We start from the raw sequence: 57,671 nt of genomic DNA on the forward strand, positions 1-57,671 counted from the left end.
CCGGCCGAACGACCACCGAGACCGGGGCCCCCGGTTCGCGCGCCACGACGGGCGGCGCGACCAGGACCGTGCCGAGGGCGACCACGAGGGCGCCGAGCGCGACCGGACCCACGACCATCCGGCCGGAGCGCCCGCCGCGCGCGGCGGATCGCGGCGCGCGGACCGCCGCGGCCCACCGGCCGACGGCGCCGCGCCGGACCGGGAGCTCGACCCACCGGTAGGAGGCCTCCGCCAGGACGAGCGTCACCCCGAGCCGCAGGACGGCCGCGGCGACGCCGTCGAAGGCGAGCTCGAAGCCCGGCCGCGACAGCATGAGCACCGGCCAGTGCCACAGGTAGATGCCGTAGGAGCGCTGGCCGAGGTAGCGCCAGGGCTGCGTGCCGAGCAGTCGGCCGAGACGCGCCCCCGGGTGGGCCAGCGCCGCCACGAGCAGCGCCGCGAGCACGCTCACGATCCCGAACCCGCCCCGGTACAGCGCGACGGACAGGGAGCTGGTCCACCAGTAGGCCCCGACGAGCCCGACCAGACCGACGACCCCGAGCCCCTCGAGCCACCAGGGCGCCGACCGGACCTGTCCACGAGCGGCCGCCGCCGCCGGCGCCGCCCCGGCCCGGGCCAGCGACGTCGTCGTCGTCCACGGCGCCCAGACCGCCCCGAGCGCCGAGCCCAGGAGCAGGCCCATCGCGTGCGACGCCGAGCCGAGGTAGGCGGGGCTGGGATCGTTCGGGATCGGGAACCCGCCGGCCACGGCCATCGCCGCCATCAGCGCCGTCGACGCCGCGGCACCCCCCAGCGCGACCCGCGCGATCCGTCGTGGCCCGCCGGGGCCGGCCCTGCGGAGCAGGAAGGCCACGGCCACGGGCCAGAGCAGGTAGAACTGGCCCTCGATCGCGAGCGACCACAGGTGCTGGAGCAGCGGCGGGCGACCGCTGGCCTCGAAGTACGACTGGTCCCCGGCCAGGCTCGACCAGTTGGAGAGGTACACGAGCGCTGCCGGGACGTCGACGCGCAGCTCCGCGAGCTCGGCGCGCACGGCGAGGGCCGCCGTCGTGCACACGACCAGGAGCATCAGCCACAGCGCGGGCAGCAGCCGGCGTGCGCGTCGCAGGAGGAAACGCCCCAGGTCCAGGCGCCCCGAGCGCCGGTGCTCGACGACGAGGGACGACGTGATGAGGAAGCCCGAGAGCACGAAGAACACGTCGACCCCGAGGAAACCGCCCGGCACGGCCGGGGCACCCAGGTGGTAGAGCACGACGGCGAGCACGGCGAGCGCGCGGATCCCGTCGAGGCCGGGCAGGTACGGGATGCGGGTGGTCTCGGGGGTCACGTCGCGGAGCGTGACCTCCCGGAGGCTCGCGCCTCTCAGGATGTCGCCTGGACCTTGGCCGCCGCCCCGATGTCGCCGCGCACCACGGCCTCGACCAGCTGGCGCGCCCACGCGAGGATCTCCGCGCCGTGCAACGGTCGCCCGCCGATCCGCGCCGTGGTCGGGAACGGCACCAGGATCGTGCGCAGCGCCGGCTTGAGGACCGTGCCCGGGTACAGCCGCTTGAGCCGCAGCTGCGCGGACTCGGGCAGGTCGACCGGCGCGAACCGGACGACCCGGCCCTGCGCGGTGACGTCGGCGAGACCGGCCGCGCGGGCCACGTTGCGGAAGTCCGCGACCGCGAACAGGTTCTCGACCGCGTCGGGGATCGGCCCGTAGCGGTCGATCAGCTCGGCGCGCACCTCCGCGAGCGCCGCCTCGTTCTCAGCGACGGCCAGCTTGCGGTAGGCCTCCAGCCGCAGCCGCTCGTGCGCGATGTAGCCGTGCGGGATGTGGGCGTCGACCGGCAGCTCGATCGTGACCTCGGGCACCACCTCGTCGACCTCGCCGCGGAAGTTGGCCACGGCTTCGCCGACCATGCGGATGTACAGGTCGAAGCCGACCCCCTCGATGTGCCCGGACTGCTCGCCACCGAGCAGGTTCCCGGCGCCGCGGATCTCCAGGTCCTTCATGGCGATCTGGATGCCCGCGCCCAGGTCGGTGTGCGCCGCCATGGTCGCGAGCCGGTCGTGGGCCGTCTCGGTCAGGGGACGCTCGGGCGGGTACAGCAGGTAGGCGTAGGCACGCTCGCGTCCGCGCCCGACGCGCCCGCGCAGCTGGTGCAGCTGCGACAGGCCGAGCACGTCCGCGCGTTCGAGGATCAGCGTGTTGGCGTTCGAGATGTCGAGCCCGGTCTCGATGATCGTGGTGCAGACCAGGACGTCGAACTTCTTCTCCCAGAAGTCTCCGATGACCCGCTCGAGCGTGTGCTCGGGCATCTTGCCGTGCCCGACGGCGATCCTCGCCTCGGGCACCAGCTCGGCCAGCCGCGCTGCGGCCCGGTCGATCGACGCCACCTTGTTGTGCACGTAAAAGACCTGCCCCTCGCGCAGCAGCTCGCGGCGGATCGCGGCGGTGATCTGCTTCTCGTCGTACGCCCCGACGAACGTCAGCACGGGATGGCGCTCCTCGGGCGGCGTCGCCAGCGTGGACATCTCCCGGATCCCCGTGATGGCCATCTCGAGCGTGCGCGGGATGGGCGTGGCGCTCATGGAGAGCACGTCGACGTTGGTGCGCAGCTGCTTGAGGGTCTCCTTGTGCTCGACGCCGAACCGCTGCTCCTCGTCGACGATCACCAGGCCGAGGTCCTTGAAGTGCACCTCGCCGGTGATCAGGCGGTGCGTGCCGATGACGACGTCGACCGTGCCGTCGGTGAGCCCGGCGAGGACCTCGCGCGACTCGGCCGGCGACTGGAACCGGGACAGCGCCTTGACCCGGACAGGGTACGGCGCGTACCGCTCGGAGAACGTGTCGAGGTGCTGCTGGACGAGCAGGGTCGTCGGCACGAGCACCGCGACCTGCTTGCCGTCCTGGACGGCCTTGAACGCCGCGCGGATCGCGATCTCGGTCTTGCCGTACCCGACGTCGCCGGAGATCAGGCGGTCCATCGGGACCGTCTTCTCCATGTCCGCCTTGACCTCCTCGATCGTGGCGAGCTGGTCGGGGGTCTCGACGTAGGCGAACGCGTCCTCGAGCTCGCGCTGCCACGGGGTGTCGGGTCCGAAGGCGTGCCCGGCCGTGGCCATCCGCGCCGAGTACAGCTGGATGAGCTCCGCGGCGATCTCCTTGATCGCCTTGCGGGCGCGGCCCTTGGTCTTGGCCCAGTCGCCGCCGCCCATCTTGCTCAGCGTCGGGGACTCGCTGCCGGTGTACTTGGTCACCTGGTCGAGCTGGTCGGTGGGCACGTAGAGGCGGTCGCCGGGGTGGCCGCGCTTGGACGGCGCGTACTCGATCACGAGGTACTCGCGGGTCGCGGCGCCGGAACCGGACCCGATGGTCCGCTGGACGAGCTCGACGAACCGGCCGACCCCGTGCTGCTCGTGCACGACGTTGTCCCCGGGACGCAGCTGGAGCGGGTCGACGACGTTGCGGCGGCGCGAGGGCATCCTGCGCATGTCCCGCGTCGAGGACCCGGCCCGCCCGGTGAGGTCCGACTCGGAGAACACCGCGAGGTGCAGGTCGGTCGCCACGAACCCCGGCCCGACGGGGGCGGGGGTGACGAGCACGACGCCGCCGTCCGGGTCGGACCCGATCTCGCCGACGAGGCGCGCCGGCACGTCGGCCGCACCGAGCTGTTCGACCATCCGGCGGGCCGGGCCGTGCCCCTCGGTCGTGAGCACCAGCCGCCAGCCGTCCCGCTGCAGCGCGCGCACGTCGGCGATCGCGCGCTCGACGTCACCGCGGTAGGAGGTCACGTCCCGCGCCGTGATGCTCAGGCTCACCGCACCCTCGTCGTCGGGCCCCGCGCGGAGACCGTCCCGCGCGCCGTCCGACCCGTCGGTGGCGGCGCCGGGGGTGGCGGCGTCGGGGGTTGCGGCGTCGGGGTCCAGGCCGAACGCGCTCAGCGTCCACCAGCCCAGGCCACGCCGGGTCGCGATGTCCCGGGCCTCGGCGAAGGTCGCGAACGACGCCGCGCGCAGGTCGATCGGCGTGCTGCCACCCGCCGCGGCCGACGTCCAGGCGGCGGCGAGGAACTCCTCGGTGGTGGCCACCAGGTCGTGGGCCCGACGACGCACGCGTTCGGGGTCGGCGACGACGAGCAGCGCGTCCGCGGGCACCAGGTCGAGCACGGGGACCATCTGGCCCGCGAGCACCGGCGCGAGCGACTCCATGCCCTCGACGACGATGCCCTCGGCGAGCCGGCCGAGCATCTCCACCGCCCCCGGGAACTCGTCCGCGAGCGCCGCGGCGCGCGCCCGGACCTCGGCCGTGAGCAGGATCTCGCGGCACGGCGGTGCCCAGACCCCGCGCTCGGCGACCTCGAGGCTGCGCTGGTCGGCGACGGCGAACCAGCGCACCTCCTCGACCTGGTCACCCCAGAACTCGACCCGTAGCGGGTGGTCCTCGGTCGGTGGGAAGACGTCGAGGATCCCGCCGCGCACCGCGAACTCGCCGCGGCGCTCCACCATGTCGACGCGGGCGTAGGCGGCCGCGACGAGCCGATCGGCGACCCCGGCGAGGTCGGCACGCTCCCCGACGTGCAGCTCGACCGGGACCAGCTCACCGAGTCCGGCCACGACCGGCTGGAGCATGGCCCGCACGGGCAGGACGAGCACGCGGATGGGACCGGTCTGGCCGGCGTCGGGCGACGGGTGGGCGAGGCGCCGGAACACGGCGAGCCGGCGGGCCACGGTGTCGCTGCGGGGCGAGAGCCGTTCGTGCGGCAGCGTCTCCCAGGCCGGCAGGACCGCGACGTCGTCGGCGGGGAGGTACCCCCGCAACGCGGCGGCGAGGTCGTCGGCATCGCGGCCGGTCGCCGTCACCACGACGAGCGCCCGCGCGCGGGCGTCGGGCGCGGGGAGCGCGACGGGGGTGCCCGACGACGTCGGCCCGGTCGCCCGCGCCCCGGTCATCGCCGCGAGCAGCGGCGGTCGGATCCCCGGCGGCCCGACGACGTCGACGGCGCCGCGGGTGCGAACCAGCTCGACCGCCTCAGCGGCAGCGGGGTCGGCGAGCACGGCAGACAGCAGTCCGGTGAGGTTCATGCGCTCCAAGCTCCGGGCAGGCGCACGCCGAGCGAACAGGACGTGCCGGGGACCGGCTAAGCGTACGCGTGCCCGTCCCCGCTCCCGCGAGCGCTCCAGGCCGGCCGAGTCCCCCATTCGGGTCACGACGGGGTCGCGTGCCGTGCTGCAGGATTGGGGCCCCACCGGACAATCTGTGGCGAACCACGCCATACAGGGGAAACTGTGCGTAAGCCCACCAGGGGGACGGCCGACGGCCACCCATGGTGACCTGCAGGGCACAAGAGAGGTCGGACATGAACATCGCTGTCGTGGGACTCGGATACGTCGGAACGGTGACGGGCGCATGCCTGGCCGAGAGCGGCCACACCGTCGTCGGGGTCGATGTGAACCCGGTCAAGATCGGCCAGCTCAACGAGGGCATCAGCCCCGTGACAGAGATCCGCCTGGACGAGATGGTCCGGAGCAACGTCGACGCCGGTCGCCTGCGTGCGACGAACGACATCGCGGCCGCGGTCGCGGACGCTGACGTCGTCCTGGTCTGCGTCGGCACACCCTCAGGTCGAAATGGTGATGTCCACCTCCAGGACGTGCAGAAGGTGGTCGCCGAGATCGGGCGCGCACTGGCGCGGCTCGACGACTGGCGCCTGGTCTTGATCACGTCGACCGTGCCGCCGGGTACGGTCGCCGACGACATCATCCCGTTGCTCGAGCTCAACTCGGGCAAGCGCTGGCCCGAGGGGTTCGGCGTCGCCTTCTCCCCCGAGTTCCTGCGAGAGGGAACTGCGGTCGCCGACTTCCTGTCACCCCCGAAGAGCGTCGTCGGGGCCGACGACGACCGGTCGTTCGAGACCGCCCGGTCGGTCTACGCGACCTTCGCCGACGACGTGACCCGCACGTCCATCGCCGTGGCCGAGATGGTCAAGTTCTCGGACAACGCCTGGCACGCGCTCAAGGTCGCGTTCGCGAACGAGATCGGGCGGGTCGCCGACGCGCACGGAGTCGACAGCCACGCCGTCATGGCGATCTTCAAGTCCGACACCCGGCTGAACATCTCGACCACCTATCTCACCCCAGGCTTCGCGTTCGGCGGCTCGTGCCTTCCGAAGGACCTGCGAACTCTCACGTACCGCGCCCGGAGCAACGGCGCGAGCGTGCCGGTGCTCGAGTCGATCCTGCCGAGCAATGTCGCGCACCTCGACCTCGCCATCGACAAGATCACGTCGATCGGCGCCAAGAAGGTTGCGCTGCTCGGCCTGGCGTTCAAGAACGGAACCGACGACCTGCGCGAGAGCCCTGCGCTCGAGCTCGCCGAACGCCTCCTGGGCAAGGGCTACACCGTCACGATCCACGACGAGCACGTCAACTTGTCGCGACTGATCGGCGCGAACCGTGAGTACGTCCTGAACGTGCTGCCGCACGTCGCAGAACACCTGTCAGGCGACTACCGGGCAGTCATCGCCGATGCCGACGTCATCGTCGTCACGCAGAACAACCCCACGTATGCCTCCGCTGTCGCCGACGCCCGGCCGGACCAGACGGTGCTCGACCTCTCCGGCGTGGCCCGGCAGGGCCAGGGCGCGGACAACTACATCGGCCTCACCTGGTGAGCTAGGTCCCGCATCCTTCGGCGCGGCCCGAGCAGCTGTCACCGGGCACGGTCCTCCACCGGCAGACCCCGTCGCCGGGGCGACGTCCTACGTGCTGACGACGACGACCTCCGGGCCGGGGGCGACGACAGCCGGCGCTGCGCGGGTCGCTCGACGAGGTGGTGCAGCCCGATGGCCAGGACCATCGCGACGCCGAGCGCGAGCACGGCGACGGCGGCACCGCGCAGGTCGGCCCAGACGACGACCCGGATGACCAGCTCATGCACGAGATAGAAGGCGAAGGAGATCTTGCCCGCGTAGACGAACGCGCGATGTCCCAGAGCTCGGGTCCGGCGACGGACGTCGCCCATGACGGCGGCCACGACGGCGATCCCGAACGGCACCGCCATCACCCCGTCGGTCACCCCCTGGTTCAGGTTGAGCAGGGCCAGCACCGCCGCGACGACCACCGTGACCACGATCACCACCCACAGGCGCCACCGAGGTCGCCACCCGTCCCTGATCGCCAGGGCCGCCACGACTCCGAGGACGAACTCGCCCATGCGAGCGAGCGGGAAATGGAAGGTGAAGCCGCCCAGCCACACGCTCTGGCTGGCGAGCACGGCCACCACGGTGAGCCACGTGGCCGGGATCGCCCACCGGAGGGCCGGCCGCAGCGGCGTCAGCCCGCGGACCAGGAGCGGGAAGCACAGGTAGAAGACCGCCTCGCAGCTCAGTGACCACGCGGGCCCGTTCATCCCGAACACCACCGCCGGGTCGGCAAACCACCCCTGGACCAGAAGGAGGTTGGCGAGGAAGACCGTCGGCGTCAGGCTCGGCGCAGCGATGGCGAGCTGGACCGCGAGCACGATCACCAGCACGACGAGGTGGCTCGGGTAGACCCGGGCGAACCGCCGACGGTAGAACTGGCGCGTCGAGGTCCCGGGCTGCAGGCTCCAGGTGAGCACGAACCCCGAGAGCACGAAGAAGAAGGACACCCCCGTGTATCCCATCGTGGCTCCGGGGATGGACACGACCCCGAACAGCCCGAGGTGGAACACGAACACCGCGAGGGCGGCGCCCGCCCGGAGCGACGTCAGGCTGGGAAGGTCCCGCGGCAGGGACTCGGACGTGGTCACCACGGCGGCCGTCATCGTCGCCGTCCCCGGCAGGGGGTCATCTGCGTGCGCTTCGTCATCGGTGCCCCCGGTCGCGGTGCAGGAATCGGTGAACCGTCTGCCTCCGCTCGGAGGGCAACGGGCGACATTCAGCCGCCCGACGTCGATCATCATCCGCGAAGGACCGGACGCGCGCGGGCAAATGGGTCATAGTGATCGCGAAAGCCTCCGAGGAAAGGTGCTCGCCGTGGCACGCGTGGTCGTCATCGGGGCCGGAATCGTGGGACTCGCGGTGGCCGCCCGGCTCGCTGCCCGGGGCGACGAGGCGGTCGTCATCGAGAAGGAGGGCGACCTCGCGCGGCACCAGACCGGTCGCAACTCGGGGGTCATCCATTCGGGCCTGTACTACGCCCCCGGCAGCCTCAAGGCCGAGTTCGCCGCCGCGGGAGCGCGGACGATGGTCGCGTTCGCCCGCGAGCACGAGGTCGAGGTCGTGGTGTGCGGCAAGCTGGTCGTCGCGACCAGCCCGGCACAGCTGCCGGCCCTGCGCGCCCTGGCCGCCCGGGCCGACGCCAACGGCGTTCCGGCCCGCTTGATCAGCGCGGCCGAGGCCCGCGAGTACGAGCCGCACGTCCGCTGCGTCGGCGCCCTGCGCGTGGAGAGCACCGGGAGCGTGGACTACGCCGGGGTGTGCCGGGCCCTGTCCCAGATCGTCACCGACCGCGGCGGCGAGGTCCGCTACGACGAGCAGTACGTGGGCGCGCGGACCCGCGGCGACGGTGTAGAGGTCCGCACCGCGCGGGACGTCCTGCGAGCTGACGCGCTCGTGGCGTGCGCCGGGCTGCACGCCGACCGGGCCGCCGTCGCCGCCGGCGTCGACCCGGGTGCGCGCATCGTGCCGTTCCGGGGTGAGTACTTCGAGCTCACTCCCGAGGCATCCACGCTGGTCAACGGTCTGATCTACCCCGTCCCGGACCCCCGGTTCCCGTTCCTCGGCGTCCACCTGACCCGCATGATCCACGGCGGCGTGCACGCCGGTCCCAACGCGGTGCTCGCGCTCGCCCGCGAGGGCTACCGCTGGCGCGAGGTGAACGCGCGGGACGTCGGCAGCGCGCTGTCCTGGCCGGGCCTGTGGCGGATGGGGGCGCACAACGTGCTCCCCGGTGCGCGCGAGGTGCTCCGATCGCTCTCGCGCCGCAGGTTCGCGGCAAGCCTTGCGGAGCTGGTCCCCGGGATCACCGCAGCCGACCTCGTCCCCGCCCCGGCGGGGGTCCGTGCCCAGGCGTTGTCACGCGACGGCAGCCTCGTCGACGACTTCCTGCTCCGCACCGCCCCCCGGCAGGTCCACGTGATCAACGCCCCCTCCCCCGCCGCGACGGCCGCGCTGCAGATCGCCGAACGGGTGGTGCGCGAGCTGGATGCGGTCACCAGGTAGTGGCACGCCACGGGGGAGGCTCGATGTCGGCGATCCGGAGCTGGTGGGGGCGGTACGCGCGGCACGAGCCGCGGACGCTGCTGAGGACCGGCCTGACGATCCTCGTGCTGCTCTGCGTCGCCTACCTGGGGTGGGTCCGCACCCGGACGGGCCAGATGGTCGACATCGACCTGTTCAGCCGGGCGCAGTCCGTCGACGCGGCGCTCGCGCCACCGGCGGCGCTGCTGCGCCGCGGGCTCCCGCCGGTCGGGGCGGTGGCGGTGGTCCTGCTCGGCCTTGCCGCCGTGCGTCGGGGCGCGTGGCGGGAGACAGCGGCGGCGGGCCTCGTCGTCGTGACGTCCGTGGCACTGTCATCGCTGCTCAAGGCCACGCTCGAGCGCCCCTACCTCGGCGACCTGGGGTACGTGCAGAACACCTTCCCGTCGGGGCATGTCACCGCGACGGCGGCGCTCGCCGTGGCGGTCGTCCTCCTGTGGCCGAGGCCCCGGCCCCGCAGCGTCCCGCTGACCGCGGTCGCCGTCTGCGCGATCGCCTCCCTCGCCTCGGTCATCGGCTACGCCCACCGGCCGAGCGACACCATCGGGTCCCTGCTTCTCGTGCTGCTCGTCACGACCGCCGCTGTCGGGGTCTTCCCCGATCGCCGACCGGTGCCGGTCGAGCGCAGCGAGGTCTAGCGGGCGCCCCCGGCCACCCACTGCAGGTACCGGGCGCGCGCCCCGGCGTCGGGCACATCCAGTCGCAGCGGCCGTCCCGGGCTGCGCCGTCGACGCTCGCGCGCCTCGATCCGCCGGGCCTCGACCTGCGAGCGGAGCAGCACCGCGGCGCTGGTCGGCAGCGATCGGCGGGCGCTGCGGTAGACCGCGCCGCTCAGGTGCGGATCGCCCGGGAGCCCGGGGAACCGGACCCGGGCGTCGGTGCGGCGCGCCAGCTCGCCCCAGGCTCCCGGTCCAGGGCCCACCGCGCGGAACGAGGTCCCCACGCTCCCGCCAAGGGTTCGCTGGACCCGATCCAGGATCATCCCGAGCGGCACCTCGAGGCGCATCGCCCGCGCCCGCCGCGCGATCGTGTCCCAGTCCACCGTCGGGCCGACGGCGGCGTAGTGCAGGTCCGCGAGCCACATGAGCCTGGTCGCACCCTCCTGGGCCGCGTGGAAGGCCAGGTGCACGAGGGTGTCCTCCGGGTCGAGCACGCCGACGTCGAAGCCCTGCGGCAGCGGCACGCGCCGCGACCGGGCCAGCATTCCCGGGACGTCGGTGCGAAACCCCCGCCGGAGGCGCGGCGCGACGGCGATGTCCCAGTGGAGGTCGACGGGCGTCCCGTTCGGGGCGAGCAACGTCAGCTCCGCGCGCCGGGAGCGCTCGAGCAGCGGCCAGTTCCGATCGAGCAGCCGCAGGCCCGCCTCCGCAAGGACCGACATCGCGCGGGCGAACTCGCCCCGATCGACCAGGAGGTCGAGATCGAAGTACTCGCGCATGTCGACGGACGGCCAGATGAGCTCGGCCGCGACCGGCCCCTTGATCGCGACCCACCCGATGCCCGCGGCGTCGAGCGCGGTCGCGATGATCCGAAGGTCGGCGACGGCTCGCATGTGCCGGGCGATCTGGGCGTGCCTCGCCGGGGCGAGCACCCGCGACCATTCGGCCGGGACCTGCGCGGCCGAGGCGAGCGCACGCGCCACGGCCGGCGCCACGCGATGCAGGCTCGAGGCCTCGAGCACGTCGGCCGCGGCGTACCCGCTGAGCTCCGGCCCGACCTCCGTCAGGGTGCGCCCGAGCGCGCTGTCGACGAGCAGCCGGGAAAGCGGTCGCAGACCGGTCGCATCGGCCATCTGGGTCCCCCTTCGGCGCAGGTCACCAGCACCGTCCGCATGGCTTGGTTGAATGTACCGACTGCGCACGCTGGCGTGCGGTACTTGGGGGGAAAGGTACTGCGATGACCTGGACGCGCACCGGCTCTCGGACCACGCCCGCAGGGGTGGCGCAGCCCCCGGGCCCGACGCAGCCCCAGCCCCAGCCCCAGCCCCAGCGCAAGTCGTTCGGCAACCTCGTCCGGCTCGTGCGGGCCAGCCTCGCGCTCGTCTGGTCGTCCGGGCCCCGGCTGTTCCTCGGGCTGCTCGCGCTCCAGGCCATGGTGGCCGGCGCACTGGCCGGGCAGATCCTCGCGGTCCAGCACCTGCTGACGGCGATCCTCGAGGTCGCCGACGACGCGCAGGCCATCTCGGAGATCGTCGCTCCCGTGCTGCTCCTCGCCGGGCTGACCGCGCTGACGTCGATCGCGGGTGGCCTCCAGGGGCATCTCCAACGGGTCCTGGGTGAGAACGTGGCCCGCGCGATGTGGCGACGCGTGCTCGACGTGGCGACCGCCGTGGACCTGCGTCACTTCGAGTCCTCGGACTTCCACAACCAGCTCGAGCGGGTGCAGTCGAGCGCGCTGACCCGCCCGTACCAGGTGTCCCAGGGACTGATCACGCTGGTGGGCTCCCTGCTGGCGGGCATCGGTGTCGGCGTCGCCCTGGCGGGAATCTCGCCCCTGCTGCTTCCCCTCCTCGTCGTGGGGGGACTGCCCCTGCTGCTCACCAGCCGCCAGGAGAGCAGGCTGGAGTTCGCGTTCGCCGTGTCCCAGACGCCCACCCTGCGGCTGCGCACCTACCTGACCCTCCTGCAGACGGGCCGCGACGAGGCCAAGGAGGTTCGCGCCTTCGGTCTGGCGCCGTGGCTGCGCGGGCGCTTCGACGCGGTCTACGAGGAGTACCTGGCGGAGCTGTCCACCCACGTGCGTCGCCGGTCGCGACTCACGGCGGTGGGCAACATCGGCTCCGCCGTCGTGCTGGCCGCGATCCTGCTCGTGCTCGTCTGGCTGATCGGCGAGGGCGCGGTCGGGGTCGCCGGGGCGGGCGCCGCGATCGTCGCGATCCGCATGCTCGCCAGCCAGGTGCAAGGCGTGTTCGGGGGGGTGCGTCAGATCTTCGAGTCCGGGCTGTTCCTCGCCGACCTGGACGTGTTCCTCGCGCTGGGGGCCGCCCAGACCCCGCCGGAGGCGCGCGGACCGGCGGCGCCGACGTCGTTCGGCTCGATCACCGCGCGCGACCTCGTCTTCACCTACCCGGGGGCGGCCGCCCCCGCCCTGGACGGTGTGTCCATCGATCTGCGGGCCGGCGAGGTCATCGCCCTGGTCGGCGAGAACGGCTCCGGGAAGACCACGCTGGCCAAGGTGCTCGCCGGGCTCTACGACCCCGACGCGGGGGCGGTGGCCTGGGACGGTTCCGACCTGCGGGAGTTCGACCGCGGTTCGCTCCGCGCCCGCATCACAGTCGTGTTCCAGGACTTCGTGCAGTACGCCCTGACCGCCACGCAGAACATCGCGGTGGGCCGAGCCGACGATCCGGTGGATCCCGAACGGGTGCAGGCGGCGGCGCGGGCAGCCGGTGCGGACCGCTTCCTCGCCGGGCTGCCCCACGGCTACGACACGATCCTGTCGCGGCTGTTCGTCGGCGGACAGGAGCTGTCGGGGGGGCAGTGGCAGCGGGTGGCCCTCGCCCGCGCGTTCTACCGGGACGCGCCCCTGATGATCCTGGACGAGCCCTCCGCCTCGCTCGATCCACGGGCCGAGCATGAGCTGTTCGCCAACCTGCGGACCGTCCTCGGTGGTCGCACGGCGCTGTTCATCTCGCATCGGTTCTCGACCGTGCGCGGCGCGGATCGGATCTACGTCCTCAAGGAGGGCCGGGTGGTCGAGCACGGCACGCACCTCGAGCTGCTGCGCCGCGGCGGGCACTACGCCGAGCTCCACGCGCTCCAGGCCGAGGCGTACGTCGCGGCGGGTGAGGCCACCCCGTCGGGTCAGTGAGCGGGGACGCCCCCGACGACCTCGGACACGGCGTCGAGGAGCTGGCCGACCAGGCCGGGCTGGAACGGCGGGCCCCACGGCACCCGGGCGACGACCACCGGGATGCGCCGCACCAGCGCGCCCGTCAGCTCGAACTGGTTCTGGAGCACCCCCTGGTCCTGCCAGCCCAAGATCCGAGGGAAGCCGAGCAGCGCGAACAGCGCCTCTCGCGTACCCAGCTGCTCGATGACGACCCGGTCGAGCCCCGGGCTGGGCTGCGGGATCACGAGCGCCCGCAGCGGCAGGCGGTCCCGCGCACCGTCGGAGAGCCGGAGCACCTGCCGGGCGTCAGCACTCGTGCGACGTCCGGGGACGTGCGAGTCGAAGCGCTCGGCCAGCGAGTCCGCCCCCTTGCGCAGGCGGATCTCCGTGGCACCGAGCCTGGCGACGGGCACGGTCGTGACGTCGTCGATGCGCAGCACGTCGTCCGTGATGAGGCGAGCGCCGTCGGAGCAGAGCAACGCCGCCATGGTCGACTTGCCCATGCCGGAGTTGCCGACGAACGCCAGCGCATGATCGCCCAGATCCACCGCGCTCGCGTGCAGCACGAGGTGCGAGCGCCGGTACAGCAGGAACGCGAGGCTCGCACCGGTGGTCAGCACCTTCTCGATCCCGGGCTCCGCACCGGGGGCGCGACGCACGGTCATCTCATCGAGGCCGCGACTCACCACGACGTCGCACGACCCGTGGAACCTCAGCAGGGCTGACCCGTCCGGCCGCTCGACCATGGTGTAGTACTTCTGGTCCCCCACGCCGTACCGCACGAGGCATCGACCGTCCAGCGGCTCCGCCGGGACGTCGACCTCGGGCCCGACGCGAACGCGCACGTCGACCGGTGCCCGGGCCGGGCTCGGACGATCCTGGTTCAGCTCCAGGTCGGAGTGGATCGTGAGGCCGTAGAGCAGCTGTGCGGCGTTCATCCTGTGAGCGTTCCCTTCATGGTCGGCACGACGGCGGTGAACCGCGCCGAGCCCGTCGGATCCAGATTGACGCCGTCGGCCACCAGCCACGCGTGGGCGGTGACGCGACCGTCGGACTTGGCGACCCCGATGTGCAGCACGGGCGCGTACGGGCGCAGCACGTGCCCCACCAGGAGCGCTCGCCGCAGGCACGTGTCCGCGAACGGCCCCCGGCGCAGGATGCGGTGGGCATCGAGCACCCCCTGGCGCTCCACAGCCGTCAGCGGCAGCGTCGTTCCCGGGGGCGATGCCTCCTCGGGGAGCGATGCGCCACCCTGAGCGGGGCCGTCCGCCGCAGGGCCGTCGCCCAGGGTGACCCCGACGAACCGCACGAGCCGGGGCAGCGGTGCGACGCGCAGACCGACCTCGATCAGGACCGACCAGAGGGCGAGGCGCACGAGCTGGACCGTGCCGCGCAGCCCGCGGCGTCTGAGCCCCCGAACGAGGCGACCGGACGCGCTCACGATCCCGCTCCCTCGCGGGCGATCCCGGCCGCCGCGAGCCACGCCGCGTGCAGGAGCAGGGCGGGGGCGCCGGAGGGTCGCTCACCCAGCCAGTGCGCGCGCAGGGCGTCGACGCGCACGAGGCGCGGATCCAGGCCCGCGCCGTCCCACGACCGGACGAACTCCCGCTCGATCTCACCGAACCGGGAGGCGCTGAACGACGCCTTCGTCGAGCGCGACAGCACGGGTTCCGGGAGCAGGTCCCCGAAGAGCACCCGCATGAGGTCGGTGCGGCCGCAGTAGCCCCAGGCGCCGCCGGCGCGGGCGAGCGCGGCGAGGAAGCGCGGCTCCTCCAACGGGTGGCGCACCCGGACGGAGTGCTCCCGGGCGAGCACGCCCAGGTTGTGCTCGAGCACGACGGTCGGGCGTCGGCGCGCGAGCGCGAGCGTCGCCGCGCCCCAGTGCCACGGCGCGCGCTCCAGCCGGCGGACGGACCGAGCGTCTGCTGCGCGTCGGGCGGCCCCCCGCAACCACGGCGCCACCGCCCGGCGCCACGGCGCGGCACTCGGAAGCGCTGACCGGGACAGGTCACGTACCAGCCGTCGCCCCGGCGGGCGGTGCTCCCGCAGCAGGAGCGTCCAGGGTGTGACCCGTCGGGCCCCGAGCACCTCGTCGCCGCCCTCCCCCGTCAACACCTGCCCTCCGCGCACGAGGGCCAGGACCGGATCCTCGAGGTGCAGCGCCGCCGGCCAGAGCAGCCCGCGGCGGGCGAGCGAGGCTTGCGCCACGGGGCCGAGCAGGCTCGAGTCGTCGTCGGCGCGTACGACGATCCGCTCGGTGATCCGCAGGTGCTCGAGGACCATCGTCTGCCACGAGGACTCGTCGGCCGCCGGGATCCCGGGGTAGGTCATGGTCACGGGGACGGGCAGCGGGAGCCCCTCCCGACGCGCGACCTGCGCAGCCACGGCCAGCACGGCCGACGAGTCCCGCCCGCCGGAGAAGGTGACGAAGCAGCGGCCCGCGGTCAGTGCCTCGAGAGCTGTGGCCTCGAGTGCCGCGCGTGGGGTCAGTCCGGGACCGGTCGACCTCGCGTCGGCGCAGACGCCGAGCGGCCACGCCAGGGCGGTCTCGAGGGCGTCGAGGCGAACGAAACCCTCGCCCGGCGCCGGTCTCGGTGAGACGGCTCGCAGGGCGGGCGCCGAAGCCACCCGCCCTGCGAGCCGGGGATCAAGAGACCCGGGAATCAGTACCCCAGGCGAACCACAGGAACTTGTCGTCGTTCCCGTTCCATCCCTGCGCCAGGGTGAGATCCCTGACCGACCCAACCTCGGTAATGCGGGGAGATTCGTACATGCCGAGCCCTACTTTCGGTCGACCGGTGAAGCATGACGTTCGGAGTGTTGCAGAGCCAATCCGTTGATATCGGGTCCTTTCGGGTGATTCTTCGCCATCTCCGAGAATTCACGCACACGGGACGAGCCGACGCGGTGGGATGGGTGCGGTGGCCGGGCGCCGGCCCGCACAAGGGGGAGTTTCGATGAGAATGCGCAGCGAGGGCTTGTCGTGGCAGGAGATCGACGGGGAGCTCGTCATCCTGGACCTGACCCACGCCGCCTACCTGACGACCAACCGGTCCGGGGCGTTCCTCGCCAAGCGGCTGCAGCAGGAGAGCAGCCGGCAGCAGCTCGTCGACGCGCTCGCGACGGAGTACGAGATCGGCGAGGACCGGGCCGGCACGGACGTGGACGTCTTTCTCGCGACGCTCGCGGAGAAGCGGCTCCTCGCCTGAGCCTGAGGTGGGGTCAGCGGACCGCGGTCCCCGCGCCGACCTCCCGGTAGATCCCCTCGTATCGGGCTGCCACATCGGCCCAGGTGTAGCCCCGGACGGCGGTCCGCCCGGCCGTCCCGAGGCGCGCGGCCAGCGCGGGCTCGTCCAGGAGCGTGGCGATCGCGTTCGCGATCTGCCCGCGGTCCTCGGGATCGACGAGCAGGCCTGTGACCCCGTCCGCGACGAACTCCGGCGGCCCGCCCCGTCGTGTCGCGACGACGGGGATCCCGGCGCGCCAGCCCTCCAGGATGGTGATGCCGAAGGCCTCGATCCGGCTCGGCACCACGAGCGCCGTCGCGCCGGCCATCACCGCGACGACCTCCGCCCGGCTCAGGCGACCCGGCAGCAGCACCTGACCGCTCAGTCCCAGCGCGTCGACCTGCGCGCGCAGCGCTCCCAGCTCCGGACCGTCACCCCCGATGACCAGCCGGACGTCGTCGCGGTCCAGCGTCGCGAACGCGTCGATCAGGAGATCGAAGCCCTTGTTGTGCACCAGACGGCCGACACCCAGCACGTACGAGACCGGCAGCCACGGCGGCGCCTGCCCGCCGGCCTCCTGTGTGTCGATGCCGTTCGGGACGACCTGCCCCCGGCCAGCAGGCAGCCCGTACCCGGCCACCAGATGCGCCGCCGTGAACGCGGAGCAGGCGGTGACCGCATCCGCGCTGCGCAGCGCCGCCCGCAGCGCACCCCGCAGCAGGGCCGACGACTCGAACGCCCCGTCGGCGTCCATGAAGGTCTCGCCATGGCTGCTGACCACCAGCGGCGTGCGCGCGCACCGCGAGAGCGCCCAGGCGTACACACCGTTCGGCCCGAAGCACTGCACGTGCAGCACGTCGGGTCGGTCGGCCCGCCAGGCCGCCACCCACCGGGCGACCGCCGCCGGCAACGCCGCGACGAAGTGCAGCATCGCCTTCCCGGAGCGGGCCGGCAACGGACAGGGCAGGTAGCGCACCGGGATGCCGTCGACGGCCCGCGGCACGTCGTCGTCCCCCTGCTCGACCGCCCACACCACGACGCGGTGGCCGCGGTCGCGCAGCTGGCGGGCGACGTTCAGCGTGTGCTCCTCGACCCCGCCGAAGCGGGGCAGGAACGAGCTGGTGACGAGGACGACCGCCGGCATGCCCACCTCCGCGCGATCGGGTCGCGCGGGGCCGAACTCCGCCGACATCTGGGCCCGATCATAGGCAGCCAGACGGCCCGCGTGAGGGAAGATGACCGAGCAGAACCCGGCCCGTGACAACCCGTGCGAAGTGGAGACCTCGTGACCAGACGGCTGACCATCGCGACGCTCGTCGTCGGCCAGCCGATGGGGCAGCAGGTGTACGAGGAGGAGGTCGCCGCTCGGGCGCCGGCTGCCCTGGGCCCCGGCATCACGGTGCACCGGACGGTGGCGCGGTCGCTGCGTTCCCCGCTCGCCGGCACGGTGCGCCTGCCCCACTGGGTCCTGCGCGAGGCGCCGTCGGGCGCGCGACGCGCGGTCGGCGCCGTGATGTACCCGGGGGCCGACGTGGTGCACCGCATGGGGCTGTCGCTGCCGCCGGCGCGGGTGCCGGAGATCGTCACCGTGCATGACACCGTGGCGTGGCGGTTCCCCGACGAGTCGGCGCCGGAGCCGTTCGCGGCGCAGGAGACGCGCCGGGCCGCGGCCGTCGTCTCGGTCTCGCAGTTCGCCGCCGACGACGTCGCCGAGCGGCTGGGGCTCGACCACGTCCACGTCGTGCACAACGGTGTCGACGGCCGGTTCTTCGACGCTCCCCCGCTCTCCTCGGCGCAGCTCGAGGGGCTCGGCGTGACGGGGCCCTACGTCCTGCACGCCGGCGGGTCCTCGATCCGGAAGAACCTCGACGGGCTCGCCGCCGCGTGGCCGCTGGTCCGCAGCAGCTACCCGGGGATCTCGCTGGTGCTCAGCGGTCCACCGTCCGAGCGACGCAACACCCTGTTCGGCGCCCTGGCCGGCACGGTCCTGGTCGGGCGCGTCCCGGCCGCGATGGTCCCGGGCCTGATCGCCGGCGCCCGCGCCGTGGTCGTGCCGTCCCTCTACGAGGGCTTCGGGCTACCCGCCCTCGAGGCCATGGCGTGCCGGGTACCCGTGGTGGCGGCCGACCGGTCCTCGTTGCCCGAGGTGTGCGGCGACGCCGGCATCCTCGTCGAGCCGGACGGCCCGGCGCTGGCCGACGGGCTCGTGCACGCGCTGCGGCGGGACGGCGACGTCGAGGAGCGGGTGGCCCGCGGACGGGCCCGCGCGGCCGGGTTCACCTGGGAGGCGAGCGCCGCCGGCCACGCCGCCATCTGGCGCGAGGTCCTGGACCGGATCTGACGGGCCTCGCCCGGAGCCGGACGATTCACCCGCAAGAGGGCATCTGCCCACCGGGACCTGCGGCTACGGTTCAGCGGTGAGCGCATCCGCCGCATCTGCGATCGTGGCCTCGGGCCTGGGCAAGAGCTATCGGATCGCCCTGTCCGGCGACCGGCCCACCACCGCCGTCGAAGCGATGGTGAAGCGGATGCGCAATCCCGTCCGGCGCAACGCGTACGAGTCCTTCGACGCGCTCGAGGATCTCACCTTCGAGATCCCCTGGGGGGAGGCCGTCGGGATCATCGGCCGCAACGGCGCCGGGAAGTCGACGCTCCTGAAGGTGCTCACCCGGATCACCGCACCGACCCGTGGGCGGGTCGAGCTCGCCGGACGGATCGGCAGCCTTCTCGAGGTCGGGACGGGGTTCCACCCGGAGCTGACCGGGCGGGAGAACATCTTCCTCAACGGCGCACTCCTGGGGATGGGCCGCAAGGAGATCCAGCGCCGCTTCGGGGAGATCGTGGACTTCTCGGGCGTCGGCAAGTTCCTCGACACCCCCGTCAAGCGGTACTCGTCCGGCATGTACGTCCGGCTGGCGTTCGCGGTCGCCGCCCACCTGGACACGGAGATCCTCGCCATCGACGAGGTGCTCGCGGTGGGCGACGCCGAGTTCCAGGCCAAGTCGCTGGCGAAGCTGCGCGACGTGGCCACCGACGGACGCACCGTCCTGTTCGTGAGCCACCAGGTCCAGACCGTCACCGCCCTGTGCACGTCTGCCATCTACCTGGACCGCGGGCGGCTCGCGTACCACGGCGACGTGCCCAAGGCGCTGGAGCTGTACCGGTCCAGCTTCGAGAAGTTCGCACTCGAGCAGCAGGACCCCGATCGGCGGCCCGGTTCCGGCGAGCTCCGTGCCCTCGCGGTCGAGATGGGCGAGGACCAGTTCGAGCCCCACGCCGAGAAGAGCGTCGTCATCCACCTCGGTAAGGCCCCCGACCTCGTCGGTCAGTACTTCGTCTCGTGCCACATCAACGATCTCAACGGCAGCGTCATCGCTCAGTGCGACTCCCGGCTCGTCGGCGGCTGGTTCGACGCCTCGCGCGAGCACACGGTCCGGCTGACGATGCGCACCCCGTGGCTCAAGCCGGGTCGGTACACCGTGGACGTCTTCGTCTGCAAGACCGGTGTCCTGGACGCCTGGGAGGGGGCGGCAGCCTTCGAGGTGCTCCCGCACAACCCCTACCCGGAGCTCGCGGGCGACGAGGCGACCGGCAACGGGCTCGTTCTCGCCGACTTCGGCTACGAGAGCGAGTGACGCCATGACCCGCATCGTCATCACACCGCCCGCCCGCTTCTCGCTGCCGGCGCCGCGCGAGCTGTGGGAGGCCCGCGAGGTCCTCTACCGCTTCGGGCTGCGAGACGTGGTGCTCCGCTACCGGCAGACGGCGGTCGGCGTGGCCTGGGTGCTGCTGCAACCCCTCGCCGCCGCAGGGATCTTCTCGATCGTCTTCGGTCAGGTCGCCAACCTGCCGAGCGCCGGGATCCCCTACTTCATCTTCAGCTACGTCGGCATGCTCGCGTGGAACCTGTTCAACGGGATCGTCGGGCGGTCGGCGCCGTCACTGGTCGGCAACCAGGCGCTGATCTCGAAGGTCTTCTTCCCCCGCATGCTCGTTCCGCTGTCGAGCAGCATGGCCGTGCTCATCGACTTCGTCGTGGCGCTCGGCCTGGGCATCGGGCTCCTGGTCGTCTACGCGATCAACCCCGGGTGGCCGATCCTGCTCCTGCCCGTGTGGGTGCTCCTGATGGTGCTCCTGGGTGCGGGGATCGGGCTCGCCGCCTCCGCGGTGATGGTGAAGTATCGCGACGTCGCCTACGTGCTGCCGTGGGCCCTGCAGATCCTGTTCTTCGCCTCGCCGGTGGCCTACTCGCTGGACGCCGTCCCGGAGCGCCTCCACGCGCTGTACAACCTCAACCCGCTGACCTGGTACCTCGAGGAGTTCCGGTTCTCGCTGCTCGGGCTGCCCGCCCCCGCGCCCTGGCAGATCGCCGGGTCCGTCGTCGTCGCCCTCCTCGTGTTCCTCGGCGGCACCCTGGTCTTCCAGCACCTCGAGCGCGAGTTCGCAGACGTGATCTGATGCGGGTCAACGCGTACGTGCTGGCCGCCGACCCGAGCTTCCTGGCCGAGAGCATCAGGGCCTACTACGACCGTGTCGCACGGATCGTCGTCTCCTTCGACCGGGACTCGACGTCCTGGCGGGGAACCGCGCTGCCGGTCGAGGAGTGCCTCGGCATCATCCGGTCGCTCGACGTCGACGGCAAGTGCGTCTTCTCCGCCGGCCACTACGCACGCGGTGGTGAACCGCTGGTGGATGAGACCTACCAGCGGCAGACGGCGCTCGACGAGGCGGCGCAGGACGCCGACTGGGTGCTCCAGCTGGACACCGACGAGGTGATGCTGGACCCCGGGGCCTTCTTCCGGTCGCTCCAGCACGGCGAGGACGCGGGCGCCGCGGCGCTCGACTACCCCGCGCGGTGGCTGTACGCACGCGTGGGCCCCGGCAGGTACCTGGAGGCGAGCACCCGCTTCGGGCGCCCGTCGGCGACCTATCCCGGCCCGCTCGCGGTCAGGTCCGGCACGACCCTCCGGTTCTGCCGCCAGGCCGACGCCACCCTGTACCGCGTGGACCTGCGGCCCTGGAACACGGACCCGTTCCACCCCCGCGCGGCGGTCGTCCACGAAGTGGTCGAGCCCGCCGAGGCCGTGCTGCACTTCAGCTGGGTACGCCCGGACGAGACGATGCGCAGGAAGTTCGCGTGGTCCGGGCACGCCGAGGACTACACCCGGCCCGTGGTCTACCGCCGCTGGGTCAGGCGCGCCCGCTACCCGCGGACGACCGCGCTGACCTCGCCGTTCCGCCGGTTCGACCCGTTCCGCCTGGTGACCGTCGCCGAGCCGCCTGGAGGCCAGCCGTGACCCCGGGCGGCCAGCCCCCGTCGGTGACCGTCGTCATCAGCACGCACGCCCGGCCGCAGCACCTCGGGCCCTGCCTCGACCACGTGTCCCGCCTGCACACCCCACCGGCCCAGGTGATCGTCGTCGACTCCTCCCCCGACGACCGCACCGCAGGACTGGTGGACGATCACTTCCCCACCGTGACCTACCTCCGCAGCGACGTCGGCCCGGGGACCGGGGCCCGGCAGATCGGCTTCGCCGCGGCGGTCGGGGACGTCGTGGCCTTCCTGGACGACGACGCCCTGGTCGACCCGGCCTGGCTCGACGAGCTCGTCGCCCCGTACGACGACCCGGCCGTCGTGGGGGTCGGGGGGCGGGTCGACCACGACCTTGCCGGGGAACGGTCGGCGGGGCTGGGCCAGATCGGCCGCCTCCTGCCGAACGGCCACCTGACCGGGAACTTCGGGGCGGACCCCGGACGGGCCGTCGTGGTCGACCACCTGTCGAGCGCCAGCATGTCGTTCCGTCGCAGCGACCTGCGCTCGATCGGCGGCCTCCTCGGGAACGCCCCCTGGAGCGGCTCGTGCGAGGGTGCGGACCTCTCGTTGCGGCTGCGTGCCGCCGGTGGCCGGCTCGTGTTCACCCCCCACGCCGTCGTGGCACAGCCGGCACCGCCGTCCCGAGCGGGGAACGAGCGGTTCGACCACCGCCGCTGCTACCGGGCGCGCCGCGACCACGTCGTGGCGCTGGTCCGCGCCTTCGGCCCGCGGGCACCCGTGGTCCGCCGCATCGTCGTCACGACGGTGCGGGACGACCTCGACCTCGTCCTCGCCGTCGTCCGCACCCTCGTCGGTCGGCCGTCCAGCCCCGGCGTCTCACCCACGGTCCACCAGCGCCTGCGTGCCCCGGCGACCCTCGTGCGCATCGGACCCGAGACCGCGGGACTGGTCGCGGGACTGATCTCGGGTCTGGTCGCTGCCGTTCGCCGATCACCGTCCGAGGTCAGGACGCCGACGGCACCTCCGCCACGACCTCGGGTCGACGCAGCGGCCCCTCGGCGAGGGTGATCCGCGTCGTCGCCCCCAGGCCTCCGGCCACTCCCCCGAGGGTGACGAAGAACCGGGCCACGCCGTTGCCGACTCCCCGGACGATCGACCCGTCCTCCTGCCGGTGCCGCCTGCCGAGCGCCCGCGCGGCATAGCCCAGCTCGCCGCCGGCGGCCCGCCCGGCGACGACCAGGTACCGGCGAAATCTCACGTCGCGAACCCCCACCGTGCGGGCGAGCAGCACGACGTGGTTCCGCTGCGCGTAGTAGGAGTACCTCAGGTCGAACCGCCGACCCTTGGCGTAGGGCCCCGCGACGTGCACCACGACGGCGTCCGGCGTGAACACGATCCGGTAGCCGGCCAGGCGCAGCCGCAGGGCGATGTCCGTCTCCTCGCGCAGGCAGGTCCCCGGGTAGTGGTCGTGGATCCCGCCCACCTCGAGGACCGCCCCGCGCCGCACCGACATGTTCGCGCCGAGCATGTGATCGACGTCGACGTCGGCCCCGGGGTCCGCCGCGAAGAAGCCCGTGAGCGTCCCGTCGGCGCGCAGCAGCCCGATCGTGTCCGCACCGTCGACCTCCTCGCCGGGCTGGCCGTTCAGGGCGCGCCCGCCGACGGCCCCCACGCGGGGGTCCGCGTAGCGGCGGGTCAGCTCGGCGAGCCAGGTCGGTGCCGCGTACGCGTCGTCGTCGAGGAACGCCACGACGTCGCTCGTGACCTCGGCGACCCCGATCGCCCGGGAGGTGGCGGTGGACCCGGCGCCCAGGTCGTTCCGCAGGTACCGCACGCCGTCGAACTCCTCGACCACGGCGCGGGTGTCCGCGCCGGGCGAGGCGTCCACGACGAGGATCGCCTCGGGGACCTGCGTCTGTCGCAGCAGGTGCTCGAGGCAGGTGCGCACATGGTCCGGACGGTTGTAGGTCGCGATGACTACCGATGCCGAGGTGAGGGTCCGCTGCATGCCCTCATTGTCCGGATCGCGGACGGCGATACGGGCAAGTCGGGGGTTTTTCACCCCGGCACTTGCGAGGTGGAGAGCAGCAGGAGCCAGTCCTCGTCGCCGTCGTCGTTGGTCCCGGGCGGTCGGAGCGACGACGCCACCGCCACCGGGTGGGCCGTACCGCTCGCCGGATCGATCCAGGTCGCCGAGACCGCCGGGTCCAGCCGGCCGAGGTCGAGGGTGATCGTGCGCGCGGTGGGCACGTAGACGACGGCGAGCGTCCCGTCCGGGGTGCGGGCGGCGGTGACGTAGTCGCTGTCCAGGACATCCATCGGGGTGTCGTCCCGGACCTGCTCGCCCCGGCCCGCGGTCACCAGGGCACTGTCCTCGTCCGGGACCAGGTCCCACCAGCGCAGGCCCGCGAACAGGTCCCGAAGGTCCGAGATCTGCCGGACGGCGTCGGTGTCCAGCCGGCCCGCCCAGCCGTCCTGGAACTCCCAGTCGTCGCTCCCGTAGAACTCACCGGCCGCCCCCGAGGTGAGTGCCCACAGCACCTGGCGCCGGAGCGTCTCGTTGGTCGTGGGCGGCGAGTCCGCCTGGTTGTTCTCGCGCTCAAAGTTCCCCTCCCCGAAGACGGCCGGGACCGCCGGGGACCAGCCGTACGCGTCCAGCACGGCGCGGTAGGTCGGGTAGTAGCTGTAGGCGAAGTTCCAGTCGACACGACGCGCCCAGTAGGGGTTGTCGGTGGAGACCGACTTCTCGTACCCGAGCTGGATCGAGAAGGGAGCCGTGCTCCCGGCCGCGCGGATCCCCCGGAGCATCGCGTCGAAGCAGTGGTCGACGTCGCTGCCGTCGGCGGGTTCGTTCGTGATCGGGAAGTAGTCCCCGCCCGTCATCCACACGAGGTTGGCCAGGTCGGCGAACCGCTCGCCGACCTTCTGGCCGTACTCGGCGCACTGACCGATCGACTCGGGGACGACGGCGTGGTCGACGGTCCAGCCGTCGATCGGGTAGAGGAACACGGTCATCCCCCGGTCGGCGGCCATCTGGAGGTAGTCGTGCGCGCGATCGAAGTACGCCTCGTTCCACGTCACGAGGTCGCCGTCGACGAACGGCGCGATGCCGTCGAAGGTCGATCCGTCGTCTGCCGGACCACCGTTCGCGACCGCCCCGATCAGCGACACGATCAGGGAGTTGACGCCGTGGTCGGCGCGGTTCGCCAGGTAGGTCTCGACCTCGCCCGGCGCCAGATCCGTCATCAGGGACCACGGCGAGTCGCCCCGGACGGCGACGGGCTGGCCGTACTGGTCGACGAAGTACCGACCGTTCTCGCTCACGGCCGTGACGAACGGCGGCCCGACGGCGGCCGCCGGGGACCCGGCCGCCGCGGCCGGCGGCTGCAGGTCGGGTGCCGGGTCCGCACCGGGCGGGATCGACAGGTCCTGCTCGGGGGGGCTGAGCCTCGAGGCGACGAGGCCTCCGCCCAGGACCACCACGATCCCCACCGCCAGCGCGATCGCGAGGCTGCGGTTGCGCCGCTGGGGTTTCTGCCCGTCGAGAGCGTCCACATCCGCCACCTTTGCCGAGGCTGCTCACTAGGATCGGCGTCAACTGCACGCCGAAGGGGGCCCATCGTGCACCACGGTCTGGTCCACGTCATCACCCCGGGGGACCACTTCTCACCGCGCACCGGCAGCGCGATCCCGACCGTGGTCGACGGGCTGTCGCGGGCGACACCCGCCGGCGCCCGCCGACCGGCTGTGCTCGTCGCCCGCGGGACGTACCCCGACCGGTACGACAGCGCGGACGTCATCGAGTACGACCGCGCCCGGACGCACCGCTTCGACCGGTACGTCGACGCGGGCCTGCCCCGCCTGCGCCTGCCTCGGGTCATGGCCCGCCACGAGTTCGCTGCGGCCGTCACGCAGCAGGACGACTGGGACCCCGCCGTCGTGCTCGCCCACAATGCCGTGCAGGCGATCCCACTCGTCGATGCACGGCGCCACACCCCCGTGCTGTACGCGCACAACCTCCTGCTGCGCACGTACGGACGCCGCGAGATCGCCCGCACGCTGGGCCCCGCCGCCGCGATCGTGTGCGTCAGCCAGGCCCTCGCCGACCAGACCTCCCGGTACCTGACCCCGTCGCTGCGCGGCCGGGTCAGGGTGGTGCTCAACGGGGTCGACGCGGCGGCCTTCGCGCGTCCGGCCGCGGCTCGCCGCGGCGACCTGCTCCGGGTGGTCTACGTCGGCCGGATGATCCCGGACAAGGGCGCGGACGTGCTCATCGAGGCGGTGCGGCTGCTCGGGCGGTCCGATCTCCACCTCACCCTGGTCGGCGGGCGCGGCTTCGCCGCGAACGACGCCCTGTCTCCCTACGAGCTCGACGTGCGACGTCGGCTGGCCCAGCTCGGCGACCACGCGACCGCGGTGTCGTTCGTCCCCCGCGCCGAGGTCGTCCGCCTGCTGCAGCAGGCCGACGTCGTGGTCGTCCCGTCGGTCTGGCAGGAGCCGTTCGCGCTGACGGTGCTCGAGGGGATGGCCGCCGGTGCGGCCGTCGTCGGCTCCGACATCGGTGGCATCCCCGAGGCGCTCGGCGACGCCGGGGTCCGCGTCCCGCCCGGCGACGCGGCCGCGCTGGCGGACGTGCTCGCGGCCTTCGCCGACGACCAGGGGCTCCTCGAGCGGACGCAGGCGCGGTGCCGTGCGCACGCCGAGGCGAACGACTGGCGGGCGGCCCGATCGCGGCTCGGCGCGGTGCTTGGCGCGATCGTCTGACGGCGGCATCGTCTGACCGACGACGTCGGCCGACCGCTCGTACGGGATGCCGTCAGGAGCGGACCGGGCCCACCGCGGTCAGCACGTCCCGCGCCATCCCGTGCCACCGCGGGAGGGCCCAGTAGGGCGCGATCTGCGCCCAGCACCGCACCTTCTCGACCGCGGGGAGCGACGACGCGGTGACCGCCCGGTACAGCTCGATGTTCAGGCGGGTCTGCGGGAACGCCAGGCGCACGCTCGAGTCGGGCGCGTACCACTTCACCTGCCCCTCCCCCTGCGCGGAGAACTGCTCCTCGTGCCGGCGCTGCCAGAACGACCGGTCGTCCACGAGCACCATGCGGCCCTGGCAGAACAGCTCGGTCAGCAGCACCATGTCGTCCCCGATGACGGGTCGGACCCCCCGGGTGCGGCGCAGCGCCGACGCCCGGATGGCGCCGTACACGACGTGGGAGGCCTGAGACCTCAACAGGTTGCGGACCCGCTCGTGCGGCCGGGCGGCGTCCAGGCCCATCGACCCGTCATGGAGGTCCTCGAACACCGCTCCGTCGCCGTCGATCAGCTGGGTGCGCGGGCAGGCCATCACCACGGTCGCGTCGGCCTCGGCCAGGGCCGCCACGCACGACGACGCGAATGACGGCCGCTTGATGTCGTCGGCGGCCATCCAGGAGAAGACGGGCGACGTCGAGCATTGCGCCACCCTCGTGTAGTTCCACGCCCCGCCGTGGTTGACCGGGCTCCGGAGATAGCGGATCCGCGCGTCCGTGCGGGCGGCCTCGCGGCAGATCTCCTCCGTCGCGTCGGTGGAGCCGTTGTCGGAGATCACGATCTCGATGTTCTCGAGGTCCTGCTGCTGCACGGAGGCGAGCGCGGCCGGAAGGTACTTCTCCCCGTCGAAGACCGGGATCCCAAAGCTGAGCTCCGCCGTCATGCCCCCGCCCCGATCCGCAGCACGGACTTCGACACCACGAACGCCTCCGCGTAACGCGACCGGCACTCGACCCCGCGGACCCTCATCAGGCCGAGGAAGAGCTCCTCGTCCCACCAGTCGCGGTCCCGCTGCGAGGGGTAGCACTCGTCCAGGTGCCGCACCTTGCGCCGGGCGTTCTCCTCCGACACGGGCAGGTACACGTTGGGCCGGCCGAGGTCGCCGTCCCACTTGGGGATCTCGTAGTGCAGCACGAGCGAGTCGCGCCACACCGTCGACGCCAGCGAGCCGATCAGGCGGTGGTCCTGGTGCGCATCGTCCTTCGAGGGCGCGAGCACGAGGTCGGGCACGGGGGTGTCCTTGGCGAACCCGTGCATCGCGTCCTGGACCTCGGCCCACCGTGCGGGCAGGCGGCCGTCGGGCAGGCCGACGAAGGTGGACGTCGACCCCGGCGAGAACGCGGCCGCAGCCTCGCGTGCCTCGGCCTCGCGCTCCGGAGATCCGGTCAACGTCAGCCAGGACAGCTGACTGTCGGGGCGCGCCATGAGCTCGAGGATCGTCCCGCCGCAGGCGATCTCGACATCGTCGGGGTGCGCCGCCAGGCACACGACGCGGAGCGGCCCGGGGGGCAGACCCAGGCCCATCACCGGCCGTCCACCGCCTGCCGCTCGTCGATCAGGTCCGCGAGGTCCTGGTCCTGCTCGGCGAGCTCCTCGCGGAGCCGGTGGAGCGTCGTCGCGATCAGATCCGCCCACCGAGGTCGCTCGACGAGGACGGACTCGACCTGCGCCATCACCGACCCGGCGTCGAAGCCCGAGATCGGCTGGTGGTACGCGCCCATCCCGAAGCACTCCATGAGCTGCTGCTGCTTGGTGCCGTAGCCCAGCGAGATCGCCGGGACCCCCTGCCGAAAGGCGGCCACGAGGTTGTGGTACCGCGACGCGACGACGACGGCCGCCGAGCTCATGGCCGCCTCGACGTCGTCGAGGCTCTCCACGTGCGGGACCTCGAGCCAGTCGGGGCAGCCCTGCGGCGCGACCCGCGCCACGAGCTCCGCCACGATCGAGCGATCGGGTGCCGCGCCGGCCACGAGCGTCACCGGCAGCGCGGCTGCGTGCAGCCGGGCGATCAGGTCCGCCACCTCGTCGACGTAGGCCCGCCGGTCGGCGTCGCCGCGGTCACGATCCCCGTCCATGCCGAAGTAGTCCATCACCCCGACGACGACACCTCGGGGGTCGCCCGACCCGGCCCCGGACGCGAGGGGGAGGCCGAAGACGAGGTCCGGTCGCACGAGCACCCGCCGACCGCCGACCACCGAGGCGACGGCGCGCAGGGAGTGCTCGTCCCGGACGGTCAGGTACGTCGCAGCACGCAAGGTGGTCGCCATCAGGAACCGGCTGACCCGGTCCGCGGGGGGATCGGCGCCCACGCTCAGGACGAGGAACGGGCGGTGCAGCACCCGTACGGCGAGGGAGAGCCAGAACAGCGAGAGCGGGATGCCGCCCGGACTGATCCACAGGTCCTCGAAGATCCCCGTCCCGGGGACGACGACGACGTCGACGGCCGCCACCGTGTGAAACGTCCACCGCGCGTCCTGGACCTTGCCCAGCACCCGGCGGAGGGTTCCGGTCCGGGCCACCCCGGCCGGACAGATCGGGGTCGCCGGCACCTCGTGCTCGTCCGCGACGCGGGAGGGCGTGTCGCAGACCGCGACGAACTCGAGCCCCGGGCGGCGGCGCAGGACGTCGAGCGCGGCGCGCAGGCTCGCCTCGTTGCCGAAGTTCCGGACGCCGAACTGCCCGAACAGCGCGACGGTCATCGGTCGCTCCGCGCGACCGCGGCGCCGGTCCAGCCACGTCGGGAGCGTCACCGGCGAGCTCACCCGGCGCTCCGCCAGCGTCACGGAAGGCCTCGTCGGGGCGGGACCACGGCGGGGACCGAGAGCTCCGGCACCTCGACCGGGACCTTCCCTTCGCCGTCGTGCCCGTCCCAGACCGCCCACGGACGCTTGCCGATGCGGTTCAGCTCTTCGAGCTGTGAGCGTTCCTTCAGGGTGTCCATCGGCGCCCAGAAGCCGTCGTAGCGCACGGCTCGGAACTTCCCGTCCTTGGCTGCGCGCACACAGGCGTCCATCACGAGGTCCTCGCCCTCGTCCAGGTAGTCGAAGATGCCCTGCCGCAGCACGAAGTAGCCGCCGTTGATCCGCATCTCCATGCCCGCGACCGGTTCGATGCCGGTCAGGTTCCCGGCGGGGTCGATCCCCACCACGTGGAAGGAGTCCTGCGGGTTGACGGCGAGCAGGCTGCCGACGGCGTCGGTGGGCAGGAAGTCATCGATGATGTCGTTCATGGGTGCATCGGTGAGCACGTCGCCGTAGTTGGCGAGAAAGACCTCGTCGCCGTCGAGGTACTGGCGGACCCTGCGCAACCGCTCGCCGATCGCGGTGTCCATCCCGGTGTCCGCGAAGGTGATGCGCCAGTCACTGATGTCGCTCGACATCAGGTCGATCTGGTCGCCGCCGCGGGAGAAGACGAAGTCGTTCGAGTGGGTCTCGCGGTAGTCGAGGAAGTAGTCCTTGACGGCGTTCGCCCCGTACCCGAGGCAGAGGATGAACTCCGTATGACCGAAGAACGCGTAGTACCGCATGATGTGCCAGAGCACCGGGCGTGCGCCGATCGGCATCATCGGCTTGGGCAGCGACTCGGGGCCGGAGCGCATCCGCATGCCGAGCCCCCCGCAGAACAAGACCACCTTCATGTGTGCACGTCCTCGTTCGGAGCGCCGAGATCGGGTAGGCGCCGGGGTGCGGCCAGGGGGCGAAGCGCCGGCGCGACCGGGCGCCCGCGCAGGAATCCGTCGGTGGTGCCCGCGGCCAGCGCCTTCGCGTAGATCCGGCACGCCTGCCGGACGGCCTCGATCGTGACGGCGAGATCGTCGTCCGTGTGGGCGGCCGAGACGATGAACGACTGCCCGAGCACCCCGCCGCGAAGCAGCTCCTGAAGGAACAGTGCGCGGAAGGCCTGCGACGGGTCACCCGCCGGGTCCCTCGTGCCGAACACCAGGCAGGAGGGCCGCCCGGTGACCGTCACGTGCTCGGCGACTCCTGCCTCGCGGGCGGCCTCCTGGACCCCGGCGGCCAGCTTGGCACCCTGCACCTCCATGATCCCGACGACGTCGCGGTCGTCGTAGGCGTCCGCCACCGCGAGGTAGGCGGCCAGGCCCGTGGTCTCCGGCCCGTGCGTGGTCGAGAGCAGGAAGGTCCGCGGGTCGTCGGTCGCCAGTCCCCCGAGCTCCATCAGCTCACGACGCCCCGCCAGTGCGGAGACCGCGAAGCCGTTGCCGAGGGCCTTGCCCCACGTGGACAGGTCCGGACGCACTCCGTAGACGGCCTGGCCACCGCCCGGCGCCCAGCGCATCCCGGTGATCATCTCGTCGAACACCAGCACGAAGCCGTCCCGATCGGCGAGCTCGCGCAGGCCCTCCAGGAAGCCGGGGGCCGGCTCCGCCGTCGCGGTGGCCGGCTCGAGCACGAGCGCGGCGATGCGTCCCGGCCAGGTGGCGATCAGCTCACGGACCGAGTCGAGGTCGTTGTAGCGGAACGAGACCGTCAGGTCGCGATGCGAGGCCGGGATACCGGCGGGCATCGCGGTGGTGCCGATGAACCAGTCGTCGGTCGAGAAGAACGGCTGGGAGCCGCAGATCGCGACGAGCTCCCGTCCCGTGGCGGCGCGGGCGAGCCGCAGCGCCGCGGTGGTCGCGTCCGACCCGTTCTTGGCGAACTTCACCATATCCGCTCCGGGCACCGTCCGCAGGAACCGTTCGGCCGCGTCCAGCTCCCGGACGCTCGGCCGGGTGAAGCTCACGCCCCCCCGCGCCGCCTGGCACACGGCCTCGACGACCGGCTCGAAGCCGTGACCGAGCGTGACCGAGCGCAGTCCCATGCCGTACTCGACGAACCAGTTGCCGTCGACGTCCTGCACCCGGGCACCGTGACCACGCACCAGGACGGGCGCCATCCCCTCGGGATACTGGTCCGAGCCGCGCGCGTAGGTGTGCGCGCCCCCGGGGATGATCTCGTGCAGCCGTCGCTGCATCTGCGCCGACCGCGAGTAGCAGGTCGCGCCGACCGCCGCGTCGCGCGACTCGTCGTCGATGAGTGCTGCCATGCGCGCGTCCCCCTTGTGATCCCAACGCCAGGCTTGGGTCACAGTGTTGCGGTTTGTCCCCCCCGCAGGTGGGGGGACGCCCAGACTTCACCCGCCGGGATTCCACCCACCCGCGGGCCGGCGCCCGGCTACCGTGACCGGCATGGAGATCATCGACACGGGCGTCGCCGGGCTCATCGAGCTGCGCCAGGAGTTCCACCGCGATGCGCGGGGCTACTTCTCCAGGACCTTGGACGTCGAGGTCCTGGCGCACGCCGGCATCGACCCGGCGGACTTCGTCCAGGAGAGCCAGTCCCGCTCGTTCCGGGGAGTCGTGCGGGGCCTGCACGGGCGCTCGGGCGGCGGCGAGGCCAAGCTCGTCCGGTGCGCGCACGGCGCGGTGCTCGACGTCGTCGTCGACGCGCGCCCCGGCTCGGCGACGTTCGGGAGGGTCGCGACGTTCGTGCTCGACGACGAGACCGGGACCCAGCTGTACATCCCGCGGGGCTTCCTGCACGGGTTCCAGGCGCTGACGCCGGTCACGGACGTCGTCTACCGGATCGACGCACCCCATGACCCCACCGAGGACGTGACGGTCGACTACGCGGACCCGGACCTGGCGGCGCCCTGGCCGGACCCCGTGACCCTGATGAGCGAGCGCGACCGGAGCGGCCGGTCGTGGGCCGACTACCTCGCCGATCCCGCCGCCGGAGCAGACGGCACCCACTGACCGATCGGGTCCGCAGGCACAACCCTCACAGTCAGGTGACCGGTTGGACCTCACGTGGCATGGGGTCGAGGACGACCCATCGTCCGCCGCTCGCCTCGATCTCGGGCAGGGCCGCGCGCACCTCCGGCAGGAGATCGGGCACGAACAGCAGGACCCGGTCGGGCCGCAGCGCGACGAGCTCGGTCGGGCCCACGATCGGGACTCGGCTGACCGGCAGCATCCGGCCCTGCTTCGCCGACGACGCGTCCGCGACCGCGGACAGGTCCTGGCGACCCACGCCCGCGCACTGGAGCAGGGCCGCCGTCCGCGACGCCGCGCCGTAGCCGGCGACCGTCAGCCCCGCCCTCGAGACGCCGCGCAGATAGGCCCGGATTGCCGCGACCGACTCGAGGAGGTCGGAACCCAACGTGGCGACCCGTCGGGGGTCGGTGACCCCGTCCGCGATCTCCTTGGCGACCAGTGCGGTGACGTCGGGGTGCTCACGAGCCCCACTCGCGCCGGCCGCGGCGAGGACCAGCATGACCGTGCCCCCGTACAGGGGGTACTCCCGGGCCGCGACCGCGACGAGCCCCAGCTCTCGTGCCATCGCCACCAGCGCGGGCGTCGAGTAGTAGGCGACGTGCCCGTGCCGCAGGGCGTTCCACGCACCCGTCCGCAGGATCGTCGCGAGCGAGTGGTAGTGGAGCGCCAGTGCGCCACCCTCGGCGAGGCACGCCGCGCGGGCCGCGAGCGCCGCCCGTTGGTCGGCGTCGTGCATCATCCCGAACGAGTCGACCACCAGGTCCGCCGGTCCGCCGCCCACGGGGTGCAGGCCGCGCTCGGCCAGCGGGCCGAGCCAGCTCCCCCCGTGCGGGCTCGCGAACTCGAGGACGCGCCCGCCCGGGCGCGCGATCCCGGCGTCCGCGAGGTGCCCGACGGCGTCCAGCCCCTGCCGCACGAGCGCTTCCGGCTCGACCCCCCGCGGCTCCTGCGCCGACGTCGGGTCGTCCTCGATCTGCGCGAGATGGCATGCGGCGCACATCACCATGCGCAGGCCGAACGTCCTGTCCGGGGTCGGCGCGTTCGCTGCGGGGAAGTCGTCCGCGGCCGGCTGGTCACCGAGGTCGAGGACGATCGTGCCTGCCTGGGCCCGGCACCAGCAGCACCGCCAGCTCGAGACCGGGGTGCTGGGCGCCGGGACGTCAGCCACCGGGCTCGAGGACCTCGAGGCCCGGCAGGGCGACCACCAGCTGGCCGCCCCACCCGGTGACGAAGTCGAGCTGGGCGGCGATCTCGGTCCGCAGGTTCCACGGCATGATGACGACGATGTCGGGCTTGGCCTCGGCGATCGCCTCGACCGGGTAGATGGGGATGTGCGTCCCCGGCAGGTACAGGCCCTGCTTGTGCGGGCTGCGATCCACCGTGAACCGCATGAGGTCCGCCCGGACCCCGCAATGGTTGAGCAGGGTGTTGCCCTTGCCCGGAGCGCCGTAGCCGACGACGGTCTTGCCGTCGCGCGAGCAGTCCACGAGGAAGGACACGAAGTCGTTCCGTACCTTCGCCACCTGCGCCGCGAAGCCGTCATGCCCCTCGACGGTGTCCAGCCCGGCGGCGGCCTCCTCAGCGAGCACCCGGGCCACGTCGGGACCGGGCGCCTGGGCCCGCTCGCTGGGCACGGACCAGGTCCGCAGCGAACCACCGTGACTCTTGAGCTCCTCGACGTCCACCACGGTGAGCCCGGCGGCGGCCAGGACGCGCTGGGTCGTGAGCAGCGAGAGGTAGGAGAAGTGCTCGTGGTAGATCGTGTCGTACTCGTTGCCCTCGATCAGGCGCAGCAGGTGCGGGACCTCGATGCTCACCCGGCCGTCGTCGGCCACGAGGGCGCGCAACCCCTTGGCGAAGTCCACGATGTCCGGGACGTGGGCGAACACGTTGTTCGCCACCACGAGGTCGGCGCGGCCGTGCTCAGCGGCGATCCGTCGTCCCGTCTCCTCGCCCAGGAAGTCGACCTGCGTCGGGATCCCCTTGGCGATCGCCGCCTGCGCGACGTTTCTCGCCGGCTCGACGCCGAGGCACCGGATCCCCCGGGCCGTGACGTGCTGCAGCAGGTAGCCGTCGTTGCTCGCGATCTCGACGACGAAGGCGTCCGGGCCCAGCCCCTCGACTGCCTTGTCGACGAAGGTGGCGGCATGCGCGACCCACGAGTCCGAGTAGGAGGAGAAGTAGGCGTAGTCGCTGAAGATGTCCTCGGCCGCGATGTAGGTGGGGAGCTGGACGAGGAGGCACTCGGTGCACACCCGCACGTGCAGCGGGTAGAACGTCTCGCCCTGGTCGAGCTGCTCGGCCGACAGGTAGCTCTCGCACGGTGGCGACATGCCGAGGTCGACGAACGTGCGCGTCAGCGGTGCCCCGCACAGGCGGCAGGTCGGCAGGCTCATGACGGTTCCCCCGTCATCCGCAGGCTCGCCATGTCGAGCCGCCCGGACGCGCCGAGCTGTTTGATCTTCTCCAGCCGCACGAATCTCGCCCCCTCGAAGTCGTCCGACGTCAGGCCGCGCTCACCGGCGTGGGCCCAGATCTCACGCACGCCGTCCGGGATCGTCCAGCGGGGCTCGAACGCGGGCAGCTGCGTGCGGATCTTGGTGAAGTCCACCTGGTAGTTGCGGGTGTCCGGTCCGGCGTCGGCGGCGAACGACACCGGGGCGCCCGTGATCTCGCTGACCTGCTCGGCGATCGTGCGGACCTGCACCACGTCCTCGTCGCGCCCGACGTTGAACGCCTGGTCGTGCACGACGTCCCGCGGCGCCTCGAGGACCGCGAGGAACGCTCGCGCGATGTCCTCGACGTGCACGAGCGGCCGCCACGACCTGCCGTCGGACTGCAGCCGGACGTCCCCCCGAGTGAACGCGGCACCGGTGAGGTTGTTCACCACGATGTCCGCGCGCAGGCGCGGTGAGGACCCGTACGCGGTCGCGTTGCGCAGGTAGGTGGGGCTGAACCTGTCGTCCGCGAGCGCCGCGATCCCCGTCTCGGCCCGGACCTTGCTCTCGCCGTAGGGCGTGACCGGATGGAACGCGCCATCCTCGGCCACCGCGCCGTTGCCCCCCGCGCCGTACAGCGAGCAGGAGGAGGAGAACAGGAACCGCCCCACCCCGGCCTCCTTGGCAGCGCGGGCCATGTGCACCGCGCCGGCCGCATTGACCGCGTAGGTCGCCTCCGGGTTGAGGTGGCCGATCGGGTCGTTCGAGATCGCGGCGAGATGCACGACGGCGTCGAAGCCCTCCAGGTCGGCCGCTCGCACGTCGCGGATGTCACCGGTGCGCTGCTCGTACCCCGCGGGCTGGGCGCCGAAGTCGCACCCGTCGTACCACCCGACGTCGAACCCGACGATCTCGTGCCCGGCCCGCTGGAGGTACGGCACGAGGACCGCACCGATGTACCCGCGGTCACCGTCAACCAAGACGCGCATGGAATGCCCTTCGTCGCGAACGGCCTGCTCTGTGAAACGCCACGCGGCTTCGGCAAGCAGGCCGGGCGACAGGGCAAACCTACGCATTCCTGCCATCGCCGGGGGTGGGCTATCGGGTGAATCGCATCGGATGAAATCCGACCGATGCCACAAAAATCGACCACCCGATGGGAAACAATCCCGGCATGAGGGTCTTGCGCGTCTCACACAGCGCGGTCGTGGACGCCTGGCGGGACCGGGAGCGGCAGCTGCGCGCCCAGGGTGTCGACGTCCTGCTGCTGTCGGCCCGCCGCTGGGACGAAGGGGGTCGTCGCGTCGCGTTGGAACCCCGCCCGGGCGAGGACGTGCGTGGGGTCCGGACCCTCGGGCAGCACCCTGCCCTCTTCGTCTACGACCCGCGACCGCTGTGGCGCGCGCTGGGCGAGCGCTGGGACGTGCTCGACATCCACGAAGAGCCGTTCGCGCTCGCGACCGCCGAGATCCTCGCGCTGCGCACCCTGCGCCGCATCCTGACCCGCACCCCGCGAGGCGCACTCCCCTTCATCGTCTACTCGGCCCAGAACATCGACAAGGTCTACCCGTGGCCCTTCCGTCGCTGGGAGCACCGAGCGCTCCGCGACGCCGCAGCGATCTCCGTGTGCAACCACGAGGCCGGCCGCATCGCCGTCGCCAAGGGGCTCCGGGGCCGCGTCGAGGTCATCCCGCTCGGGATCGACCCGGAGATCTTCTTCCCCGTGGCCCGCGGGCACAGCGGCCGAGCGAGCGAGGCCGCCCACGGGCACAGCGGCCGAGCGGGCGAGGCCGCCCGCGGGCACAGCGGCCGAGCGGGCGAGGCGGCCCGCGTCGTCGTCGGCTACGCCGGTCGCCTCGCTCCGCACAAGGGTGTCGACGTGCTGATCGACGCGGTCGCGCTGGACGACCGACTGACCCTCGTGATCGCCGGCGACGGCCCGTCCAAGAGGTCGTCCGTCGAACGCGCCCGACCGCTGGGCGACCGCGTCGTGTTCCGCGGCCCCCTCGACACCGGCGACCTGGCCGACTTCTATCGCAGCCTGGACGTCCTCGCCGTGCCGTCGTTGGCGACCCCGGGCTGGGTCGAGCAGTTCGGGCGGGTCGCCGTCGAGGCGATGGCGTGCGGTACGCCCGTCGTGGCGAGCGCGACCGGCGCCCTGCCCGACGTCGTGGGCGGAGCCGGGCTGCTCGTGCCGCCGGGCGACCCGATCGCCCTGCGCGACGCGCTCGTGCGGATCGGCACCGACGACGAGCTCGGCGGACGCCTCCGCTCCCTCGGCCCCGAACGGGCCGTGGCGTGCACCTGGGAGGTGGTCGCCCAGCGTTACCGCGAGCTGTACGAGCGGGTCGCGCTCCGGGCGCCCGCGGGCACGACCGACCCGGCATCGGCATCGGCATCGGCGCCGCCCGAGGTGGTCCTCGTCGCGTATGGATCTCCCGAGCTGGTCAGCTCGGCGCTCGCACCGCTGGTCGGCAAGTACCCGATCACGGTCGTCGACAACTCCTCGCTGGCCACCATCCGCGAGGTCACCGAGCTGGCTGGCGGGGTCTACCTCGACCCCGGCTGCAACGGCGGCTTCGCCGCGGGCGTCAACCATGCCCTGGCCCACCGGCAGTCCCCCGGCGCCGACGTGCTGCTGCTCAACCCGGACGCGACGATCGAGCCCCCGGACGTCGAGGAGCTGCACCGGGCGCTGCGCGCGGAGCCCGACCTCGCGAGCGTGGGGCCGGAGCAGGTCGACGGGCACGGCGCACCCGCCCGCGTCGCCTGGCCCTTCCCGTCGCCGGTCGGTGCCTGGGTCGAGGCCGTGGGCCTCGGCCGGCTGCGGACTGCCGACGACTTCGTGATCGGCTCGGTGCTGCTCCTGCGCGCGGAGGCGATCGACGACGTCGGTGACCTCGACGAGCGGTTCTTCCTCTACGCCGAGGAGACCGACTGGGCGTACCGGGCACGTCAGCGGGGGTGGCGGCACGCGGTCGTCCCGAGCGCGACGGCGATCCACCTGGGCGGGGGCACCAGCTCGGACGCCTCGCGCCGGGAGATCCACTTCCATGCCTCGCAAGAGCGCTACCTGCGCAAACACTTCGGCACGCTGGGCTGGGCGGCAGCCCGGGCCGCTGCCGTCGTCGGCGCCGGCGCCCGGGCCGTCGCGCTGCGCGGGGACCGACGGGCATCGGCGACCCGGCGCGCGGCGATCTACCTGCGCGGGCCGATCCGGACCGAACGGGCCCTGTCGGGCGGCCGGGACCGTCGACCACCTCCCGGCGCACCGACGGTGGCCCGGTGAACCGCCTGAGCGTGATCCGGTTGGCGGTGACGGGCCTCATCGCTGCGGGGCTGCTGGCGTACGGGCTCGCGGCACCCGTCCACCCCACCTACGCGCTCGGCGCGGCCGTGATCGTGCTCGCTCTCGCCTTCACCACCTATCAGCCCGCCGCCGTTCCCCTGCTCGCGATGCCGCTGATCGTGATCATCCAGCGGGTCGGTGGCGAGTCCGTGAACCTGTCGATCTCCGACTTCGCCCTGTTCGGGGCCTTCTGGTTCGCCCTGGTGCTCGGGTCGCGTCCGTACTCGAACGCGATGCGCACGATGCTGTGGCTGTCGTTCACCTACCAGGCGGCGACCCTCTTCACGGTCATCGCGAACCCGTACCGCGCCAACACCGTCGAGTGGTTCCACGCCTGGATGCTCGTGGGCGGCGCCCTGGTCGTGGGCTGGGCCGTCGGCAGCTCGGGCCGCGCACGGCTCGGCATGACGCTCCTGATCCTCCCGTGCCTCGTGATCGCCATCCTGACCTGCGTCGACGCCGCCACGCAGCTGGCCGTCGGGGAGACCGGCGGCGTGTACCTCGACTGGCCGTTCGCGATGCACAAGAACTACATCGGCGGAGTGCTGGGCTTCGCGGCTGTCACGTTGTTCGCCCGCCCCCCGTGGCTCGGCTGGCATCCGGCCTTCAGCTACCCCTCGTTCGTGCTGTGCCTGCTCGGGGTGATCGCCTCGCAAGCACGCCAGGCGCTCGTCGGCGTGGCGATCGCGCTCCTCGTCGTCGCGTTGCGCAACACCCGCGATCGTCGGCGAGCCGTACCGATCCTCCTCGCGGTGGTCCCCGCGCTCTGGTTCGCGCTCGCCTCGGTCCGCGACCAGCTCACCTCCGGCAGCGAGTTCAACTCCGCGAACCAGCGGCTCACCTGGTACACGCAGGCGCTGGAGGTCTGGGAGCGCAACGAGTGGTTCGGGGTCGGCCTGCGGTGGTGGACCACGGGACGCACGGAATACGGGTTCCAACCTCCCAACGCCGAGCTCGAGGTGCTCTCGTCCGCGGGGGCCGTCGGCCTGCTCGGCTTCCTCATCCTCATGATCGGCGCCCTGGTCGTGCTGTGGCGCGTCGATCCGCGGTACGGCACCCTCGCGTTCGCGATCCTCACGCTCCGGCTCGTCCAGGGGCAGCTGGACCTGTTCTGGGTCGCGGTGCAGGTGTCCGTCCCGTTCCTCGTCGTCGGGGTGTGCCTCGGAGCCCAGGCGTTCGACTCGGCCCGAGCGCAGGCGGCCGAGGCAGTCGGCACCCGCGGCCTGGTCCCGGTGCCGGCCCGGCGTCCTCGCCGAACCGACGCCACTTTCGACCCCGCTGTCGCCACCCGGGCCGACGCCCTCGCCGACACCGCTCCCGGCGCGACCTCATGAGACGGATCGTCCAGATCGCCCCGGAGATCGCCCCGGGGAGCGGGGTCGGCGGGGTCGCGCACCACCTCGAGGTGCAGTGGGCCTCGCTCGGACGGGACACCGATCGCTTCACGATGCGGGAGGCCCACGGCGACTGGCTGCCCACCCCGGGACCGGGGATCCGGGGCAGGCTCGCCCTCCTCACGCGGGTCGTGTGGTTCTCCACGATCGGCACCGTCCTGGCGCGCCGCTACCTCCGACGCCACGGCGACGCGGTCGCGGTGTGCCACAACGACGTGCTCGTGGGAGACGTCTACGTCAACCACGGGATCCTGCGGGCGGCGATGAAGGCACGGGGGCACTATGCGCTGCGCATGCTCCGCAACCCGCTGCACCTGTTCACGGCCGCACGGGACGCCGTGCGGTACCGCACCGGCACCCACCGCGTCGTCGTCAATCTCACCGACGGTGAGCGCGCGACGCTCCGGCGGACCTACCCGCACCTGGCCGCGCGGGCGGTCGTGATCGGCAACGGCGTGGACACCGGCCGGTTCCGGCCGGCGACGCCCGACGAGCGCCGCACGGCCCGGGCCACGCTCTGTCCCGGCGGCGCCCTGCCAGCGAGCGCGACGTGCCTGCTGTTCGTCGGCCACGAGTTCGACCGGAAGGGGCTCCCCCTCGCCGTCGAGGCGCTCGCCGGGACCCCCCGTTCGGTGCACCTCCTCGTCGTCGGAGGCACGCCTGACCTGGTGGCGACCGCACGTACCTGGGCGCTCGCGGCGGGGGTCGCCGACCGCGTCCACCTGGTCGGCCGGCTCGTGGACCCGCTGCCGGCCTTTCACGCGGCCGACGTCTTCACCCTGCCCAGCGCGTACGAGGCCAACGCGCTCGTGGTGCTCGAGGCGCTGGCCTGCGGCCTCCCGGTGATCGCCACCCCCGTCGGGTACGCGCCCGACGTGGTCGTCGACGGCACCAACGGATACCTCGTCGCCCGGGACGTCGAGGAGCTGCGGGCACGGTTCACCGCCATGGTCGACGCCGACCTCGCCGCCATGTCGCGGGCGGCGCGCGAGAGCTCCCTCCCCCATTCCTGGGACGTGGTCGCGCGGCAGTACCTGGCCCTCTTCGACGAGCTGGAGGCCAGGCCGTGAGGATCGTGCACGCGGTGCGCTCGGACGGGTTCGCCGGCGTCGAACGCCATGTCGCCCGCCTCGCGCAGGCGCAGGCGGCGCACGGGCACGACGTCGTGGTGGTCGGCGGCGACCCCGACCGGATGCGTGCGGCACTCGGGGAGTCCCGGGTCCTGGTGCTGCCGGCGGCAACTGTGCTGGACGTCATCGCGCGCGTGCGTCACGCGGCGCGCGGTGCCGATGTGGTGCACGCGCACATGACCGCCGCCGAGATCGGTGCCACGGTCGCCGCCTGGTCCGGTGGGACCTCCACCCTCACCGTCCCGCTGGTCACCACGCGGCACTTCGCTCGCGCCCGCGGGACCGGCGGGCTCCGGGGACTGACCGCCGCGGTCGCCCGGTCCCGGGTCCGGGCCCAGATCGCGATCAGCACGTACGTGGCCGACCGGGTGGATGGCTCGAGCGTCGTCGTGCACGCCGGCGTCGACGTGCGGCCCGACGCGGTGCCCGCCGTCGAACGCCGACGCACGGTGCTCGTCGTGCAACGTCTCGAGCAGGAGAAGGCCACGGACATCGCCCTGCGTGCCTTCGCCTCCTCGGGGCTGGGCGGCACCGGCTGGACGTTGGAGGTGGCGGGCGACGGCGCGCAGCGACGCGCGCTCGAGACCCTCGCAGACGCGCTCGGTGTCGCCCGCTCGGTGCGGTTCCTCGGCGCGAGCGACGACGTGGTGACCCTGATGAGCCGCAGCGCCCTCTTGCTCGCGCCGTGCCCGGTCGAGGGACTGGGACTGAGCGTGCTCGAGGCGATGGCGTGCGGGCTGCCCGTCGTTGCGTCCGCAGCGGGCGGTCACCTCGAGACGGTCGGCGTCCGGGGCCAGGACGCGATGTTCCCGCCCGGGGACTTCGCGACGGCGGGCGCGGTGCTCGGCGCCCTGGCGGCCGACGAGCACCGGCGCGATGCCCTCGCCCGCGCCGGGCAGGACCGGCAGCGCACCGCGTTCACGCTCGATGCCCAGGTTCGTCAGACCGACGAGATCTATCGGGGTGTCCAGTGAGCCACCGGGCGCACGCCGCCACCCCGGCCGGTGCCGATCTGGCCGAGCCGACGGTCGACCTCGTCGTCGCCTCGCTCGAGGCGTGGGACGACATGTGGCGCCGCAACCAGCATCTCGTCGCGGGCCTGCTGCGGGCCCGTCCCCGGCTTCGCGTCCTCTTCGTCGAACCGCCCGCGGACCCGCTGCATGCGCTGATCCGCCGCGGGCCGCCCCGCCGCGGGGACGGGCTCCGACCCGGTCCGCCGCTGGACGGGGTCGGGGACGGACGGCTGTGGCTCCTGCAGCTGACCAAACCGCTCCCTCGGCGTCTCGACCCCCACGCCGACCGGCGCCTCGCCCGCGGTGTCCAGCGCGCCTCCCGTCGGCTCGGCATGAAGGTCGGCGCACTGTGGGTCAACGACCCGTCGGCCGCGGCCTGGCTCGAGGTGACGGCGTGGCCGGCCCTGTACGACATCACGGACGACTGGACGGCGGCGCACCGGAACCGCGCCGAGGCCGAGCGTCTGGTCGCGAACGAGCGCCTCCTGCTCGACAGGTGCGTCGAGGTCACGGTGTGCTCCCCCGCGCTCGCCGAGCGCAAGCAGGGTTGCGCACCGACCACGCTCATCACGAACGGGGTGGACCTCGCGCTGTACCGCACCCCGGCTCCCCGGCCCGCCGACCTGCCCGCGGGGCGGCTGGTCGTCTATGTCGGCACGATCCACCGGGACCGGTTCGACGTCGACGCCTGCGCCGCGACCGCGCGCGCGCTCACCGCCCGGGGCACGTCGACGAAGGCGACCGTGGTGCTGGTCGGTCCCGCGCTGCTCGACGCCGTCGACGACCAGGCGCTGCGCTCGGCGGGCGTGGTCGTGCTCGGGCCGCGCCCGTTCGACTCCGTTCCCGCCTACCTCCAGCACGCCGACGTGCTGCTCGTCCCGCACATCGTCGACGCGTTCACCGACAGCCTCGACCCGCTCAAGCTCTACGAGTACCGGGCCGTCGGGCGGCCGGTGGTCTCGACCCCGGTCGCCGGCTTCCGCGACTCGACCAGCGCACTGGTGACGACCGTCCCCGCCGCGGCGTTCGGCGAGGCGGTGGCGGACGTGCTCGAGCGCACGCCCCGCGGCGCGGGGCTCGGTCCGGTCGACGGCGACGTGCCGACGTGGGACACGCAGGTCACTCGCTTCGGCGACGTCCTCGACCGCCTGCGGCGACCCGTTCCCACACGGCCGTGACCGTCTCGGCCGTGCGGGCGATGGGGAAGCGCTCCACCACGGACGCCCACGCGGCCTCCGCCCGGCGGCTCGCGGCGTCCGGATCGCCGAGCACATCCAGGATCGCCTGGGCGAGGTCCGCGGCGTCCCCGGGCACGACGAGCACACCGAGCGCCTCGTGGTCCCCACCGGGCTCGACGATCTCCGTCACCCCACCTGCCCGGGTCGCGACGACGGGCACCCCCCGCGCCATCCCCTCTGCCACGACCTGACCGAACGGCTCGGGCACCGGTGAGGCGTGCACCAGGACGCTCAGCCGGTCCATCTCCGCCCCCGGGTCCGGGACCCAGCCGGTGAACTCCAGGCGGTCGCCGAGCCCGAGGTCGTCGGCGAGGACCCGGACCCCCCGTTCGTACGCCGCCTCGGCGAACAGCGCCGAGCCCACCACCCGGAAGCGCACCGCAGGAAACTGCCCGGCGACCTTGGCGCAGGCCTCGACGAACTCCCGCTGCCCCTTCGTCGGGCTCACCCGACCGACCAGGCCCACCGCCGGCGGGTCGGGTTCGCGCCGGCGGTCGGCGCGGCCGGTCGGCAGGATCTGGTCGGGGGCCAGCCCCGGGTACGCGAGCGTCCACCCCCGCGGCAAGGGCAGCAGGCACCGCGCGGTCGCCTGCGAGTTCACCACGACGTGACGCGGGACCCGCCGCGCCAGCGCCCGCACCAGCCGTCCGAGCCGCGGGGGCAGGTAGTCGTCGTTGACCAGGTCGTGGACGTGCCAGACGAGCGGGCGGCGCACCAGCGCCGCGACCGGCACGGCGAGGAGGTCCGCCTTGAGGGACGTCGTGTGCACCACATCGGGGCCGATCGCGCGCAGCAGGCGGGCGAGGCGCACCACGAACGGCAGCGCCGTCGCCACCGAGAGCGCGGCGCGTGCCACCGTGCCGGCCTCCTGACGACCGGTCGTCGCGATCGCGTCCGCGAGCGGAAGGACGTGCACCTCGATCCCGAGCGCGGTCAGCCTCGCGACTAGCGGCCCCGAGGAGAAGAGCACCACCACGACCTCGACCCGCTCCGGGTCGAGCGCGGCGCAGAGGCGGACGAGCGCGAGCTCCGCTCCGCCGAGCTGTCCCGTGTGGTCGAGGACGGCGACGCGGAGCGGTCGCGTCACCCCTTCTCCACCAGGACGGCCGCCGGCGCGGCCGCCGGCTCCTTCGAGCTCCGAGCGGGCTCCGGGGGGCCCTCAGGTGCGGGCGTCGACGAGTCACCGGTGAACGGGTAGGACGCCGCATGGGTCCCTCGCCGCTCACGTCCGCCGTCGAGGACGATGCCCAGCAGCCGGGCGTTCGCGGCCCGCAGTCGATCTGCCGACTCTTCGATGGCGGCGGTCTCGGTCTGGCCGATGGTCGCGGCAAGGAGGACCCCGTCGGCGTACCCGCCCAGGATCGACGCGTCGGCGGCGACCAGCATCGGTGGGGAGTCGATGATCACGACGTCGGCGGCCGCACGGAGCCGCTGGACCAGGTCGCGCACCTCGTCGCTGGCGAGGAAGTCGGCGGGGTCCAGCTCGGTCCGCAGCTCCGGGTGGATGCTCAGGCGAGGGATCGACGTGCGCGCGGGAGCGAGGCCCACCGTGCTGGAGGACCTCGGCCCACGGGCGGCCCGGGCGGGAGCCTTCCGGGACGAGCCCTCCTGTGCGGGCAGCATCGCGTTGAGCCGAGGCTGACGCAGGTCCCCGGACAGCACGATCACGCTGCGGCCGCTCAGTGCCCAGGACGCGGCGAGGTTCGCCGCGAAGAAGCTCCGGGGTGCCTCGAGGTCGGCAGAGGTGACGACGATGACGGCACCCGTGCCGCCGTCCATCGCCGCCTGCACCGCCGTGCGCAGCTCGCGCACGGACTGCGTGTAGGACGTCCCCGTCCGGATGGCCACCGGCAGGTCGCCGGTGCGCTCATACCCGCGCCGCGCCACCGCGGTTCCGTGCAGCCGGGCGAGGACCGGCGCACCGACCGCTCGGCGCACCCCGCCTGCCGTGCGGACCTTGGAGTCCAACCCGCCGCGCGCGACCGCCAGGCCCATCCCGAGGAAGAGGCCGCCGAGCCCGGCGATCAGCAGGGCGGTCAGCGGCGCGACACTGGACAAGGCCGCCGACGAGGCGGTCTGGCGGACCGAGGCCGGCGACGCGAGCACGTTGGCCTCGGCGACCTGCGACAGCAGCGTCTGGTACTGGTCCATGCTGGCCGCGTACTGCGCTTCGAGCAGGCCGCCGACCGTGTTGAAGCCCCGCGCGGCACGGCTCGCATCGACCGCCGCCTGGTTCTGCTCGATGGAATCCCCGAGGACGTCGAGCCGGGACTGGAGCCCCGCGACCTCAAGGTCGAACCGCGACTGCAGCTCCGCCACGTACGCCGCCGCGACGGCATTCGTGGCGGCGACCGCGTCCGCAGGGTCGTCGCTGGCGACCGAGATCGTGACGAGACTCTCCGTGGCACCCGCGTACGCGGCGGTCGACCGCCCGGCGATCTCGGCGGCGCGACGACCGTCGCCGAGGGCGGTCGCGGCGGCGGTCGCGACGTCCGCACCCGAGACGAGGCTCGGATCGCTGTCGAGCTGCACCCCTGCCCCGGCCAGTGCCTCGGTGCCCACCCGCTGAACGGTGGCGTGCGCGACGTAGGCAGGTTCCTGCCGCGACAGGTAGAGCCACGCACCGGCAAGCGCGAGAACGACCGAAACAATGACCAGCCAGCGGCTGAACCGCACCGTCCTGACGAGTTCTCGGAGTGTCATGCCGCGCCTTTCGCTGGGGTCACTTGCCGGTGTTGCCCGGGGGCTCAAGCCCGGCTGCGCTCCTCCTCGACCACGGTCCGGAGTCGTGCGACAAATCGAGGTTCTGCGAAAGCTCGAGCGTGTTCTTGCAGAGAAGCCGTGTCCCAGTCGCGGGCCAGGGCCCGTTCGATGGCCCCGGCGACGGGGTCCGGTTCGGGCGCGTCAAAGAACTCGCCGGTGATCGAATCCTTGACGGTATCCAAATAGCCGCCGTCGCGCAGCACGATCGAGGGACGACCGAACGCCGCCGCTTCGAGCGGGGACAGACCAAAATCCTCATAGGAAGCAGCGACGAGGGCCGCGCAGTTCTCGTAGAGCCACCTCAGCTCAGCGTCCGGGACCCGGCCGAGAAGACGGACTCGAGGGTCCGCGTGCGTCATCTCCTCGAGTCGGCTCCGGTCGGGCCCGTCCCCCACGATCACCAGGCGCCGTCCAGGACTGCGGCGGACCGCCTCCACGACGACGTCGACGTTCTTGTAGGGCAGCAGCCGCGCGACGCACAGCAGGAAGCCGGGCTCGAGACCGGTGACCGCCGTCGCGGGGCCGGCGGGCAGGATCGCGGGCGGCGGCGGAAGAATCTCGGCCTCGATGCCGTACAGGTCGTGCACGGCCCGAGCCGTGACCGTGGAGTTGGCCAGGTACCTGTCCGCACTCAAGGCCGCATCGAGGTCCCATCGGCGCAGCGCCGGGCCCATGAGCCCGAGGGCGCGAGCCGCCACCCACCGGCGCGCACCCTCCCGGGCGCGGTCATCGTTCTGCGGCCCCAGGTAGCGCTCGCGCTGGTACAGCCAGCGTGCCGGCGCGTGGCAGTACACGATCTTGCGCCCCTTGGTCTTGAAGCCATGGGCCCAGCCGGACGAGCTCGCCAGCAGCACACCGGTGTCGATTCGCGTGGAGGTCACGGCCGAGGCGAGCAACGGCAAAGCGAGCCGATGGTTGCGTCGGAGCACGGCCAGCCGATCGATCCCGCACCGCCGCAGGTCCAGATCGCCAAATTCCGGGAACGTGCCGATGGGGTCATACAACGTGGTGTACATCGGCGCTTGGGGAAACGCATGCGACATCATTAATGCCACCCGCTCGGCGCCTCCGCGCTGCGTGGCGTAGTCGTGGGCGAGCACTACCGGTTCACCCCCGGAGTATTCACCCACGAATTCCTCGCCGCGCGGCTGGACCTCGACGATACTGTCCGGGCGCCCGGGGGGTTCATGAACGGTCATAGGTGACCTCCGAAAGACGCGCGCCGGTCCCCCGACTCATGGCCGAGTCATTTTCCGACGTCGCTTCGACGCTATTAGGCCGGACATATCCCCGCAGCCATTCGAAACCAACGCTCGGTGAACCCGGGGTGAAAACTCTCGCGGGCGACCGACCCCCCTCGGCCGGCGACTCGACCACCCCGGCGGCGCGACGGGTCGGCGCACGGTCGCCCGCCAACGGCGTGGCGCGTCGAGGCGAGTCTCGGCAGGCTCCGGTGCCCAAAGCAAAGAAGTCGGCCCAATTGGGGCAGACTTGGCGCAGACCGCAGCGGGACAGTGGGAAGTCGGCACCGCGTGCCTTCGAACAGGAACGAGAGGGCTCGACATGAAGATCGCCGTGGTGGGGTTGGGAGACGTCGGGACGGTCACGGGCGCGTGCCTCACCCAGACCGGTCACACGGTCATCGGCGTGGACGTGAACCCGGTGAAGATCGGCCAGCTGAACGAGGTCGCGAGCCCCATCACCGAGATCCGCCTCGACGAGATGGTCCGGGCTGAGGTCCGCGCAGGCCACCTGTGGGCGACGAGCGACATCGCCGGTGCGGTCGCCGCCGCCGACGTCGTGCTGGTGTGCGTCGGGACTCCCTCGGGCCGCGACGGCGACGTCCACCTGCAGGACGTCCGGAGAGTCATCGCCGAGATCGGCGGCACGATGGCACACCTCGACGGCTGGCGCCTGATTCACATCACGTCGACGGTGCCGCCCGGCACGGTCGCACACGAGATCGGTCCGCTGCTCGAGCACAGCTCCGGCAAGTCCTGGCCCGACGAGTTCGGGGTCGCGTTCTCCCCCGAGTTCTTGCACGGCGACACGGCCACGGACGTCCTCTCACTGCCGCAGAGCGTCGTGGCGGCAGACGACGACCGGTCGTTCGAAGCCGCTCAGTCGGTGTATGCGGCGTTCGCCGACGACGTGATCCGCCGGTCCATCTCCGTGGCCGAGATGGTCAAGCTCTCGCGCCTCGTGAGCCACGCGCCGCCTACGTCTTCGCGGCGTCGGCGGATCTTGATCCTCGTCGAGAACCTCGCTGTGCCGTTCGACCGCCGGGTCTGGCAGGAGGCGCGAACGCTCCAGGAGGCGGGATACGACGTCAGCGTCATCTGCCCGAAGTCGACCCAGCACCCCGAGTCCTTCCAGACCCTCGAGGGCGTCCGGATCTACCGGTACCCGAGCCCGTTCGAGGCGCGCCGCACCGCGGGATACCTGATCGAGTACCCGCAGGCGCTCGTGTCCCAGCTCGTCTTGGCGATCAAGGTCGCGCGGGCCGGCCGCATCGACGTCATCCAGGCGTGCAACCCGCCGGATCTGCTGTTCCTGGTCGCACTACCGTTCCGTTTGCTGACGGGGACCCGCTTCATCTTCGACCACCACGACGCGTCTCCTGAGCTCCTGATAGCGAAGGGGCGGCGCCGCGGCAGCAGGATCGTCCGGTTCGCCGAGCTGCTGGAGCGGTGGACGTTCTCGGGCGCCACCGTCTCCATGGCAACCAACGAGAGCTATCGTCGGATCGCCGTCGAGCGGGGCGGGATGTCGCCTGACGACGTCTTCGTCGTGCGGTCCGGGCCTGACCTGTCGCGCTTCGCGGCCGCACAGGTGGACCCTGAACTTCGCCGCGGCAAGCAGTACCTGGTGGCGTACGTGGGCGTGATGGGGATCCAGGAGGGCATCGACTACCTGCTCGAGGCCGCTGACCTCCTGGTGAACAAGCGGGGGCGGACCGATGTCCAGTTCACCCTCGCCGGGTCCGGTCCGGAATTCAGCCGCGTCGTCGACCGGGTTGCGGAGCTGGGCCTCGCGGACAACGTCGCGCTGCTCGGCCGGGTCAGCGAGGAGGTGCTTGCGGCACTGCTGACCACTGCCGACCTGTGCGTAAACCCCGACGAGTGGAACGAGATGAACGACATCTCGACGATGAACAAGATCCTCGAGTACATGGCGCTCGGCAAGCCGATCGTCCAGTTCGACCTGCGCGAGGGTCGAGTCTCGGCCGGCGGCGCGAGCCTCTACGCCCGACCCAACGATGCCGAGTCCCTCGCCGACGGAATTGCCGAGCTCCTCGATGACGAGGCTCAGCGGGCACGGATGGGTGCGATCGGACACGAACGGTTCGAGTCGACCTTCTCGTGGGAGCACTCCGCGCCCGCACTGCTTGCTGCCTACCGCCAGGCCTTGGCCCGGACCTCACGCGTCGAGCCGCCCACCGGAGCGTCGCGACGCTCTGGTGGGCGGCGGGTCCTGGACCGGGTCAGGGCAGGACGCTGAGCAACGCCGGACGGAGCTACAGGAGTGCGTTGCTCGCTGCCCAGACCGAGTTCGGGCCGATGTTTGCCTTGATGCCGTATCGGTAGTTCTTGCCGAACTTGTTGTCCGAGAACGAGCAGGCCGCGCCCTTCGTGCCGCTGCCTCCACCGTTGACGGTGTAGTTGCCACCGTTCATGTAGTTGTTCTGAACCGTGCAGCTGCGCACGGCGCCGTCGTCCTCGCCGTACATGAACGACGCGTTGCCCTTGACCCCGGTGTCCGGGTTGTAGGCGAGCAGCGTGTTGTGGCGCAGCACGATGTTCGACCCGGACACGGCCTGGATGACGTCGGTGTGGTTCGAGCCGACCTGGACCATGTGGTGCAGGTAGGAGTCCTCGATCGTCACGTTGCCGCCCGCGATCCGCGGACCCTCAGCGACGTGGTGGATGTTCACCCGACGCAGCGTGTAGTTGTTGTACGCCACCGCCGGGATGCCTTTGCCCTGACCGTTGATCTCGGTGTCCACGACCAGCAAGTTCTTGGCCTTGTTCCGGATCGGGATCGACCCGGTGTTCATCAACCGGGTGTTCTTGATCGTCACGTTGTCGGCCGACACCGTGATCGTGCCGGTGACCAGCAACCCGTCGATCACCGCGCCAGGCGTGGTGATGTTGAGCGAACCGGAAGCCTTGAGGACCGTTCCCGCGGGAACGCCCGTCGTGGTCGCGTCGGGATAGACCGGCGTGACCGCTTGGACTGCGGCAGCAGGCACGGCCGCTGCGGCACTGGGAATTCCTACGAGGCCCCCGCCAACTGCGGCAGAGACCAACAATGCCACGAATGACAATGCGGTGCGCTGGGTTGCCTTCTTGCTGACGGTGAAGTGCATGTGAAGCTCCGTTGAGTTGGGTAACGGGATCGCCACCAACCCTGCCTTGCACATGCGAACGAAATGTGTGGTCGCTGTGCGAGACACGCACAGGCTGGCACCAATTATGTCCGCTTTGCCACCCTCGCAAATCGTTCGTCCGGTTCGTCACTCGAGTCACCGCACTCGGCGGGGCCACCGGGGTCCCGCCTGAGGGTCGACATGCGCGGCACTCCGCAGACCTCCCTCCGACGGGAGCCGGGGGGGGGTCTCAGCAATTGCAGCGAGAGCACGCGAGCCACCGAAATTCAACGTCGACAAAGCCGCCCGCCCGAGCATCTTTCGATGCTCGGGCGGGCGGCTGGATCCTGAACTATGCCAGGTCAGGATTGTTGAAGCGTGCGGCAACGATCACAGGTACCCGTTGCTCGAGGCCCAGACGGAGTTCGGTCCGACGTTGGCCTGGATTCCATACCGGTGGTCCTTGCCGAACTTGTTGCTCGTGAACGAGCAAGCCGCACCGGTGGTTCCGCTCCCGCCACCGTTGACGGTGTAGTTGCCACCGTTCATGTAGTTGTTCTCTACCGTGCAGCTACGCAACGCACCGTCGTCCTCGCCGTACATGAACGACGCGTTGCCCTTGACCCCGGTGTCCGGGTTGTAGGCGAGCAGCGTGTTGTGGCGCAGCACGATGTTCGACCCGGACACGGCCTGGATGACGTCGGTGTGGTTCGAGCCGACCTGGACCATGTGGTGCAGGTAGGAGTCCTCGATCGTCACGTTGCCGCCCGCGATCCGCGGACCCTCAGCGACGTGGTGGATGTTCACCCGACGCAGCGTGTAGTTGTTGTACGCCACCGCCGGGATGCCTTTGCCCTGACCGTTGATCTCGGTGTCCACGACCAGCAAGTTCTTGGCCTTGTTCCGGATCGGGATCGACCCGGTGTTCATCAACCGGGTGTTCTTGATCGTCACGTTGTCGGCCGACACCGTGATCGTGCCGGTGACCAGCAACCCGTCGATCACCGCGCCGGGCGTGGTGATGTTGAGCGAACCGGAAGCCTTCAAGACCGTTCCCGCGGGAACGCCCGTCGTGGCGGCGGTGGGATAGCCCACCGTCGCGGCCGGCGCGGGGGCCGGAGCCGGAGCCGGAGCCGGGGCAGGTGCCGGAGCGGGAGCAGGAGCCGGCGCGGGCACCGAAGCCGGAGCCGTGACCGTGCCGAGCGTGACCGGGCTCGCAGCAACCGCTGCCGACGTGCCCGCGCTGTTCTTCGCAGCCACGCTGTAGGAGTAGGTCCGGTTGGTCGCCAGGATCCCCGACGTACGGGTCGGCGTCGTCAGCTCCCAGCGGGACGTCGTCTCGGTGAAGACGTACGACGTCGCACCCGCGACGGCGTTCGCCGAGATCGTGATCTTGTTCTCACCGGCCACCTTGGTGGCGACCACGTTCGTGGGCGCGGCGGGGACTGCCACCGGCACCGGAGCCGGGGTCGGCGTGGGGGTCGGCGTCGGTGTGGGAGTCGGCGTCGGGGTCGAAACCGGCGTGCCCACCGCCCCGAACACGCGACCGGCGTCCGCGTACTTGAAGTTCGACACGCTCGCCCCGGAGTTCGCCGTGTCGTGGACGACGACCAGCCCGTTCGGGTACAGCGGCCCCATCGGGACGGTCGCGATCGCCATGCCGTCGGTCCCGGAGACGGAATCGACAGTGCCGCTCGAGCCGACCGTGAACTGCGCACGGTGCGCGTACGGGGCTGCGAGGTTGTACGCGGCGAACCGCGAGTCACCCTGGGACGACGCAACCAGGTAGTTCCCGGTGGGCGTGTAGGCGATCGTCAGGCCCTCGGCGTCCGCGGCCAGGTTCGGCCCCGAGACGAGGTCCACCGTGGTTCGGCTGGTGCCGCCGGTCGGATCGGCCGAGTAGCGGTAGATCCCCGCGTCCTCCTGTGCCAGGAACACCGACTTGGATGCATCGTCAGCCACGCAGCCCTCGGACTGCGACGACGTGCTCATGTCCCGGACCTTGGCGCCGGTCACGGCAGTTCCCACGCTCAGCTTGAACTGGTCGAACTGGCCGGACGTCGTCGTCGACTGTGTGACGAAGGCGTACACGCCCCCGTCCGTCGGGCTGACGTACAGGCAGGTGCCGTACGGCTCAAACCCGACAGCGGTGGAGCCCGCCGCCGAGAGCACCCGCGTGGTGGGGTCGAGGAAGAAGTACTTAAGGGTGTTGTCGGTGCGGTTCGACGCAACGACGACGACCTTCCCGCCGACCGTGCGGATGTCGACGTTGTTCAGCTCACCTGCGGACAGGAACTGGATCTGCGCGCCGCTCAGGTCGTAGACCGCAAGGCCGCCGCCGGAGGCCGCCTTCTTCGAGCCGATCACGACCGACTTGCTGGAGTCGGTCGGGTTGACCCAAATCGCCGGGTCGTCGGCGATGTCGCCGGATCCCGAGGAGAACACCTGCGTCTCGGCCTTCGCCTGCACGACACCGCCCACCGGGTACACCGGTTCAGCGGCGCTCGCGCTCGATGCGCCGATGAGTCCCCCACTCAGAGCGACGGAAACGAACAATGCCAAGAGCGAGAACGCAGGAAGCTGCGCCCTCTTCTTGCTGACAGCGAAGTGCATGAGAACTCCATGGGGTGACGTCCGAGTAGCGGGATCACTTCCAAGAGTGCTCGGCCCATGCGGATGAGTTGTGTCGAGCCTGTGCGAAGAAGGGGCAGGTGAACGTCAGTTTTGTCCGAGTTGTCACCCACACAAGGGATTTGTCACGAAGAGAACCCAAGGAGCACGCTGGGGCCATGCGGCCCCTACGAGGCGCACGGACGTCAGGCGAGACCACCGCGTCGGGGGCAGAACTCACCCGCTCAACCCGTGAGCAAGGCGGGAGTCTCGCAGTCGCAGAAGGAATCAATGCGCCCCTCGCGAATTCCCGCCGAAATCTATCGGAACCATTCTCGGCCCGCACGAAAGAAGGGCGCGACTGGCCCATTGCTCGTTGCTCCCGGTGAGCCCGGGCTCTCTTTAGCGGATCCTCGCGCCCCGACGGTCAGGACCGCGCGACTGACTGCCGGCCGCCCCTATTGGCGAAAGAAGGCCCAGCGCATGGGGCGGCATTGATTGATTGACGGGATCGGGTACCCGAACGCGTTTGGGTGAGGCCGAGGCCGCGGCGCGGTTGAAGAACGCGGCCTGTCAGCTTCCGTTGCTCCGCAGGGCGAGGATCTGGGTGATGGACGCCGCGGACCCGCTCGCCGTGCTGGTCAGGGGCCCGGCGCTCGACGTCGTGTCCGCGGCGGACGTCGTCAGCCGCGAGGACCCCGAATTGGTCACCTCGGTCCGCTCGACCAGATCCCCCACCGTCGTGAACGTCGTGACCCGCGCCGAGGTGAACACCCCGACCACCATCGACCCCGCCGGCGCCACCAGCGCCGGTGTCGTCAACGTGGACCCCGACGCCCGCACGATCCCGTCATGCGCGACAACGGGATCGACTGGATCGACCCCGCCGTACGCGAGCACCTGCACCGCCGTCGAGATCGACCGCGCCAACCGGAACGTCCAGCTCGCCGGCGCATCCGCCCCGACCGTCGTGGTGTAGATTCCCTGCCGCATCGTCGTGGACAGGTTGTTGTCGCTACGCACCAACGTCCACCCCGCCGGAGGCGTGATCTCGACCTGCCCCCGGATCGAGACCACCGCCACCAGCACATCACCGGCCACCGCCCCCACCGGAAGCGGAGCCGACACCGTCGACCCGCTCGCCGTCGACGCCGCCGACGCACCATGGAACCCCGGCGCGCTCACCACCACACCGGGCGTCGTCACGCTCGTCGGCTCCGACGGCGCCGACGTGTTCCCCGCCGCATCGAAGGCCGCCACGGTGTACGCGTACGACGTGGACGCAGCCAGCCCCGTGTCCGTGAATGACGTCCCGACCACCGTGGCCACCAACAGGCCGTCCCGCAGCACCCGATACCCCGTCACCCCCACCGCGTCCGACGACAACCCCCACGACACGTCCACCCGATCCGACACCGACGAAACCGCCTGCACCCCCACCGGAACCGACGGCGCAGTCGCATCCACCGGCGGCGACGCTCCGTTGCTCCGCAGGGCGAGGATCTGGGTGATGGACGCCGCGGACCCGCTCGCCGTGCTGGTCAGGGGCCCGGCGCTCGACGTCGTGTCCGCGGCGGACGTCGTCAGCCGCGAGGACCCCGAATTGGTCACCTCGGTCCGCTCGACCAGATCCCCCACCGTCGTGAACGTCGTGACCCGCGCCGAGGTGAACACCCCGACCACCATCGACCCCGCCGGCGCCACCAGCGCCGGTGTCGTCAACGTGGACCCCGACGCCCGCACGATCCCGTCATGCGCGACAACGGGATCGACTGGATCGACCCCGCCGTACGCGAGCACCTGCACCGCCGTCGAGATCGACCGCGCCAACCGGAACGTCCAGCTCGCCGGCGCATCCGCCCCGACCGTCGTGGTGTAGATTCCCTGCCGCATCGTCGTGGACAGGTTGTTGTCGCTACGCACCAACGTCCACCCCGCCGGAGGCGTGATCTCGACCTGCCCCCGGATCGAGACCACCGCCACCAGCACATCACCGGCCACCGCCCCCACCGGAAGCGGAGCCGACACCGTCGACCCGCTCGCCGTCGACGCCGCCGACGCACCATGGAACCCCGGCGCGCTCACCACCACACCGGGCGTCGTCACGCTCGTCGGCTCCGACGGCGCCGACGTGTTCCCCGCCGCATCGAAGGCCGCCACGGTGTACGCGTACGACGTGGACGCAGCCAGCCCCGTGTCCGTGAATGACGTCCCGACCACCGTGGCCACCAACAGGCCGTCCCGCAGCACCCGATACCCCGTCACCCCCACCGCGTCCGACGACAACCCCCACGACACGTCCACCCGATCCGACACCGACGAAACCGCCTGCACCCCCACCGGAACCGACGGCGCAGTCGCATCCACCGGCGGCGGCACGCTCAACGCAAGCTCGGAGTGGTAGTAGCGGAAGTTCGTGTCGTCGGTCGCCACGGCCACCAGTCCGGTCGCCGCCGTGACCGGGTTCTTGGCGGTGGCGACGTTGTTGACCCGGACCCCGGGCCAGGAGACGAAGAGGTTCCCCGAACCCGGCGCGAATGCGATGTTCGACATGGCGGTGTGCTTGTAGTAGACGTCGCCGCCGCCGTTCGTCGGCGAGGTCATCAACAGGTAGAGCTCGCGATTGGTCGCGTCGATCACCAACTGGGGCCGGGTCATGTCGTCACTCACTCGTGCGGCCACGGCGGACGCCCACGTACCGTCGGCGGCACGGCTGAGCACCATGATCGACGGCTCGGAGCCAACCTCGCCGGTGTCGTTGAGCGAGGTCTTGACGGCAGCGTAGATCCGACCGCCGTCGTCGACGAGGGACTTGAGATTGATGTGGTCGTCCGCAAGTCCCGGCCCGGACAGCGGTGTCTCCATGGTCCAGACCGTGTCGGGCTGGCTGTCCTCATGGACCGCGAACCGGAACGCAAGGCTGACCTGGTCGGACCACATGATGCCGATCTTCCCCCCGAACGCCACGAGCGCGGAGATGTCGTCAGCTGCCACCGACGAGTCCGGCACGGGTACCCGGACCGGCACCGTCCAGTCGAGATCCGACGTCGTGGTGTGCGAGACCCACACCCTCGACAGGGACGTCCAGGTCACCCAGAGCCGACCGACCGAGTCCCGCGCGATCGAGGCCGACTCCGATCCGGCGGTGGTCGGCGACACCGGGAAACCCGGGTCGACCACCCAGAGCTGCGTGCCCTGGTCGAACGACAGGCGGAGAACTTCCATCGCGCCCGAGGCGACCCTGCTGGTGAGGAAGACCTTCCCGCCCTCGTACAGGACATCGGCCGTGCTCGCGGCGCGGTCGTCGACGACGACGCCCGTGTCGACCCATGAGTGCACGGCAGTGAGTCGGTGCACCGTGACCGGTCCGGCCGAGGTCCGCATGACGGCCCACCACGAACCCTCGGCGAACCAGAGCTTGCTCTGCGGCTTGTCGGCCGACGGCGGCGCGCCTTCCACCGCGGCATAGCGCGGCCCCTCGTACGTGACGGGGTCCGCAGCCGCTGCCGGAGCCGCGGTCAGCGTTCCCAGCCCTAGGGTCGTGACGATCACAATCAGCCATGCGTGCAGCCGGCGCACCAGGTGCGTTGAGGGGGTCATTCGTCTTCCTCAGGGTCTCGCCGACGGCGACCCGCAGCACGGCCAGTCACAACCGTCAGCACACGGGTCAGCATGCCCACATTTGGGATGATGTGCCCCCATCATCCCGGGCCAGACGCATGATCGTGGCCCGCGGATCGGGTGATTTGTGCCGCGCGCCGAGTTCTTGCCAGATCGGGTCAGGAAGCGACGTCGGCCGGGACCTGCACGACCCGCTCGATCGGCGACGCGATCTGGATGCCGTTGGCCACGCCGTCGTGCCAGAGCGCCCCCGCCACCCCCGCGAGGACGAACAGCACCACGGTGGCCTGCGCGAAGCTGAACAGGTCGAAGAACGCTCCCGAGACGGCGATGGCCAGCACCCCGCCCGCGACCGCCTGCGCCCGCGAGGCCGCCGCCGGGGTCTTCGCCCGGAGCACCGCACCGCGCGCACTGGCGACGACCATGAGAAAGAACACGACCATGGCCACGACGAGCACGGCACCCCCTTCGACGAGGCTCAGGAGGTACTGGTTGTCGAGGAAGAAGTACTCCTCCGGCCGGAACGTGCCCAGCCCCTGGCCGAGCAGCGGTGACTGCTGGATGATCGGCGCGAGCACCGCATAGTCGTCCGTCCGCGCCGTGATGCTCGTGTCGGTGGACGCGCCGCCGAAGATCCCGCGCACCGCGCCGAGGAGGCCCGGGATGGCTGCCCGCAGCAGGACGAGTCCCACCAGGGTCACCACGAGGGCCTCGAGCCGCTGCCGGTTGGAGAGCACGACCGCGTACACCGCCATCGAGATCACGGCCACGAGCACGCCGGAGCGGGAGACCGACAGCGGGATGGACAGGACGAGAAGGAGGGCTGCCAGACCGGCGGCGACACGGCCCCGGTGCGAACGAGCGAATCGGGCGAAGTGCACGGCGACCGGCAGCATGGCACCGCAGATCACCCCGAGCTCGATCGGATGCGCGGCGGCACCCTTCACCCGGACGAACGATCCGCGCACCCCCATCCCGCCGACCTCCCGGGCCACCATCCCGGGCAGCTGGATGAGCTGGGCGAGGTCGAACGGGGTCACGGCCTGAGCGACCGCGACGCCGGCACTGATCGTGGCCCCCACGAGCAGGCCGATGAGCAGCTGGTTGCTGCGGCGCGCATCGGCCAGGGTCGAGATCCCGAGCGCCACGATCACGAGCGGGAACATCAAGAGCGCGGCCCGAACCGCGCCCGCGGACTCGGCTTCCAGCAGCGTTCGCATCCCACCGGCGGCGAACGAGCAGGCGAGGGCCCCCAACAGGATCCAGCTCCCGGTCTCGGCCGGCGACGGGCCGGAGGTCGACCGGCGCCGACCCACCCAGCCGAGCACCACGGCTCCGGCGATCCACAGCGCGAGCAGGCGCGGCGGCCATCCGTTCGACTCGAGCGGTCCGGCGAAGATCAACGCCGACGGGATCACGAGGGCGAGAACGGGGAGTGCGCGCAGCGCCACCCAGGGCCCCTCCCGTCGGGGGCGCCGATGCTGCGGCTGGTACGGCGGTGTCACTTGTCGTGGTCGACGGAGGCTCGGGCGTGCGCGATGGCCACCGGGCGCGCAGCTCCGCCGCGCGTGCTGCTCGATCGGCCGGGCGGCGACGCCTCG

45 protein-coding genes (1 of these 45 running past the window's edge) are annotated in these 57,671 nt (G+C 72.0%); 18 read left to right on the top strand and 27 right to left on the bottom strand.

Annotated elements, in window-relative coordinates; genetic code table 11:
- Together EUA98_RS11830 and mfd are read right to left on the bottom strand one after the other, a co-directional pair.
- Window positions 1-1,327, bottom strand: a 1,327-nt coding sequence (locus EUA98_RS11830; RefSeq protein WP_165372806.1) for an acyltransferase family protein, incomplete at its 3' end; no start/stop codon positions are given.
- A 35-nt stretch (window positions 1,328-1,362) separates the two neighbouring features.
- Window positions 1,363-5,070 (bottom strand): transcription-repair coupling factor, encoded by a 3,708-nt coding sequence (mfd, locus tag EUA98_RS11835; RefSeq protein WP_130102897.1) that lies wholly within the window; start codon window positions 5,068-5,070, stop codon window positions 1,363-1,365.
- A 275-nt stretch (window positions 5,071-5,345) separates the two neighbouring features.
- Between mfd and EUA98_RS11840 the strand changes: the two genes are divergently transcribed.
- Window positions 5,346-6,659 (top strand): nucleotide sugar dehydrogenase, encoded by a 1,314-nt coding sequence (locus EUA98_RS11840; protein WP_130102898.1) that lies wholly within the window; start codon window positions 5,346-5,348, stop codon window positions 6,657-6,659.
- 38 nt (window positions 6,660-6,697) lie between these two features.
- On the opposite strand, the gene EUA98_RS11845 is transcribed toward EUA98_RS11840, so the two are convergent.
- The gene (locus EUA98_RS11845) at window positions 6,698-7,792 is read right to left on the bottom strand and encodes an acyltransferase family protein (RefSeq protein WP_165372807.1); all 1,095 of its coding nucleotides are present in this window, start codon (window positions 7,790-7,792) and stop codon (window positions 6,698-6,700) included.
- A gap of 211 nt (window positions 7,793-8,003) precedes the next feature.
- Here EUA98_RS11845 and lhgO point away from each other — a divergent pair, with 211 nt between their 5' ends.
- Both lhgO and EUA98_RS11855 read left to right on the top strand, forming a co-directional pair.
- Window positions 8,004-9,191 (top strand): L-2-hydroxyglutarate oxidase, encoded by a 1,188-nt coding sequence (gene lhgO / locus EUA98_RS11850; protein ID WP_242511431.1) that lies wholly within the window; start codon window positions 8,004-8,006, stop codon window positions 9,189-9,191.
- A 23-nt stretch (window positions 9,192-9,214) separates the two neighbouring features.
- Window positions 9,215-9,865 (top strand): phosphatase PAP2 family protein, encoded by a 651-nt coding sequence (locus EUA98_RS11855; protein ID WP_130102901.1) that lies wholly within the window; start codon window positions 9,215-9,217, stop codon window positions 9,863-9,865.
- Here the strand turns inward: EUA98_RS11855 and EUA98_RS11860 are convergent.
- A complete protein-coding gene (locus tag EUA98_RS11860; protein WP_130102902.1) occupies window positions 9,862-11,019 on the bottom strand; it encodes a nucleotidyltransferase family protein in 1,158 nt (385 codons plus the stop codon). The two genes, EUA98_RS11855 and EUA98_RS11860, sit on opposite strands and share 4 nt — an antisense overlap.
- Before the next feature lie 104 nt (window positions 11,020-11,123).
- On the opposite strand from EUA98_RS11860, the gene EUA98_RS11865 reads away from it, so the two are divergent.
- The gene (locus EUA98_RS11865) at window positions 11,124-13,037 is read left to right on the top strand and encodes an ABC transporter ATP-binding protein (RefSeq protein ID WP_130102903.1); all 1,914 of its coding nucleotides are present in this window, start codon (window positions 11,124-11,126) and stop codon (window positions 13,035-13,037) included.
- On the opposite strand, the gene EUA98_RS11870 is transcribed toward EUA98_RS11865, so the two are convergent.
- Genes EUA98_RS11870 through EUA98_RS20540 form a run of 4 tightly spaced genes read right to left on the bottom strand, consistent with a single transcriptional unit; the run spans window position 13,031 to window position 15,831 of the window.
- Window positions 13,031-13,996 carry a hypothetical protein gene (locus tag EUA98_RS11870; protein ID WP_130102904.1) on the bottom strand — a complete coding sequence of 322 codons (966 nt, stop codon included), beginning with the start codon at window positions 13,994-13,996 and terminating at the stop codon, window positions 13,031-13,033. The genes EUA98_RS11865 and EUA98_RS11870 overlap by 7 nt on opposite strands.
- Entirely contained in the window at window positions 13,993-14,499 is a 507-nt protein-coding gene (locus EUA98_RS11875; RefSeq protein WP_165372808.1) for a lasso peptide biosynthesis B2 protein, read from the bottom strand. The genes EUA98_RS11870 and EUA98_RS11875 overlap by 4 nt, the downstream gene beginning before the upstream one ends.
- Window positions 14,496-15,686: an asparagine synthase-related protein gene (locus EUA98_RS11880; RefSeq protein ID WP_165372809.1), complete on the bottom strand. Its 1,191-nt coding sequence runs from the start codon at window positions 15,684-15,686 to the stop codon at window positions 14,496-14,498. The genes EUA98_RS11875 and EUA98_RS11880 overlap by 4 nt, the downstream gene beginning before the upstream one ends.
- 19 nt (window positions 15,687-15,705) lie before the next feature.
- A complete protein-coding gene (locus EUA98_RS20540) occupies window positions 15,706-15,831 on the bottom strand; it encodes a lasso RiPP family leader peptide-containing protein (protein ID WP_165372810.1) in 126 nt (41 codons plus the stop codon).
- A 184-nt stretch (window positions 15,832-16,015) separates the two neighbouring features.
- On the opposite strand from EUA98_RS20540, the gene EUA98_RS11885 reads away from it, so the two are divergent.
- A complete protein-coding gene (locus tag EUA98_RS11885; protein ID WP_165372811.1) occupies window positions 16,016-16,267 on the top strand; it encodes a PqqD family protein in 252 nt (83 codons plus the stop codon).
- A 13-nt stretch (window positions 16,268-16,280) separates the two neighbouring features.
- Here the strand turns inward: EUA98_RS11885 and EUA98_RS11890 are convergent, their stop codons facing one another.
- Window positions 16,281-17,429, bottom strand: a complete 1,149-nt coding sequence (locus EUA98_RS11890) for a glycosyltransferase family 4 protein (protein WP_165372812.1) — start codon at window positions 17,427-17,429, stop codon at window positions 16,281-16,283.
- 141 nt (window positions 17,430-17,570) lie between these two features.
- On the opposite strand from EUA98_RS11890, the gene EUA98_RS11895 reads away from it, so the two are divergent.
- The 5 genes from EUA98_RS11895 (at window position 17,571) to EUA98_RS11910 (ending at window position 22,628) form a co-directional block, all read left to right on the top strand.
- Window positions 17,571-18,626: a glycosyltransferase family 4 protein gene (locus EUA98_RS11895; RefSeq protein WP_242511433.1), complete on the top strand. Its 1,056-nt coding sequence runs from the start codon at window positions 17,571-17,573 to the stop codon at window positions 18,624-18,626.
- Between the two features lie 76 nt (window positions 18,627-18,702).
- Complete coding sequence (locus tag EUA98_RS11900) at window positions 18,703-19,920, top strand: ABC transporter ATP-binding protein (protein WP_130102909.1); 1,218 nt, start codon at window positions 18,703-18,705, stop codon at window positions 19,918-19,920.
- 4 nt (window positions 19,921-19,924) lie between these two features.
- A complete protein-coding gene (locus EUA98_RS11905; protein WP_130102910.1) occupies window positions 19,925-20,743 on the top strand; it encodes an ABC transporter permease in 819 nt (272 codons plus the stop codon).
- On the top strand, window positions 20,743-21,582 hold the full coding sequence (locus EUA98_RS19765) for a hypothetical protein (RefSeq protein ID WP_165372813.1): 840 nt from the start codon (window positions 20,743-20,745) through the stop codon (window positions 21,580-21,582). The genes EUA98_RS11905 and EUA98_RS19765 overlap by 1 nt, the downstream gene beginning before the upstream one ends.
- Window positions 21,579-22,628 (top strand): glycosyltransferase family 2 protein, encoded by a 1,050-nt coding sequence (locus EUA98_RS11910; protein ID WP_165372814.1) that lies wholly within the window; start codon window positions 21,579-21,581, stop codon window positions 22,626-22,628. The genes EUA98_RS19765 and EUA98_RS11910 overlap by 4 nt, the downstream gene beginning before the upstream one ends.
- On the opposite strand, the gene EUA98_RS11915 is transcribed toward EUA98_RS11910, so the two are convergent.
- Together EUA98_RS11915 and EUA98_RS11920 are read right to left on the bottom strand one after the other, a co-directional pair.
- Window positions 22,564-23,568, bottom strand: coding sequence for a glycosyltransferase family 2 protein (locus EUA98_RS11915; protein WP_130102912.1), 1,005 nt, complete (start codon window positions 23,566-23,568; stop codon window positions 22,564-22,566). The genes EUA98_RS11910 and EUA98_RS11915 overlap by 65 nt on opposite strands.
- 50 nt (window positions 23,569-23,618) lie before the next feature.
- Window positions 23,619-25,115 (bottom strand): apiosidase-like domain-containing protein, encoded by a 1,497-nt coding sequence (locus EUA98_RS11920; RefSeq protein WP_165372815.1) that lies wholly within the window; start codon window positions 25,113-25,115, stop codon window positions 23,619-23,621.
- A 66-nt stretch (window positions 25,116-25,181) separates the two neighbouring features.
- Here EUA98_RS11920 and EUA98_RS11925 point away from each other — a divergent pair, with 66 nt between their 5' ends.
- Window positions 25,182-26,324: a glycosyltransferase family 4 protein gene (locus EUA98_RS11925; protein WP_130102914.1), complete on the top strand. Its 1,143-nt coding sequence runs from the start codon at window positions 25,182-25,184 to the stop codon at window positions 26,322-26,324.
- A gap of 52 nt (window positions 26,325-26,376) precedes the next feature.
- Here EUA98_RS11925 and EUA98_RS11930 read toward each other — a convergent pair whose 3' ends face one another.
- From EUA98_RS11930 to EUA98_RS11950, 5 genes are read right to left on the bottom strand one after another with little or no spacing between them, the layout of a single operon-like run.
- Window positions 26,377-27,252: a glycosyltransferase family 2 protein gene (locus EUA98_RS11930; RefSeq protein ID WP_130102915.1), complete on the bottom strand. Its 876-nt coding sequence runs from the start codon at window positions 27,250-27,252 to the stop codon at window positions 26,377-26,379.
- Entirely contained in the window at window positions 27,249-27,893 is a 645-nt protein-coding gene (locus EUA98_RS11935; protein ID WP_130102916.1) for a PIG-L deacetylase family protein, read from the bottom strand. Before EUA98_RS11935 ends, EUA98_RS11930 begins: the two co-directional genes overlap by 4 nt.
- Window positions 27,893-29,152 (bottom strand): polysaccharide pyruvyl transferase family protein, encoded by a 1,260-nt coding sequence (locus EUA98_RS11940; RefSeq protein ID WP_130102917.1) that lies wholly within the window; start codon window positions 29,150-29,152, stop codon window positions 27,893-27,895. The genes EUA98_RS11935 and EUA98_RS11940 overlap by 1 nt, the downstream gene beginning before the upstream one ends.
- Window positions 29,149-30,006 (bottom strand): glycosyltransferase family protein, encoded by an 858-nt coding sequence (locus EUA98_RS11945; RefSeq protein ID WP_207219071.1) that lies wholly within the window; start codon window positions 30,004-30,006, stop codon window positions 29,149-29,151. Before EUA98_RS11945 ends, EUA98_RS11940 begins: the two co-directional genes overlap by 4 nt.
- Window positions 30,003-31,415, bottom strand: a complete 1,413-nt coding sequence (locus EUA98_RS11950; protein WP_130102918.1) for a glutamate-1-semialdehyde 2,1-aminomutase — start codon at window positions 31,413-31,415, stop codon at window positions 30,003-30,005. The genes EUA98_RS11945 and EUA98_RS11950 overlap by 4 nt, the downstream gene beginning before the upstream one ends.
- Before the next feature lie 142 nt (window positions 31,416-31,557).
- Here EUA98_RS11950 and EUA98_RS11955 point away from each other — a divergent pair, with 142 nt between their 5' ends.
- Window positions 31,558-32,124 (top strand): dTDP-4-dehydrorhamnose 3,5-epimerase family protein, encoded by a 567-nt coding sequence (locus tag EUA98_RS11955; protein ID WP_130102919.1) that lies wholly within the window; start codon window positions 31,558-31,560, stop codon window positions 32,122-32,124.
- A 31-nt stretch (window positions 32,125-32,155) separates the two neighbouring features.
- Here the strand turns inward: EUA98_RS11955 and EUA98_RS11960 are convergent, their stop codons facing one another.
- The 3 genes from EUA98_RS11960 to EUA98_RS11970 are packed head-to-tail and all read right to left on the bottom strand — an operon-like array spanning window position 32,156 to window position 35,572.
- Window positions 32,156-33,313: a transferase gene (locus tag EUA98_RS11960; protein WP_130102920.1), complete on the bottom strand. Its 1,158-nt coding sequence runs from the start codon at window positions 33,311-33,313 to the stop codon at window positions 32,156-32,158.
- Window positions 33,306-34,541, bottom strand: coding sequence for a class I SAM-dependent methyltransferase (locus tag EUA98_RS11965; protein ID WP_207219072.1), 1,236 nt, complete (start codon window positions 34,539-34,541; stop codon window positions 33,306-33,308). Before EUA98_RS11965 ends, EUA98_RS11960 begins: the two co-directional genes overlap by 8 nt.
- Window positions 34,538-35,572, bottom strand: coding sequence for an NAD-dependent epimerase/dehydratase family protein (locus EUA98_RS11970; RefSeq protein ID WP_130102921.1), 1,035 nt, complete (start codon window positions 35,570-35,572; stop codon window positions 34,538-34,540). Before EUA98_RS11970 ends, EUA98_RS11965 begins: the two co-directional genes overlap by 4 nt.
- A gap of 185 nt (window positions 35,573-35,757) precedes the next feature.
- Between EUA98_RS11970 and EUA98_RS11975 the strand changes: the two genes are divergently transcribed.
- From EUA98_RS11975 to EUA98_RS11995, 5 genes are read left to right on the top strand one after another with little or no spacing between them, the layout of a single operon-like run.
- Window positions 35,758-37,872, top strand: coding sequence for a glycosyltransferase (locus EUA98_RS11975; protein ID WP_130102922.1), 2,115 nt, complete (start codon window positions 35,758-35,760; stop codon window positions 37,870-37,872).
- Entirely contained in the window at window positions 37,869-39,266 is a 1,398-nt protein-coding gene (locus EUA98_RS11980; RefSeq protein WP_130102923.1) for an O-antigen ligase family protein, read from the top strand. Before EUA98_RS11975 ends, EUA98_RS11980 begins: the two co-directional genes overlap by 4 nt.
- On the top strand, window positions 39,263-40,396 hold the full coding sequence (locus EUA98_RS11985) for a glycosyltransferase family 4 protein (RefSeq protein ID WP_130102924.1): 1,134 nt from the start codon (window positions 39,263-39,265) through the stop codon (window positions 40,394-40,396). The genes EUA98_RS11980 and EUA98_RS11985 overlap by 4 nt, the downstream gene beginning before the upstream one ends.
- On the top strand, window positions 40,393-41,430 hold the full coding sequence (locus EUA98_RS11990; protein WP_130102925.1) for a glycosyltransferase family 4 protein: 1,038 nt from the start codon (window positions 40,393-40,395) through the stop codon (window positions 41,428-41,430). Before EUA98_RS11985 ends, EUA98_RS11990 begins: the two co-directional genes overlap by 4 nt.
- Window positions 41,427-42,647: a glycosyltransferase gene (locus tag EUA98_RS11995; protein ID WP_242511435.1), complete on the top strand. Its 1,221-nt coding sequence runs from the start codon at window positions 41,427-41,429 to the stop codon at window positions 42,645-42,647. The genes EUA98_RS11990 and EUA98_RS11995 overlap by 4 nt, the downstream gene beginning before the upstream one ends.
- On the opposite strand, the gene EUA98_RS12000 is transcribed toward EUA98_RS11995, so the two are convergent.
- The 3 genes from EUA98_RS12000 to EUA98_RS12010 are packed head-to-tail and all read right to left on the bottom strand — an operon-like array spanning window position 42,589 to window position 46,669.
- Entirely contained in the window at window positions 42,589-43,794 is a 1,206-nt protein-coding gene (locus tag EUA98_RS12000; protein ID WP_130102926.1) for a glycosyltransferase, read from the bottom strand. The two genes, EUA98_RS11995 and EUA98_RS12000, sit on opposite strands and share 59 nt — an antisense overlap.
- On the bottom strand, window positions 43,791-45,410 hold the full coding sequence (locus EUA98_RS12005; protein ID WP_130102927.1) for a polysaccharide biosynthesis tyrosine autokinase: 1,620 nt from the start codon (window positions 45,408-45,410) through the stop codon (window positions 43,791-43,793). The genes EUA98_RS12000 and EUA98_RS12005 overlap by 4 nt, the downstream gene beginning before the upstream one ends.
- 44 nt (window positions 45,411-45,454) lie before the next feature.
- Window positions 45,455-46,669, bottom strand: coding sequence for a glycosyltransferase (locus EUA98_RS12010; RefSeq protein ID WP_130102928.1), 1,215 nt, complete (start codon window positions 46,667-46,669; stop codon window positions 45,455-45,457).
- A 364-nt stretch (window positions 46,670-47,033) separates the two neighbouring features.
- Here EUA98_RS12010 and EUA98_RS12015 point away from each other — a divergent pair, with 364 nt between their 5' ends.
- Entirely contained in the window at window positions 47,034-48,971 is a 1,938-nt protein-coding gene (locus EUA98_RS12015; RefSeq protein ID WP_130102929.1) for a glycosyltransferase, read from the top strand.
- Window positions 48,972-48,987: 16 nt separating this feature from the next.
- Here the strand turns inward: EUA98_RS12015 and EUA98_RS12020 are convergent, their stop codons facing one another.
- The 5 genes from EUA98_RS12020 to EUA98_RS12040 all read right to left on the bottom strand — a co-directional run.
- Window positions 48,988-49,722 (bottom strand): right-handed parallel beta-helix repeat-containing protein, encoded by a 735-nt coding sequence (locus EUA98_RS12020; RefSeq protein WP_130102930.1) that lies wholly within the window; start codon window positions 49,720-49,722, stop codon window positions 48,988-48,990.
- Window positions 49,723-50,229: 507 nt separating this feature from the next.
- Window positions 50,230-52,452, bottom strand: coding sequence for a phytase (locus tag EUA98_RS12025; RefSeq protein ID WP_130102931.1), 2,223 nt, complete (start codon window positions 52,450-52,452; stop codon window positions 50,230-50,232).
- A 570-nt stretch (window positions 52,453-53,022) separates the two neighbouring features.
- On the bottom strand, window positions 53,023-56,049 hold the full coding sequence (locus tag EUA98_RS12030; RefSeq protein WP_130102932.1) for a fibronectin type III domain-containing protein: 3,027 nt from the start codon (window positions 56,047-56,049) through the stop codon (window positions 53,023-53,025).
- Window positions 56,050-56,228: 179 nt separating this feature from the next.
- Window positions 56,229-57,521 (bottom strand): O-antigen ligase family protein, encoded by a 1,293-nt coding sequence (locus EUA98_RS12035; protein ID WP_130102933.1) that lies wholly within the window; start codon window positions 57,519-57,521, stop codon window positions 56,229-56,231.
- Between the two features lie 50 nt (window positions 57,522-57,571).
- Window positions 57,572-57,671: the 3' portion of a hypothetical protein gene (locus tag EUA98_RS12040; protein WP_130102934.1), read on the bottom strand. 782 nt of this gene lie beyond the right edge of the window; 100 of the gene's 882 nt are visible here — the last part of the coding sequence; the start codon falls outside the window, past its right edge — the gene reads right to left on this strand; its stop codon occupies window positions 57,572-57,574.

The sequence above is a fragment of the Pengzhenrongella frigida genome (genome assembly GCF_004168625.1).
GTDB lineage: Bacteria > Actinomycetota > Actinomycetes > Actinomycetales > Cellulomonadaceae > Pengzhenrongella > Pengzhenrongella frigida.

What these genes read in the sequence shown, in the direction of transcription:
- mfd (WP_130102897.1), bottom strand. Translation starts at nt 5,070, where the DNA reads ATGAACCTCACCGGACTGCTGTCTGCCGTGCTCGCCGACCCCGCTGCC.
- EUA98_RS11840 (WP_130102898.1), top strand. Translation starts at nt 5,346, where the DNA reads ATGAACATCGCTGTCGTGGGACTCGGATACGTCGGAACGGTGACGGGC.
- EUA98_RS11845 (WP_165372807.1), bottom strand. Translation starts at nt 7,792, where the DNA reads ATGACGGCCGCCGTGGTGACCACGTCCGAGTCCCTGCCGCGGGACCTT.
- EUA98_RS11855 (WP_130102901.1), top strand. Translation starts at nt 9,215, where the DNA reads ATGTCGGCGATCCGGAGCTGGTGGGGGCGGTACGCGCGGCACGAGCCG.
- EUA98_RS11860 (WP_130102902.1), bottom strand. Translation starts at nt 11,019, where the DNA reads ATGGCCGATGCGACCGGTCTGCGACCGCTTTCCCGGCTGCTCGTCGAC.
- EUA98_RS11865 (WP_130102903.1), top strand. Translation starts at nt 11,124, where the DNA reads ATGACCTGGACGCGCACCGGCTCTCGGACCACGCCCGCAGGGGTGGCG.
- EUA98_RS11870 (WP_130102904.1), bottom strand. Translation starts at nt 13,996, where the DNA reads ATGAACGCCGCACAGCTGCTCTACGGCCTCACGATCCACTCCGACCTG.
- EUA98_RS20540 (WP_165372810.1), bottom strand. Translation starts at nt 15,831, where the DNA reads ATGTACGAATCTCCCCGCATTACCGAGGTTGGGTCGGTCAGGGATCTC.
- EUA98_RS11885 (WP_165372811.1), top strand. Translation starts at nt 16,016, where the DNA reads ATGAGAATGCGCAGCGAGGGCTTGTCGTGGCAGGAGATCGACGGGGAG.
- EUA98_RS11890 (WP_165372812.1), bottom strand. Translation starts at nt 17,429, where the DNA reads ATGCCGGCGGTCGTCCTCGTCACCAGCTCGTTCCTGCCCCGCTTCGGC.
- EUA98_RS11905 (WP_130102910.1), top strand. Translation starts at nt 19,925, where the DNA reads ATGACCCGCATCGTCATCACACCGCCCGCCCGCTTCTCGCTGCCGGCG.
- EUA98_RS19765 (WP_165372813.1), top strand. Translation starts at nt 20,743, where the DNA reads ATGCGGGTCAACGCGTACGTGCTGGCCGCCGACCCGAGCTTCCTGGCC.
- EUA98_RS11915 (WP_130102912.1), bottom strand. Translation starts at nt 23,568, where the DNA reads ATGCAGCGGACCCTCACCTCGGCATCGGTAGTCATCGCGACCTACAAC.
- EUA98_RS11930 (WP_130102915.1), bottom strand. Translation starts at nt 27,252, where the DNA reads ATGACGGCGGAGCTCAGCTTTGGGATCCCGGTCTTCGACGGGGAGAAG.
- EUA98_RS11935 (WP_130102916.1), bottom strand. Translation starts at nt 27,893, where the DNA reads ATGGGCCTGGGTCTGCCCCCCGGGCCGCTCCGCGTCGTGTGCCTGGCG.
- EUA98_RS11945 (WP_207219071.1), bottom strand. Translation starts at nt 30,006, where the DNA reads ATGAAGGTGGTCTTGTTCTGCGGGGGGCTCGGCATGCGGATGCGCTCC.
- EUA98_RS11950 (WP_130102918.1), bottom strand. Translation starts at nt 31,415, where the DNA reads ATGGCAGCACTCATCGACGACGAGTCGCGCGACGCGGCGGTCGGCGCG.
- EUA98_RS11955 (WP_130102919.1), top strand. Translation starts at nt 31,558, where the DNA reads ATGGAGATCATCGACACGGGCGTCGCCGGGCTCATCGAGCTGCGCCAG.
- EUA98_RS11965 (WP_207219072.1), bottom strand. Translation starts at nt 34,541, where the DNA reads ATGAGCCTGCCGACCTGCCGCCTGTGCGGGGCACCGCTGACGCGCACG.
- EUA98_RS11970 (WP_130102921.1), bottom strand. Translation starts at nt 35,572, where the DNA reads ATGCGCGTCTTGGTTGACGGTGACCGCGGGTACATCGGTGCGGTCCTC.
- EUA98_RS11975 (WP_130102922.1), top strand. Translation starts at nt 35,758, where the DNA reads ATGAGGGTCTTGCGCGTCTCACACAGCGCGGTCGTGGACGCCTGGCGG.
- EUA98_RS11985 (WP_130102924.1), top strand. Translation starts at nt 39,263, where the DNA reads ATGAGACGGATCGTCCAGATCGCCCCGGAGATCGCCCCGGGGAGCGGG.
- EUA98_RS12005 (WP_130102927.1), bottom strand. Translation starts at nt 45,410, where the DNA reads ATGACACTCCGAGAACTCGTCAGGACGGTGCGGTTCAGCCGCTGGCTG.
- EUA98_RS12010 (WP_130102928.1), bottom strand. Translation starts at nt 46,669, where the DNA reads ATGACCGTTCATGAACCCCCCGGGCGCCCGGACAGTATCGTCGAGGTC.
- EUA98_RS12015 (WP_130102929.1), top strand. Translation starts at nt 47,034, where the DNA reads ATGAAGATCGCCGTGGTGGGGTTGGGAGACGTCGGGACGGTCACGGGC.
- EUA98_RS12025 (WP_130102931.1), bottom strand. Translation starts at nt 52,452, where the DNA reads ATGCACTTCGCTGTCAGCAAGAAGAGGGCGCAGCTTCCTGCGTTCTCG.
- EUA98_RS12030 (WP_130102932.1), bottom strand. Translation starts at nt 56,049, where the DNA reads ATGACCCCCTCAACGCACCTGGTGCGCCGGCTGCACGCATGGCTGATT.